Source organism: Pseudomonas sp. NCIMB 10586 (assembly GCF_023127895.1).
Classification (GTDB): Bacteria; Pseudomonadota; Gammaproteobacteria; order Pseudomonadales; family Pseudomonadaceae; genus Aquipseudomonas; species Aquipseudomonas synxantha_A.
This window is the reverse complement of record NZ_SPKQ01000031.1, coordinates 1-57,671: the sequence shown is the minus strand read 5'-3', so window position 1 is coordinate 57,671 and position 57,671 is coordinate 1. Positions and strand designations below refer to the sequence as shown.

Genomic DNA, 57,671 nt, shown 5'->3' with positions numbered 1-57,671 from the left:
GCGCACTTATGGCGTCTGTAAGGCTCGTACGCCTTACATTTTTTACTCTCGATTCCCACAAGGGGTTTATTGGTATGTGGTGTCCATAGTCTTTTAAAACCTTGACCAATTCGGCAAATTGCTCCTGGTTCTCCACAATCACAATTTCCTCGAAGGGGCTCATTTTGGTCGGCAGGATGAACGTGGCGGGGTAGTTGGCTGCAGTGTCGGAAATATGGTTTGCCGAGTCTGTACCATGGTGGATCACTGGTTCGCCTTCACCCACCATGGCCTGATTGAGGAGGGGGATCATCTGGGCAGCACGCGTCGTGATATTGCCTTTGTCCGGGTTTGCCTTGCTGTAGAAGTGCTTCTCATCTTGGTAGTCGATCTTCAGTTCGTCAGGTATACGCATGTATTTGTCGAGACGCTGTTTGAAGACATCATGGCTTACGTCGGGCAAGGGTAGATTGTCCAGCGGGCCTATATCGCTCAAGTGAGGCCCTATCAATAGCAGGTCGTAGTCAGCGGTTAATGGGTTGCCATGCGGCTCTTTGGCTAACACCATGAGTGGCTGCTGACCTTGAAAGATCAGATATTCTGGGGTGGGGCTGTCCTCGCATTGAATGCCTTCGTATTCATACGTATCACCGCTGAGACCAATGGCGTTGATCTTGATCGTTTGGTTGTGATTGAGGGTGTGCCAGCTGTAGATAAAATTATTTTCAAGCAGGTAGTTGATGCGTTGTTTGGAGACTTTCAGTTGCACGGGGATCGCATGTTTTTCTCTGACGCATTGGTTTGTCTGCTGGTTAAATATTTTGATTATTTCCGGGGCTGTCGATTTGTATTTTTCAAGTTTGCTGAAGGTTTGATCGAGGGGGATCGTTCCGGCTTGTACCCCCCAGTTTGAGCTCTTGCCTTTAACATGAAGGCCCTTGGTTGGCCAACCTGATTCAATCAGGCCGGTGGCGGCGGTTTCAACCGGCCGAAGTGCAATCACGCAATTTTGCTCTTTGGCTACTTCTTGTATGCGGACCAAATGGGTTGTCACGACCCCGGTGCGATCCTTGATCTTGGCGATTACTGTGTCGAGGTCTTTCAGATCAAGTGTTGATCCTTCATTACAAGGGGCAGAAAGCCGAGCGTCTCTATAGGCGCTACTAAAATTGCTACAAGAAAGATGATTGAAGCCGATCATTTCTATGGTCCATGCAGTTGCTGGAAGGGCGTTATTTAACCACTGAGCGGTGGTTGCTTCAATATTCTCCTTTTGCAGTTATTGCTAAGCATTGTAAGTGCTTCGTAGTCCATTTCGCTAAACGTGCGCGTGAGATTCGTGACTTGAATTATATCGGATCAGCTGGTGGGGTTGAGTGTGGGGTGTATGGTGGGCCTTGCGAAAGAATTGCGTCCTTTCAAAGGGGGGGGTAATACAATTCACTGGTTGATATTTGGGTGTTTTGTTCGGCTGAGCGATTCTTGATGGTGGTTGTATTTTTATCAGATATTCTCTTTTATTGGTGAGCTTTATGTTGCTCGTGGTTGGGTGTAGCGCTCTCGGAGGGAGGCGAGGGTGATGCAAGGGGTGGTTGTTACGCATTGTATATTGGGAATGTGTCGCTTTTTTTGTGATTTTTTTTGGAGGGGGTTATGAGTTCGCAGTACCAAGCAGTGATTAAAGAGTTGTACCTTTCTTTTTCGCTTCCAGAGCCGGCAATTATAGAAATGGTGACCAGTCTGCAGCTCGACAGTTATGTTTGTCATTTGACTGAGCATCCGGCGGATTATCTGTTGATGTTTGTTAGTGTGGCACCCTTGGAGTCTGCGCCAATTGATGAGCAGAACCTGTTCAGTCAGGACCCATGCAAGCCTGTGTTGGGGTTGGATCCTGTGAGTCAGAGTAAGGTGCTGTGGAATCGTCAGTATCTGATGCAAATGGATCGTGCCATGGTGCATCATCAGCTGGAGCAGTTAGTGGGTGCGGCGGAGCGGCTTAGTCAGCTTGGTTGATGGGGGTAAGTGTGTAGCAGGGCCACCTTTCAGGTGGTCCCGCTTTCTTTATTGTTGTGTTTGGTTGGCTTAAATATGTTGCAGTACGAGGCGGTTTGAATAGCGTTGTTCTACATAGGAATGGACCATTGCTTGAAACTCTTCGGCAATGTGTTCGCCGCGCAGGGTTCTCACTTTAACTCCGTCGACATATACCGGGGCGGCTGGCAATTCGCCTGAGCCGGGCAGCGAAATGCCAATGTTGGCGTGTTTGCTCTCGCCTGGGCCGTTCACAATGCAGCCCATGACGGCGACGTTCATTTCCTCGACGCCTGGATACTGAGTTTTCCATGTTGGCATCTGGGTGCGTAAAAACGTCTGGATTCGTGATGCCAGATCCTGAAATAGTGTGCTGGAGGTGCGCCCGCACCCAGGGCACGCAATGACCATTGGAGTAAAGCTACGCAAACCCATGGTCTGCAGGACTTCTTGAGCTACGACTACTTCTTTTTCTCGTGGGGCGCCTGGCTCTGGTGTTAGTGAGATGCGGAGGGTGTCGCCGATGCCCTCTTGCAGCAGTACTGACAGGGCGGCGGTCGACGCAACGATGCCTCTGCTGCCCATGCCTGCTTCGGTTAGGCCAAGGTGTAGAGCGTAATCGCAGCGCTTGGCGAGTTCACGATAAACACCGATCAGGTCCTGAACGGCAGACACTTTGCACGACAAAATAATTTGATTGCCGGGTAGGCCGATGCTTTCCGCCTTCTGGGCTGACTCAATGGCTGAAGTGATCAGTGCTTCGGCCATCACGCTTTGCGGTGTCCATGGCTCACTGCGTGCTGCGTTCTCATCCATGATTCGTGCCAGTAGCGCCTGATCGAGGCTGCCCCAGTTCACGCCTATGCGTATGGGTTTGTTGTGTTTACAGGCGACTTCAATCATTTGGCTGAACTGCAGGTCGTGCTTTGCGCCTTTGCCAACATTGCCGGGATTGATTCGGTACTTCGATAGAGCCTCTGCGCAGGCGGGGTAGTCGCGCAGCAATGTGTGGCCGTTGTAATGAAAGTCGCCTACAAGCGGCACGAGCACGCCCATGCGATCAAGCTGTTCGCGGATCACTGGCACTGCTGCGGCTGCTTCGGGTGTATTGACCGTGATGCGAACCAGTTCAGATCCGGCTTCTGCGAGTTGCTGAACTTGGGTGGCGGTGGCGGTGGCGTCAGTAGTATCGGTATTGGTCATTGACTGGACGACAATCGGTGCGTCGCCGCCGAGAGTGACGTTGTTTTCATGCCATTGCACGCTGGCTTGGCGCGTTTTTTTTCGTGGTGCGGAGCCGCAGAGTACGGGGTGGGTAGCAGTTTTCATGGCAATATTTCACCGTTGTTGTGTGGTTTGGGTTATAGGGAAGGTGTTTGGATGTGTGCCCTCCATGGGCGTGCAATTTTAAGGGGTGGGGGGAGGGGGAGGGCTTTCAATAAAAGCTCAAATTGATGCTGGGGGGCAGGTCTGAGTATGGGTGGGTGTCCTTCGATTGATTGTTTTTGTCTTTGTCGGTGGGTGAGCTGTTTCTGATAGTGGGTAAGTGAGAGGGGGGGGTATCGTGGTGGCTTTATTTAGGTAGGAGTCCTGTATGAAAGTGTTTGGCATCAACCTCCATCTGTTCTCGAGTTCGAGTCGGGGTTCTGCCGTTGCTCCGCAACCAACATTGCTTGGTGACTTGGGCCGTGGTGTATTAGGGGGAGTGAGGGGGGTTCTCCGAGTAGCACAGGATAAACATTCTCATAAACTTGAAAAACTAGAGAAGTGTGTGAAAAAGTTCATTAAGGATGCCGACAGGCAAAGGGTAGATCCTTTAAAATTTGCAAATCTGAGCATGCGTTTGAGTGACGTAAGAGGGGTTTCAAGTGATTGTCTTACTGATGTGTATTGGGAGTCTGTGATGGGTTATCAAAACCAGATTTACAAAGAATTATTTCCACGTCTTCACAATGAATTATTTCCACCTCGGGTGGCGACTTCTGCACCCGCCTCTCTGATGCAAGAGCCTCGACCTTTTGGTTCGTGTAAGTCAGAGTTGTACTAAGGCATCTTTGATGGCCTCAGCCTTCTAACGGCACTGCTGCCGCCGATGAGGTTTTGTTGCGCTCGTTGTCAGGGGAAAGGATACTTGTGATGAGTCGTCGTTATGAGTGCCTGAATGAGGGGCATGCGATTGGAAGTGCCGTGTCGGTGCACTGAGTGCTGGCACGCTGATTAGCTGTTGGGTGCTATGTGGGGAAGGCCTGCCGCTAAAGGACTGTCAAGCGGCGAAAAATTGGTAACTCCGGAATTTCAAATGTTCCGGAGTTACCAACGGTTGTATGCGGAAACTTCGTGTCGGTGATGCGATGTCAATAAATAAATGCTCTTTTATAGAAAGTGAGCTGTAAGAAGATCGTAAATTTCAAGCTGCTGAACGGTCAATACCATTTAATGAAAAGGTAAAGACTTCCGTTATACGAGACTGTAAACAGGAGAGCGTCATGAGCATACGGACAAAGATGCGCGCTCAGGTGTTGAACGATTATGCTGAAGGTACGTTCACCCTGACCCAAGTGGATCGCCCGTTGGCTGGGGCTGGCCAGGTGCTTGTCAAGATAGCTGCGAGCGGGGTCAACCCGATTGATTTCATGATTCGCAAGGCGCAGGCGCCCTATGCTATGCCTGAACTTCCCGCGATCCTCGGCACTGATCTCGCCGGCGTGGTGGAAGCCGTGGGCGACGGCGTCACTGGTTTTAAGGTTGGGGACGAGGTGTATGGGCTGACAGGTGGCGTGCGAGGCCTGCAAGGTTCAATGGCTGAGTACGCCGCCGTAGATGCCGATCTATTGGCTCTCAAGCCGAACAACCTCAGCATGCGTGAAGCTGCGGCGATACCGTTGGTGTTTCTGACAGCGTGGGAGGGACTGATAGACCGTGCTGGCCTGCGCGCCGGGCAGTCTGTGCTGGTTCAAGGCGGCGCCGGTGGTGTGGGGCACATGGCGGTGCAAATCGCGGTTGCCCATGGCGCCAAGGTGTTCGCCACAGCGTCATCCCAGAAGCGCGAAATCGTTGAGTCCTTTGGTGCAACGGCCATCGACTACCGCGCCAGGACGGTTGAGCAGTATGTAAAACAGCATACGGGTGGGGTTGGTTTCGACTTGGTTTACGATACCGTTGGCGGTCAGACCCTTGATGATTCGCTGATAGCCGCTCGCACCTATGGTCATGTGCTGAGTTGCTTTGCGTTCGGCACTCACAACCTGGCACCAAGCTCGCTGCGCTGCGTGACGGTGTCCGGGGTATTCGTATTACTTCCGATGTTAAGTGGGGAGGGGCGTTCGCATCACGGTGAAATTTTGCGACATGCCACACGCCTTGCCGAGGAAGGCAAGCTTATTCCTTTGCTGGACGAGCAGCGCTTCACCCTCGACTGTGCAGGCGCCGCGCATACATTGCAGGAGTCGGGCAAGATGGTGGGGAAGGTGGTTATTGATGTCGTTTGATGGCCAGGTCGCGGCCCCTTTAAACAATCGAGTAGGGGGCGGCTTTGCATCTGCCGTCCTCTCATTGGGTGGTGGGAGCAATGGAGCCAAAAAACAGCGTAAGCCCTGCCATTTCCGCTGCTAGCGGTTGATGCCGTTGGATAAGTATTATGTGTAAATTGACAGAGATATTTCACTATGCTTTTTCGTGTTGGATATAGCGGTTAAATGAAAAATTCTTGACCTGCAAGGGTGAAAGATTGAGGATCTCGAGGCTGTTTGAATAATTTTCGTTGATTAAGTAGCTGATGCTGTCCCCAATATATAAGTCAGCCTCGCCAGTGGTAACTGCGCCAACCGCCTTCAAGGCCCAGCAATGGTGTCGAGCGTCGGTTCGTTAAATCAATCCGGGAGTGTCAGTGTTCAGCCTTTTAATGCAGCCTTTTAAACAATATGAGCCTGTACGGAACACAGCCGTTGGCTTGGCCGACAGTAGCGAAGTGCGACTCGATCTGGTAGGACAGTTGAATATTGTGGGCAATAGCCTGGACAGTTTGTGCAGAGTCGGTGTGGATTTAAGCCTGGGTGAGGAGACCATGTCATTACGTCCCTCGGTAGGTCCCCTTAAAAAGTCCAAGCTTAAGGTGGTGCGTTATGTGTTTGATACCTGGGACTTTGAAGAGGGCGATGCGGGCAGTTTGTCGGACGTGTATGGCTTGGGGTGCATGAACAGTGAACGCTGTAAAGGTGCACTTGCGCTTCAAGTGAAAGGTGAGTTTGCACGCTTGGAGTTACACCTTGAGATTTTTAAATAGTGGAAACGTTGTATGTTATGTATAGAAAACGGTTGGCGGTCGGATCGGAGGAGTATTAGGGTCGTGGTTGGGCGGTTCTTGATAGCCTGATGGCGGTGTGCTGCTGCGCTGCAGGTGCTGGTGGGTTTCCTTTAAACTGCTCAGGCCTTTGGTAGGTCGCTAATCGCAATTTGGATGATGCGGAACTTCGAGTGTCATCAGTGCACTTTATTTCTGCAAAAAGTGAACAGTTATGTATGAGAGTGTTTGGAAGTGAGTTGTGTTGGAAGGGTATCCCTGCCGAGATTTTCCGGATTGCGGGGCGGGGAGTGCAAGATAATGAGAGTCATGACATACAAAGAATTCGGCAGTCTTTGCATTTTGCACCTGACCCTATGTTGTTGGAGCTTAAGCATTGATGAACTTAAAGAGGCTGCTAGATTTGTTGATTACGCATTTATTCATTACTTTGGCAATTGTTGCTTGTAGCCTGTTGCTTGTAGCCTGTTGCTTGTTGTTTGTTGTCTGCATGTTTTTATTGCAATTATTGAGAATGAAGCTAATTTGCGTCGTGCCAAAAACACGGCCTCGCCTCACGTAGGGTTGGAGGCTGATGTAGTTGATGAAGTGGTTTTTGGTAGATTATTGAGTAGTTTAATGGTTTTTAGCTCTATTGAAGATTTTAGTAATGAAGTTCTTAGGTGGTACGAAATAAAAGGTGCGAGATCCTGTATTGTAAGTGCGTCAGATTACATTTTGCCGCTTCTGGGAGAGTGTGAGCATGACTTTAACGCAGTTGTGATAATGGATGCTGAATAAGCCGACTATTCAGTATGTCTTCTTCATGGAAGACTTCCAATACCACCCCTACTTTGGAGAGTATTAAATCTCATTTTCCTGAATCAGAGTCCTTTACAGTCCGGTCTCTCGGCGGGGATAAACCTCTTAAAATATGATGCGAATGTCGAAAAAGCTATGCGTTTTGCGCCCTGGATTCTGTGTGCAAGAGTCTGTGCCTCAGCATCCGCACCGGAGTGTTCTATCCGGAAGAAGCCAAATACGCCAACGGCGTGTTAGTCGAGTTGCCGTATCCAACTGACGATGCACGGTTGCTGACGAAGGCTGTCGTCGATGCGCTCGATCGCGTGTTCCGTCCTGAGTTCAATTACATCAAGGCTGAATCCAGCTGATGAATCTTCGCCAGCGCGGCCAGACGGATTGTCGTTGCTCACCCGCGGTCGGCCACGTGAGTCCATCGCTGCAGGGGGCTGAGCGCCAGACCGTCCTCCTGACAAGCCCTGGCTTTTCTGGTTCCTGCTGCGATAGCTTCGGTCAGCCACGCTACAAGCAACTGCTGTTCCGGCAAAGACGTCAGCTGTCCTCGTCGTCGGCCCCCAGTAGTCGTTGAGCTTTTTTCGCAGCACCAACAACGCGGCCGTTTCGGCAAGCGCCTTATCTTTGCGGTGTAGTTCACGTTCAAGGTCCTGGATGCGCTTCTTGTCCTTGCGCGCTTGCTCGGGGTCGACCTTTTCCTGGACCTGAAAGGTCTGCTAACCAGCGATACAGGCTTGGCGCCAAGCGTTGATTTGTTCGAGGTAAAGGCCTTTTCGCCTGCAATATTCGTCCAGCTCAAGCGCCGACAGGCCGGCGGTTTTTCAATGAAGGTGATTGCGTGTTGGCTGTTGCCCAGAATATTCCTTACCTGGTCTTTAATGCGTGCACCTTGCATGAGCGCGCCATAGCGCGTGTTCAGAAAGGGTTGCATGGCATAGGCGGTCTTCGGCGTATTGAGCTGGACATTATCAAACGGGCCGTTACCGTCGGTGCGCTTGAGAAGGTAGGCGTTGGTCCAGGCGGTGCTCAGGGGGCCGTTGCCGACAAGCTGGCCAAAAACTTCGGGTTCAAGTGCGAGTGCTTGTTGACCTTATGGGGAGGTAAAGAGGTAACTCTCAGTGCTTGCCCCAGGGTCTATTTGCTCTAGAGCGGTAACGGCACCCTTAACCGTTTGGCTGTGCAAGTAGGTGGTACGTAGTTGCTGCGAAAGCGATTGCAGTACCGCATCGTCTGGCGAAAGGCTGGCGCTATGCAGCAGTTGGTTAACGGCGCCCTAATACTGCGTCTTTGACCAGTCAACGGTTGACTGAGGGTGGTTAATGTACTCCAGTGTCAAGGCCAAATCGACTTCGCCGCGGCGCAGGAGAGCCTGGTTTTTCTGTTCAGCCCATCGAGGCAGCAATCGTGTATGAACACATTCAGCGATTGCCGGAGATTCTGAATACGAAAGCTCGTTGAGCAAAATATTCGCTAGCGAGTCCATGGGCCTGAGAGTTGCCTGTCAGGCAATTGGGTGAGCCGGTTTACCTGTTTCCATCGACGTATTTCTGATCCCTTCATAGGTGTGATCAATGCTGTTGATGGAGATTAGCAACCCTTCGTTGTCGTTGTTGAGGTGGTTGATATGGCGGTCGAGTTATTCTGGAGTGGCGACCACTGTATCGATAAAGTCCGGGCTAAATTAAACTTTTGCATCGGTCAGAATCGCCCCCGAAAAATTTACGCGCTCACAGTGTATTCCGGTCAGATCAGCCCGGCAAAAATCACTGCCGTGAAAGTCCACGGCTATTAAGGTTTCACTGGTTAATTTTGCGTCGGTGTAGTTTGTGCTGCGCGATTCTACTGACTTTAAGGTGATGTCACTCAGGTTGGCGTTCGTAAAGTTGCCTTTGCTGAGGGAAGTGTTTTTCAGTCTCGAGTGTGCGAATGTGCTGCCGGTGAAATTTTCAGGTGCGTTTTTTTCTCCTGTTTTTTCGATTACTTATTGAAGGTGCAGCGGGACGCATTACGAAATATCATCACCTTCAACCAAGAGGACTTATTCACGCAGCGCTTTACTATATCGGTAGATCCAGACTCTGAATTCGGAAGAATTCTCTCAGCGCAAAAATAACCAGACGACAAACATCAAACTCAATAATTGCAACGTATTAGCAGGGTGCAGGAAAAATAAACTAAACTTACCACTCCTTCTCCCTGGACAGTCTGGAAGTCATGCCTCGAACCGGACGCCCATCTGCATCGACTGACGGTATGTATCAGTGTCCAGCGAGAGATCATCAGCGGGGCGTGTTTTTCGGTTCGTGATGGTTCACGGAACGCAAGAGCTGGATGGCAGCGCCTCGCGCTTGATGATTGTTCGTCCGATTGTCTATGCGTAGAATCCAATAGCCTTGCTTGGAATTAACCTTTTTGCTCTTGAAGCACTACCAAAACAAGTCCAGAATTGAGTCTTTTCCTGCTTCGGCAATAAAAGAAACCCCTTAGATTTCAAAGGGTCGGACGCCAGATGCGAGTCTCGTTTCCCGCTCCAAGCATTAATGAAAAAGCCACTCTAACGAGTGGCTTTTTTTTGCCTGCGATTTGGGGAATAGACGCTTTGGCGCGTTCTTTGGGCGTTGCGTGATCGAGCTATTCAGTCTGATGACTTTGAACCGCGCCTTTGCAGCAAATCGATTTGATCCGCTGGCACCAAGGTGCGCAAGGTCTTGTAAAGCACGCGGGTTTCCAGCAGGTTCCAGACGCGCAACATGGTTTCCAGCGCATCCAGTGGTTTGCTGATGAAATCCTTGGCTCCCAGGGCCAGGGCGCGCAAGCGTGTGTCGCGGGTGGCGTCGGCGGTGAGCACCAGAATCGGCAAGTATTCGCTGCTTGGGATACGCCGGTTGAGTTGTTCCAGCACGGCGAAGCCGTCGAACTCGGGCATGTGCAGGTCGAGAATCACCAGGTCCGGCTCGAAGCTGTTGAACAGCTCCAGAGTCCGCAACGGTTGGGTGCTGCTCAGCACATTGGTCAGCCCTTCACGTACCAGCAATTGCTCCACTAGATCGAGGTTGGGGCGTTTGTCGTCGATGATCAGAATGCGCAGGTCGGGGTTCACACGGGCTCCGGAAAGTACTGGTCGAGGTGGGCAAGGAACGAAGGAATGTGAATCGGTTTGGTCAGCACGGCGGTCGCGCCCGCGTCACTCAAGGCCTGGCGGGTGAGGTCGGTGGCATCGGCGGTGATCATTAGCACCGGGGTGGTTCGGGTGATTGCGCACCGGCGCAAGCGCTGCAGAACGTTCAGCCCGTCGATGTCCGGCAGCGAGACATCCAGCAGGATAAGCTGTGGCGCATGTTGGGCAGCCAGGTCCAGCCCCAATTGACCTTGCATGCTCGAGAGCAGTTTTATCCCGGGTCGCCGTTGCAGCACGGTTTCGATGAGCGCCAGGCTGGAGAGGTTGTCTTCGATGCACAACACCTTGCCCTGAACTTCGGGGTCTGCAAGTGCAGGGGTCAGCGGTCGATTATCGAGCGCGGCAGCGGCTGCCCCGACGGGGTCCTGCAAGTGTACAAACGCCAGCTCCAGGGTAAATCGGGAACCGACGCCGGGTTGACTTTGCACGGTCAGGCTTCCGTTCATCATTTCCAGCAGGCTCTTGCTCAGTGCCAGACCAAGGCCGCTGCCTTCCACATTCGGGTCGGTCTCCAGGCGTTCAAACGGCTTGAACAGGCGAACCAGGCGATCAGCCGCAATGCCTTTGCCGGTATCGCTGATCGACACAGCGATTCGTTGCTGATCAATCTTGACCTCGATGCTGACCTGACCCTCAGGCCGGTTATATTTGATGGCGTTTGACAGCAGGTTCAGCAACACCTGAGTCAGGCGTTGTCGATCGGCGACGATCCCACTGTCAGCGGCCAGGATTGGCAGCGGTGCCAGCTGGATGCCGGCATCGGCGGCCATTGGCGAGACCAGCGTCAAGGCTTCTTGCAAGGCGATTTCCAAGGGCACGGATTCGATGTTCAGCGGCAGGCGTCCGGCTTCGATCTTGGCAATGTCCAGCACTTCATTGATCAGGATCAGCAGGTGCTGGCCGGCACGCAGTATGTGACCGATCTGCGCCTTTTGCCCAGGGGGCGCGTCCATGTCCAGCAGTTGCGCAAAGCCCAGGATCGAGTTGAGCGGGGTGCGCAGTTCGTGGCTCATGCGCGACAGGAATTCACTTTTAGCCAGGCTGGCGCGCTCAGCCTCTTCGCGGGCAGTGCGCAACGCAATCTCGGCCGCGCGGCGATCGGTAATGTCCCGGGTGATTTTAGAGAACCCACGCAACGTGCCGCTGCTGTCGTATTGCGCAGTGATTACCACGCTGGCCCAGAAGCGGCTGCCATTCTTGCGGCAACGCCAGGCTTCCTCCATGTAATGCCCGTCGCGAGTGGCCTCACGCAAGGCCATTGCGGGATGCTGGGGGCACTCTTGCGGCAGGTAAAACATTGAGAAGTGTTGGCCAATGATTTCCTGCTCGGTATAGCCCTTGATTCGCTCGGCGCCGGCGTTCCAACTGGTGACATAACCCTGGGTGTCGAGGGCGAAGATCCCGTAGTCCTTCACGCCGTCTATGATCAGCCGCAAGCGTTCTTCGTTGTCGCGCAACGCGCGTTCACGTTCAGCCAGCAGTAGGCCGGCTTCCACCAGACGAGTGCCCAACTGGCCAATCTCATCGTTCTCCGGCGGTTGTGGCTGCAAAGGTTGCCCCAGGGCCAGGCGTTGGGCATTGCCCTGGACCTGCTGCACCCTGGCTACGATCCCTTTGGACAAAAACAGTACCGCCACGATGGCACCAAATAGTCCGCAGAGGGCGGCCAGTAAGGTTGAGAGCAACAGCCGCTGACGGGTCGCGTATGCCGCCGCAGTCCGCTCGGCCAGCAACGTGTCCTCAAGGGTGAGCATGGTGCCGATATGCTCGCGCAATTCATCGAGGATGTATTTGTTATTGACCAGGATGGTGGTGAGCGACTCCGGTTTAGCCTCTCGATCGCGAAGCATTTGCTCCAGCCCATCGATTTTGCTGTTGATCAGCGGTGCGATGGCGGTAAGTTGTGCACGCACCCGTTCATCACGCACATGGCTGTCGAGGCGGCGCAGGGCCGATTCGATCAGGGGCTTGGCTTTCAGATAGCCCGGCAGGAAATCTTCTCGATGTGTAAGCAGATAACCGCGCACGCTGGCGGCCGCTTCGGCGAGCAAGGTGTGCACAGTCTGGATATCGCCTTGCACCAGCAATACCCGGCGCACGTCTTCTTCGGCACGGGCAGTCTGGCGCTCGGTGATGTAGATCAACACCAGTGACAGCAACAGGATCACCAATGGCAGGGAAATCACCACCAAGGCCTTGCCCCGTAGCGGCAGGTCGGCCCAGCGTCCGGCATAAAACACCTTCATGGTGGGGTCACCAGGCCCAGAGCAATGCCACGCACCGCAGCCTGGGTTCGGTCAGCCGCCCCGAGTTTGCCGATGACCCGTTCGACGTGGGCTTTTGCCGTACCGGTGGTAATCCCCAGTTTCTCACCGATCAGGCGATTGCTCATGCCGTTGGCCACGAGCCCAAGTACCTGGCGTTCTCGTGCAGTGAGGTTTTCGGTGGGTGTACCGCCACTCGTATTACGTTCGGTCATGCGGCGTAGCAGGCGGGCGCTGACGGAACGATTGAGGGCTTCTTCACCGGCAGCGACGCGCTGCAGGGCGTCGATCACTTCGTCGCGGCTGGCGTCTTTGAGCAGGTAACCGACGGCGCCGGCACTCATGGCCGCCTCCAGATGGTCGGGGCTGTCGTCCATGGTGAAAATCACCACTTTCAGGGTCGGCAGGCGTTGCTGAAGCAGACGTGCAGCGCCCAGGCCGTTGAGCAACGGCATGCGGATGTCGAGGATCACTATATCCGGCAGCAACCGTTCGCACAGCTCGACGGCCTCCTGACCATCGCGGGCCTGACCGACCACTTCGAATTGCGGATGACCGGCCAGCAAGGCGACAAAACCGGTGCGCGTGACTTCATGATCATCAGCGAGCACGAGGCGTAGGAGGTGGGTCATTGGGGTGTTCCATCCAGGTTCACGGGCACGCCGACGTGCAGTTGGGTGCCGCCGTTGATTGCGCTGGTGCAGGTGAGGCGTCCACCCAACAGGCTGGCGCGTTCCTGCATGGTGGCCAGGCCCAGATGTCGAGTTTTGTCGGTATCGAGTTGGAGTTCGGGGGCAGCAAAGCCTTTGCCGTTATCTTTTACCCGCAGCCAGGCCTGACCGTCGTGCAGTTCCAACGCCAGTTGCACCTGTTTGGCGTGCGCATGTTTGAGGATATTGTTGATCGCTTCCTGGGCGATCCTGAACAAACCGATCTCCACCTGACTGGGAAAGCGCACCTCGCAACGCGTTAACCAATGCACGCTGATTCCGGCTTCGCGCAGCCGATCAGCTTCTTTATCGACCGCCTTGAGCAATCCGAAATCGTCGAGCACCGTCGGGCGCAGGCCGCTGATCAGTTGCCGGCCTTCAACCACGCAATGCTGGGCCAGTGCCAGAATTGCCTGCAAGTCTGCCCCGAGGGTGTCCGGCAGTGTCGGGCAGCGGCCGGCAAAACCTTGCAGCCGCTGGTGCAAGCCCGCGAGGGTTTGCGCCAGGCCGTCGTGCAGGTCATAAGCTACGTGCTTACGTTCGTCTTCTTGCGCACAAAACAATCGGTTGACCAGATCCGACAGAGTGCGATCCCGGGCTTTGAGCGTCGTCAGTAATCGGTCATTTTCAAGGTGCGCAGCCAGCAGGGTAGCGAGCAGTTGCATGGATTCGCTGTCTTCGTTGTCCGGCGCCCGCAGGCTCACGCTGTTGGCCAGCACCAGGGCGCCAAAGGCATTCCCGTCGCCACCGCGTAACGGCACCCGCAGCACATTGGGCAAGGATTCCCCCGGACGATCCTGCCAGTTCGGCGTGCGCATTGTACGGTCGGCGGCGATCTCCAGACTGTTCAGTCGATCACGGCAGCCATGCCGGGCGGTGGTGCTAACGTGTCCGTCGGCGTCCCACTCCAGCAGCATCCCGTGGTCCATCGCGAGGAAGGCGCAAGCCCGTGCCAATACTTGCTCGCGCATGGCGTCCGGGGCCAGCCGGGTCAACTCCTGCCCGGTATGTACCAACAGCCGCAGGCGCGCCGCGCGACTCTCCGATTGCCGATATTGGGTGCGGATGGCCAAGGCACTACCGGGGTCGTGTGGCAGGGTTTGCATGCTTGGGCTCCGGCGTTGGGGCAAGCGCCACGGGCGCAGGGAGGGTCATTAAACCTTGTTAACGGTACGGTGTGCCATCTGCCAAATGGCATAGCTAAATGATTCCGGTTGGCCGATGTCGGGTGGCTGGCGGGTTGGCAAAGTGTGCGCAACGACCACCACTGGAATATCGCAATGAAATTCAAAACCCCGACCATTGCCTTGCTTTTTGCCTTGAGCGCACCGTTTGTTCAAGCAGCGCAGACGTCTCCGTATGTCTACAACACTGTGGCCCAAGTGCCTGACGGCGTGAAGGACCGTGAGATTGCCGGTTTGTTTGACCGTTGGAACAGCATGTTGCAGACCGGTAACGCTCAATCGGTGGTCGACCTGTACGCGCCGGACGCGGTGCTGCAGCCAACCATGTCCAATCAGCTGCGCACCACGTCGGCTCAGATCAAGGACTACTTCGATCACTTCATAGCGCTCAAGCCTGTAGGCCAAATCAACTACCGCGACATCAGCCTGCTGGGCAGCAACGTGGCCGTGGACAGCGGCGTCTACACCTTCACCCTGACCGAGGCGACCGGCAAGACGCGTCAGGTGCAGGCGCGCTATACCTTTGTCTATGAACAGGTGGACGGCCATTGGAAGATTCTCAATCACCATTCTTCGGCGATGCCTGAAGCCTAGGAGCAATGAGACTCCGCGCGACGCGACCTTCAATGATCGACCTCACTGCTGCTCAGTTCGAGGTCCTTTTTATAGTTCAGTGTTCTGCGCATCGTTCCCCGCCAAATGCTCGCTGACCGCCCTGATCGCCTCCTGGACCCGCCGGGTAAAGCTGGAGTGATCACGGTGCATCATCACTAAACGATCAATGGCCCTGGTCATGGCCACGTATAGCACGCGTGTTTCATCTTCGTCATCTGCGCCGTTGATGGGTATGTCGTGCAGATAGGGGAGGATAACCAAGTCGAACGCCAGGCCTTCGCTGGAATGCATGCTGAAGATTTTGACTGTATCTGCATCATCGTAGAGTTTGCTGCGGTCTTGGGTGAGGCGCGTGGAGACAAACGGAATGCCAGCGTCCTTCAGGATTTTTTCAATGTGCTCGGCTTGAGCCCAATGTCGTTAAATAACGGCCATATCGTCCAGGATGCGCCCCTTGCGTTGTCATGGATCACGCGATGGCCTTCGCCGATGGACCGCGCCAACTGCTCCTGTTGTAAGTCCATCACCTTGATCAAGCTCGGCACCGGCTCTTCGTGAGCGTTGAACAGACCAAACTGACCCGGTGAGAGGTTTACTCGTACCTCCGGAAACAAGTGGTAGCGCACGCGGTCGATTTGCTCATCTGTGAGGTGGCAGGCGAACACCTGAGCAAACATCCTGATCAGGCGCGCCTCAAAGCCCTCGCTTTCTACCGCCTCAGTCATTTCATCTCGGCAGATGACTCGCTGTTCAGCCAGCACATTGGCAAGCCCGGCGCTCTCGAACTGCTTACGGGTGATCTCTGTCAGGACCACGCCCCAGCTGTAGGGCATCAGTAAGTTACGCTCGCGGATAGAACCTGTCGGCTGTTGCAATGCAGGATCATTTTGCAGCAACTTCACGGCCTCAAGGGTGTTGATCCGAGCCTGCGCTAACGGGTTGGCCACGGTTTTCAATTGACCTTCGACATGGATCCTGGCGTGCTCAGCGGTCATGCTTTCGATGGTTTCAACTTTCCAGTCCTTTACCTCCAGCACCAAAAACCCTCGTTGCGGATGCATCAGCACGAAGTCTGGCCGCAAGCCTTTAGGGCCCACAGGTGCATTGAACCAGCACAGCCAATCGTCCGACAGTTTCTTTTCCAGGCGTTCAGCCAGACGGCGCTCGCCCGCAGTATCAAACCGACAGATGTTGCGGGAGGGAAAATGTAGAGCCATGTCGTATGCCTCGATCATTTGCGTACTCGATATGATTCAGAGCGACGCAAAATAATAAGTTCGCAGCGTGACTGCGCTTATCAATCGCGGGACGGTCTGTCATGACCGATTTTTTGGCAATGGTGATTCAGGTGCGGATGGCGAGTCTGGCTTTTTGTCTTTGTCCTCGGCATCTATAGCCCTTTCATGCAGTTCGGATCGAGCGATCGAGATGTGCTTGGGTGCCTGGATGCCTAAAGAGACATGACTGCCTATAACGTCAATCACCTTGATCTGAATTTCGTCGTCGATACGTAAGCGTTCGCCGGTCCTCCTAGTGATAAGTAGCAATGGCAGCACCTTTCAAATTGGGGTGAATGTTCGGGCCATTAATTCCATGCATTGTCCGAAATTCATGTAGGAAATTTCCTGCGCTGCGATTGATTGGGTATCTCAGTGAAACCGCCCGGACGGAGCGCTGCCGAAGTGCGGAATGGCATTGGCGCCGTTTGTTCTGCCAATAGAACTCGACAAGTTTCAGCAAGGTTCTCGCCAGTGGTTTTTCACTTCAACACAGTGACGCTGGAACCCTTTATCGGGCTCAACTACGTCCACGTTGAAACCAAAGCATTTTCAGAGAAGGAAAACCTCTTCGCCCTCAGTGGCAAAAAAAGCCGCATGGACGTGACCTCGGCCCGACTCGGTGCACGCGTGAGCGCTGTTCATCCTCTGGCCAATGGCATGGCCGTGCGTCTGAATGGTAGCGCCGGGCTGCAACACGCATTCACGGAGAAAGCCACGCACACTCGTCTGAAGCTGCAGTCCCAAGGAGACTTCGTGAATATTTCCGGCTTGCCCGTGCAGCAGGACACGGCTCAGTTGGCGTTCAGCGCTACGTTGGATTTGACGCCGGCCTTTTCCGTGGGGCTGAGGTACACAGGCGAAATAGGTAAGCGCTTTCACGACGAGAGCACCTCTGCCATAGCTTCATGGACGTTCTAGGAACAATCAGGCCACAGGGCACTGCGGTTAGCTGATGGCCGCAGGAGTTATGAAATGATTGGCTGCGGCCCGGACTCAAGTAGGCCGCCACCACACCCGGCCGCCAATAAACGATAGTTCAAGTTATTTCCGCTCGCAGGCTTAGGGCCGATTCGATCCCCTACATGCTAACTGCGGCAGTATCATCAGCTTTATCAACGGCCAGATTTGCACGGAGGATGGCCAGGAACCTCAACTAAATGGCCGGTCACTTTGTGAGGAACGCCGGGATAAATATTAAAACCGGGCTCCGATTTTCCATCGACGTGCAAGCTATTTATTGAATGGCGCACCGTCCCGCTTGCAATCAGTTCAGCTCCGTCTGAGACACAGACTACCTTCAGGGTGTCAGTTTCAGTGGTTGGTAACTGGCGAACGAGCGCACTGAAGCTAAGGTTAATGATTACACCTTTGAATTTTTCTGGCCCGTTCTCTTCCCGAGGTCGTATGACTGGTTTGATGTCCAACCGATATACTGTTTCTGCTTCAACTGCTCTGACAGGTTTGAGTACGATTTTTTTACTCTGCCCTGGGGCCAACGTAACCTGGAAGGGGAATGCGTAGAGTGCAGGTTGCGCTATGTCAGCAACCGCCTCAAGTGTTTCTTCCTCTATGCGCACGCCAGGGTTCTTTAGCAGACGTAAGGAAATGGACACGTATTCAGCGCGGTCCCCACTATTAATAATATGGACACTCAAAGGAACATTGCGTATCTGAACTTCCTTGGGGAAAATATCGATTGTGGCATCAGCGCGTTGGGAGGCAAATGAACCGGCCACGCAAAGAACCAGCGCCGGAATAAAACGCGAGTGTGGTAAGCGATTCACGGAACTTTGACCACGGGTTCGAAGGTCAGGGAGAGCACTCCTGTATATACTCCGATAGTGCCTGTGAGCGCGCCTTCGGGCGGGTAGGCTGAAACAGAAAAATTATAGTAGCCGAGAGAGTCTTCTCCCTGTCCAGTCGAAGCAGGGTTATGAAACACTGTGCTTTGCTCAATCATCAACCGCTTGTTGACTCCACCTTCGTTACCCAATGTTACGGTAGGATTTCGAAAAGCGAGCATTGGGTTTTTTGTATGCTGAATGCGCACGGGGTCATCTAGACGAACCTGGAATTCGCCACTGCTGGACAACACGCGTATGCGTGCCTCGACTTGATATGGAGCATCCCTGTCCCCCATTTGTTGTAGCTCCAGGCCTTGGTCGAACCAGGAGCCTTTATCATCTGTAACAATTAATAAGTCAGGATGAGTGACGCTAGCACTAATCCAAGTCCTTGTATTGCCCTTTAGTACCACCTCAGCAAATGTATGGCTGGACGCTAGGGTAGTTAACAATGTGATGCTGGCGATAAATTTTTTTTTCATGGTCGTTATGGTTTGGTGGTTACGTTAAAGTTAAGGATGTCAAAGTAGCTACCCTCTAGCTGAGACTTTGAAATATTTGTTCTGATAGTCGGTGAGAAGCAGGTACGCCCGCTGGAGTCGAGAGTAATAGTATTTCTCGTATTGTTAGGGATCTTTAGTGGTTTGTTTTTTCCGTCGTTGAGAATCAAGCTGTAAGGGAAGCTACTTAAATTCGTAAGATGTCTTAATCGGTAGTTATTGTCGATAAGTCCGTGGGTGTTGGAAGCATTTATAACAAATTTTTGCCCTATGGTCTCAGCGCTATTATAAGTAAAGCAAAGTTGGTCTTTAGTGTTGCCAAGTGTTTTTTCGGCAATGCCAGGTTGTAATTCGCCAAAGTTCCATGATGGTACACTGACGTTCAGGGTGATATCCTGAGGGGGTGGGGTTTCTGGGTTAATTATCCTGCAGGAACCGGCGGGGCCATCGGTTTGGGGAATGTAAACTGCGCCTTTTGCATCAAAATAAGTTTCTTGATTCACTTGGGGTGTGCTTGCATAGTTTGCTGTCCTAATTGCGATACCTGGCCAATCAGAGACGCTGTATTTGGGAAGGCGTACTCTGATTTCAGCATCAAATGCATCGTGATTAGTCCAGGTGTAGTGGCCCGAAATATATATTTGGGTATTGAATGATGGATAGTGAAAGGCAGCACTGATGTCGTTAATATAGACAGTGGCATCGTATGTGTTTGAGGGGGTTCCATCTTTGCCATAAGTATATACAGCTATTGCCCGGCTATAAAAGCTATGACGCGAGGACGAATTTTCACCAGGTTTGACTTGGTTGAATGGAACGGTGACGTAAAAATTCAATTGACCATCGCCAGTGTCTTGAAACCGACAATTGCGGTATTCACCTGAGACATTTCCGGTCGGCTGATCCATCGCGCTTACGATTGGGCAAGAAACAAAGATAGCAGCTATGTATAAAGTCATTGGCAACTTTGATTTCATTGCTTTGTAGGGGGTGGTATTCAATGGTTAGCATTTCCTGGTGCGTAATATAATGTATTTTCTACACGGAAGTGTTGGCATGTGTCTGCGGAGTTTTAATCTGTAGCCTCTATGTTTTGTCTGGTGGTAACTAATTCCTTCGGTCGTTTTTTTTGGTAAATGACTGCTCCGTATCCAACTTTAAAAAATATTGGAGTGGCATTTTTAGTGGGCTCGCCTTCTACAACCAGATGCTCGCTTGGTCGAAAGGTAATGCGCCAGATATGGTCTTGCTCAACCTGCTGGATAATTTTTATATTTAATTTATATCTTTGTCCCGGAGCAATGGTTATGCGGTTCGGAGTCACCAATAAACTCGGTTTTTTAACCTGTGAAATAGGCACTAAGCGCTCGGGTAATTCACCAGGGTTAGTCAGCAAAGCTTGATCCACCTGTAAATATAATGGTGTGTCCCCAACGTTTTCTGCAAACAACTCTCCGGCGGGATGTCCGGGCAGCAGAGACAGTTCGTTGCTTGATAGTTTAAGTATTCCGGTGGCCGTGCTTGAGGCCGAATATATGGCTGCAAAAAATCCAAGCATCTGCAGGTGTGAACGTTTTTTCATGGGCATACCAGCGATTGTGGCTGATCTTCAACGCTCAGATTTATTCGAGAACTTTTGAAGTGTCGTGGTACACCAGGAAATACCGCTATGGTTTGCTCCGATACGCTCTCTCCTACAACAACGCGGGTGAATAATTGCCGTACATTTCCGTTATTAACCAGCGTAAGGCCACCCTTTTCGCAACGGTATGTCCAGGCCACGTGTTGATTTTTGGGGGAGGGCATATGTCGAATAAGCACCCCGTAACCGATAGAGACTGACATCGGTGCGGTAATCTTGTCCTGTGGCGCGTCTTCAACTCGCAATGAGCGTACTGGCACTATGTAAAGTCGATAGAGCGACTCTTGATCGGGTTCGACAAGAGATTTCAGTGTGACCACGCGAGTTTGATTTGGGCCTAAGGATAATTTGTCCGGGCTGGAAATCAGTTCAGGATGAGCCAGCTCTGCTAACGCCACTTTTTTTTCAGGAGCCAATCCGGGGTTTATGACTTTTTGGAGATTGATGGATAGATACAGCGTGCTGTCACCCATGTTGCGTAGTTTGACTTTCTGCTCGTGGCTGTTGAAGACCTTGGTGCTGGCAGGCATAACCATTAACTCTCCTTCAGCCAAGGCAAGGTTTGAGGTGAAATAAAAAAATACAAAAAATGGTGTCAGTAATGTTCGAATTTTCAAGGGAAGACCTGTGAGTAAAAGTTTGCATTTAAAGGCAGTGGTAGTAGCTGCCGGTGGTTGTAGTGAGGTCGCAGGTATAGCGACGCCCCATCTGCGTCACACTGATTTTGGTCAATAACGACTTGCTGAAAATGGAAAATAAACCATTCTGGTAGACGGTATCGCCGGTCTCTAATATTGTGCCGCTAATTGGCTTCCCTCCAGCATCAATCAGAAAACCACTATAGATCATGCTGATTTTTACATTCGCCTCTGAACTGTAGACTTGGCCTGGATGTGAGCGAGTAATATTCGCCGGCACTTCGATGTTCATGTCCATATCGAGGCTTTCGCTGATGACTCGGGCAAACGGAAGGTCGCTGTAGCTGCTAAGAGGGATCGCATACAGGCTATTTCCAGCCACGGGGTAACCCTCAACTTGAAAGCCATAGTCGGTATTGTTTACTTCCGGGGTTTTAAGCAGCATGGAAGCCCCGCTGTTGCTATAACGGCCAAAAGCGAGCCCTTGAGAATTGGCAGCAAACATACCCCTGTAGTTAGCATCAATGTTGCTATTGTCGTTGTCGTGTCCAATATTGACAGAGGCTTCGCCACGGGTACCAGAACGGCTGCCATACATATTGATACTGTTGCGATCGTTGATGTGGTTGGCTGTCACGCCTGCAGTTGTAATGCCATAGGTGTCTTGAAAGTCCTTGCGATAGTCTCCACTTAATTGAGTTTTTCCTCCAGAATATGTCGAGCTGACGGAAGATTGGGAGTTGTCCAGGGTCCAAGTCGTATTAATGTATATGCCGAAGTCATTGCCACTTTGCTGGTAACCGCCTTTTTGTAGCCCCACTGAAAAGGTCGACCATAAGCCATTGGGGCGGTAGTTCCACCGCGCTTCAAGCTGTTGTGACTCGCCGCTCAGGTATTTCTGGTAATTGTAAGCCAGCGTGATGCCTCCCAGGATATTGCTGTAACTAATACTCGAACTTGGGGACCCTTGATAGAATTGAGAAATGTTGTTGTTCTGGTATCGGCTTACCATAAGATTACCTAGTTTCTCATGACTGACCAAAACACTGGCGTAACCGCCTGTTGCGCGCTCACCGCTGAGCAGGCCCACCGTTGGCGTGAACTGAGTTTCCCCGACTTGGCTTGGCCGAGTGATATTAATTTCGCCGGCATTGCGGTGTCGGTTTCCGCTTATCACAGAGGCATTCAAAAAAAACTGACGCAAGTTTCGGCTCACGCCACCTTCGAGTAAGCTACCACCTTCAGTCATGTCTTCTCCGACCGTCAGATGCCAGGCATTTCCACCACTACCGACAAAATCCAGGTTGTTTATCTCTTGAGTAACCTCACTGATCTGATTCCCGTTCCGGTCCACCAGTTTTAGCTGTACTGAATAGTACCCGCCCGGCAAGTCAGCCAGGTTTATCTGATTTCGTCCTAAAGTCGCGGGTCGTTTGAGGATCAGACGCCCGTTTCGGTAGAATTCATAGTTGCCCTCTGTCGTCGAGTAAAGCAACAGCGTATTAATATTTCGATTCGCTTGTAGATGGTTTTGGCTACCCAGGGTTATGAATTTATCAAAACTTGGAGATAATAAAGTATTGACTGACCCCGACGTGTAGTCGAGGCTGTTCTGTTTGCCAGCACGCAAATAAGTATTTGATAAGTTTTTCTGAAAATAAAAGGATGAAATGTCCTGGTTGCTACGACTGTAGTTTCGGGTGCTTTGGCGGCCAGCATACCAACTCATATAACCGAAACTCTGACCGGGCATGCCCAAAAAGGTATTGCCATTTATATTCATGGCGCGGTAGCCTTCGGTAGAGGCTCGCAAGTCGACGGATTGGTTGTTTACTAATCCCCACGCAGTATTTGGAACAATAACGTCCTCTTGGGTATCTCGGATGGCTACGGTACGCTTGATTTTGTCTACGGTGATGTAATGGTCCATGAGTTTTAGGTCGCAGCCACTTTTGCATTGACTGTAGTTAAGTTTGCTCAATACTTGTCGTATAGTAGAGATGTCTTGTAGAGAAATGCCGTTCTCATGATATTTTTCCGCGTCAAATATTAATGTCTTTTCTGAAGGTTCAAAGGCCATCACTCCGGGAAGCGTTCGACCATTGTAAGTCGCAACATAGCTTGCGCTAGTGTCCATTTCCACTTCGCTGAAGCCTTCAGGTATGCCATAGGAGAATTTAACTTCGGCACTCGATGAGCCGGATTTTAAAAATAGCGCACTTAGCAATAATGTTGTGACCAAATGCTGGCGCCTACAAGCAGAGAGGCCTTTCATTTCTTAATAGAGCACCAAGGAAAGGAAAGCCTCGAGTATCTCAAGGCTTTCTAGCGGTAAGTTATAATTAGGGGATTATGGGCCTGTAGCTGCAACGGGTTCGAATACCATGACCAGATCACCACTGTAACTACCGTTGGTGCTCAACTGGCCATTTTGGACGGGGGCGTCGACTTTTATGTTAAGGTCGTGAATTTCATCAAAGCCGCCGTTGCCGGCAGTGATTTGAGTGATTTTTTGCGAGTTCCCGAAGGAAACGGGGACTTCACCTTGGCCACTACCGATGGTGACTTCTGGATTAGTCATCTCATAGTTTCCGTTGCTCATTTTTAATGGTTGAGCCAAAGAAACATTGAATTCGGAGTTCTTGCTCCATACACGTACTGGTAGAGTTTTGCTGAATTTCTTCTGCTGGTAATCATCTGCGTCCAGTTCTTCTGTGCTATACCATGTCGAACCATCAGGCTTGGACACGAAAATCGCATCATTGATCTGCGCAGTCAGCGTGATCTTCTTGGATACTGAATCCTTAGGGGCGGCAGCATGGGCGGCGCTGATGAGTGAGGTTGCAATGCCAATGGCGAGGACGAGTTTACTGAATTTCATCTTTGGCTCTTCTATATTTTAAAAAAGTAACTGTTGGTGACTCATCTGCAGTGACGCATGAGTTGAGTTCACGGACAAACTATACTTCTTATTAAAAAGCGGAGGGGAGAGCGCTATTCTTGCGTTTCGACCGGAAATTTCTTGTTTTTTGGCTGGAGGGATCTTGGGTCGAGCGCTCAGTCAGGATCATTATATTAAAGTCAGCCGGGTCTACTCTTGTGCTGACGAGTCCAGCCAAGTCATTGGTGAGATCAATAGGAAGTTTGCGTGTGTTCGCGTAGCTGTGGTGGAGGCGTTGGATCATGATGGGAGGAAAGAGGCGTTTAAAGAAGATTACTTGCCTGCTCCCCTCGTATTTATCACTTCAAGTTGCAGATCAGCGTCTGGAAGCGCTGATACAGCTTTATCTTCCAGCTATCAAATTCTTCAAGCGACATAGGCTTGGCACACAAGTAACCCTGGCCCACCCGAGCGCCCATGTCGACCAGGAGATTGCGTTGTGAGAGTGTCTCGATACCTTCCACCACTGCCTCCATACCTAACGCATTAGCTAATGCCAGCGCATTGCGAACAACCGCCCGATGGCGCTCTGAACTGTCAACCGACCCAATGAAGTCTCTGGGCAGTTTGATTTCATGGAACACCACCTTGCACAGTCTCAGCAGTGATGAATAACCCGTCCCGAAGTCATCGATTGACAGGCGAATGCCCAGGCGGCTCAGGCGGTTGAGTTGCTCAATGTGCGCATCGGAAAGGTCGGCAGGGCCGTCTTCGGTAATCTCAAAAGTCAGTGACGAACGTCTTACGGGATGCTCGAGTAACCGTGTTTCCAATCGCTCGACAAGCTTGCTGCTGTTTAATTGGCTGAGTGACAGGTTAAACGCAAGTTTGAGAGACCGCCCCATGCGGTGAAGCTGGAGCTGGTAAGCCAGCCCTTGCTCCAGGAGTGCAAATAACAAGTCGTCGAGCCAGCGCTCCTGCTTAATGAGCGGGAGGAAGTGTGCAGGGCCAAGTACGCCGTGCAGTGGATGGTGCCAGCGCGCGAGCACTTCCGCGGCATTGACCTCTCCGGTGTGAAGGTCGAATTTGGGTTGTAGATATGCACGAAACTCTCGCAGCCAAAGGCCCAGTTGCACATCTTTCGCGCTGGACAGTTGAGCGGGGGGTGCTAATTCGTCAGGGCAGTCCGATTGCCTGGGTAAAATCTCCTTTGTTCGGGGAAGCAAGCTCGATAGAAACGAGCTTGAAGCGCTGTAGTGCATGAGGGCCAAGCCTGGTGTTAGTACTCGCAAAGCTTATGGGAATCCTCTTTGGCATTGCTAAAGAAGCATCTGTCGTTCGGGCGCGCTTTTTCCTGAGTTTTACCGAGATTTTTCTTGGTGGCTGATGGGTGGTCATTCCGGTCGTAGCGACTGACTGATTGTTTCCAGTAGCTGGATCAGCTCCGTCACAGCCTCGACGGTTTCATCGGATATCACGCCTTCAGCGCACATGTCTTCGACCTCATTGCAGTGGTCGAGCAGCCTTGCGTGATTGAGCATGTAAGCCGTGCCCTTGAGCTTGTGTGAGATGCGTTTGATTTGAGCCAGGTCCCCTGTATCAAGGGCCTGCTTCAAGGCCAAGGATTCATCGGTATTACTCGCGGCTACCTGCTCGACCAAGTCTTGTCGGATGTTGTTCATCGCTGAGGAGGCTTGGTTGAGGTTCTCGGCGTCGATGTCGAGCATGGGAATCCAGCGGTTCAGCACGGCCAGCGTGATCGGCTTGGCCAGTGAGTGATCCATACCCGAGGCCAGAGCGCGCTCATGCGCTTCGGGCTGGGCATCGGCCGTCAGCCCAATGATCAAACATGGGCGGATACCTTGAGCTTGCTCCATTGCACGGATGTTTCTGGTCATCTCGTGGCCGCTCAGCTCCGGCATGTTACTGTCGGTGATCACGACATCAACAGCGTGCTCTTGCCACATAGCCAAGCCTTCCAGGCCGTTACTGGCGGTCAGCGCGTGGTGCCCAAGATAGGAGATCTGCTGGTAGAGCAAATACTGGCTAGGTAGATGATCTTCGATTATCAACACGGTCAGGGGCTCATCACTGTCGGCTTTCACGGGCTTGCAGGCGTTGTCTTCACAGACTGCGCGCTCTGAGCTGACGCGCTCGAGTTCGACACTGAGCGTTATGCGGGTCCCGGCCCCCGGGGTACTTTGAGCGTCCAGGCTTGCGCCCATTAATTCGCTGATTTCCTTGCAAATTGCCAGGCCCAGACCTGCGCCGGCATTAGGGTCGCTGACGGCAGCGTTCGTCACGAAGAATGGTTTGAAAATTTGATCGATTTGCTCGGCGGGAATGCCTGCGCCGGTATCGGTAACGCTGATCTGAAAGTGCAGGCGTGTATCGCTCGTCGGTTTTACCTGGCAGCGAACCTCGATACTTCCACGCTCAGTGAATTTGATTGCGTTGCTTAAAAGATTGGACAAGATTTGTTTGATTTTTAGCCCGTCGACCCAAACCCATTCCGCCGACAGCGGGGCGATATCGAGCCGCAGATCTAACTGCTTCTGCCGCGCCAAGCCTGAGAACACATGGCTTGTCGACTCCAGAAGCGTATTGATCCGGTTGGGCTCTGGAACTAAGCTGATTTTTCCAGATTCAATCCGCGATATGTCGAGAATGTCACCAATGAGGGCCAGCAAACCGGTTGCTGACTCGTACGCGATGTGTACCGACTGTGTGTTTAACTCGGCTTTGTTTTTGCGAGTAAGCACCAGTTCCAGCATGCCGATGATCGCATTGAGCGGCGTGCGAATTTCATGGCTCATCGTAGCCAGGAACACTGATTTGCTTCGGCTGGCTGTCTCAGCCGCTTCCTTGGCTACCTGCAGTTCATCCAGCAATATCTGCCGTTGCTTCAAGTTCTGGCGTTTGTGCAGAATGCGGCGGCGCTGCGTCACGATCCACAACCCGGCGATCACTAGTAGTGCGCCCAGAATTTCAAACGATCGCCAGATGTAAGCGGCTATCCCCTCCCAGTATTTTTCATCGGTTGCCGAGTTGGCACGCCAGCGACCGTGAATCTGCACGAACTCCCGCGGGGGGATTTCAGCCATCACTCTATCGACTATAGAGATCAGCTGTGGATGATGCTTGGAAGTAGCAAACACAACGCTGGCGTTGGGGATATTAACAAGGCCTCCAACTTTCAGACTGCTCTCGAATTTGTACGAAAGGTAGTAGCGTATGACGCTCGCGGGAGCGAGGACGATATCCACGTCGCCATCACGAGCAAGCTTGAAGGCTTCACCCAATGTGTCGGTTTCCTGGATACGTACATGGGGGTATTGTCGGGCGAGGATCGGGGACAAAAGATAGCCTTTCGCCACTGCCACTGTTGCCGTGCTTTGGTCATTCAGGACTGTCTGGTGGTCCTTGCGCGTGGCAAAAAGGTAAGCATTAGCCCCCACCGGGCGGCTGCGCAGGTACCGTAAAGGTGCGTGACTGGCCTCTGTGAGAATGCCGAGGTCTGCCTTGCCATTCGCCAGTAGGGTATCAACCTCACCCAATGAGCTCACACGGATGATCTGGAACTGAATGCCTGACTTGCGGCGAATAATTTCCAGCAAGTCAGAGGCAATTCCGTTCAAGCGACCATCGCTGTCGAAAAAGGCGTAGGGTGCCAAATCCTCGCTTATTGCCAATTTCACAGTCTGGGTGGTGTCCAGCCAAGTGCGCTCGGAATCGGTAAGACGGTCGCGAAAACCGTACCCATCACATCGCTGGTTATCACCCCAGAAATATTGGGCGTCAGCCAGTTGGCAGCGCGTTAACCCGCCTAGTGCGCGTTCGAACAGGCCAGCCAGCACCGGGTTATCGGGGGCAATCGCAAAGCCGATTTTGATCTCTGGCTGCGGTGTGCGCTGGCTGACGCCTACTCTCGTGCTGAACAACTGGCTGGATAGAGAGTAGGTGGAGGCAGGATCGCCAAGGTAGGCGTCATTAGTGCCCCTCAACACTGACGTCATTGCCGCCAACGATGAAGGGTATGAAGTGAATGTGCCTTGACCTCCGTTGCTTTTGTACAGTGCAAGGGCAATATCATTGGCCACAGCGATCTTTAGGCCGGAACCCAGCGCGTTGTTTTCGCTACGGTCGCCACTTTCGGTAAACAGGGTCAGGTGTGTCACTGCATAGGGGGGCGTCAAAAGTGCATCGGTACGCCTGGTATTCAGGATTGTCGCGTACGCAACCAGATCGATTTTCCCCTCGCGCAGCGCACAAAAGACCTCCTCACTCGAGTCGAACGGCCTGACCTTGATAGGCACTCCCAACTCACGCTGCAGTGCCACGAGATAATCCGCTGTAAGTCCTTCAAAAGTCGAGTGGTCGTTGATGATCCGGTAGGGCGGCAAGGATTCAATGCTCACGCCGACGATTAATGCATGCTTGCGCTTGAGCCAGGCCCGTTCTTGCTCGTCGAGCTGGATTTTCACGGCGTTAAGCGCTTGTCGCGCCTTAGGCTGAAGATCACCGGTTTCGGCAAAAACCTGACTGCAAGTCCCGAACATCAGCACAAAGAGGAGGGCACTAATTTGGGGAAATATCGTCTTCACGAACGCAGGCTCAGATGAGGTTATGTTGTTTGGCGATGTTAGCCAGCTCCACTACCGAGGTGACGTTTAGCTTCATGAGAATGTTGATTTTATGGCCGCTGATCGTTTTGGTGCTGAGGTTGAGTTTCTGTGCAATGTCACGGTTGGAAAAACCTTCAGCCAGCAACCGCATCACATGCATTTCGCGATTTGTAAGATTTTCCAAGGCGCCAGTTTCCCCTGCTACAGAGGTCCCTGAAAAAAAAGGCATGACATCCCTTGGAAAGAGCACATAGCCGTCAGCGACCGTTTCGATCGCCTTGAGCAGTTGGACCATGGGCTCGCTCTTGCTGACAAACCCGCTGGCACCGGCCTGAAAGCACCGGCTGGCAAAGGTATCTTTGGTCTGTGATGTGTAGACGAGCACTCGGGTTTCAAGTTTTTCCCGCACGATACGTTTCAACACCGTCAGGCCGTCCACTTTTTCGAGGCCAATGTCGAGAATTACCACGTTTGGCTTCAACGACTCGATCAATTGGACGGCGTCGGCTCCATCGGAGGTCTCGCCTATTATCTGGAATCCGATGGACTCAAGGGCTACGCGAATACCGTGACGAACCATTGGGTGATCATCGACGATCAGTACTTTTTTTCTCATTTTTCAGTTGTTTAGCCTTATGGAATGCAGAAGGGGATTCAGGAGTTCGCCGCGCTGTTTCCATGCGACTCGGTACTGACCTGGTTGAGTATGGTTGAATTTTTTACGTCAACAGTCTGTTTATCGTAGTGAGCCATTATTGCAGACCCGGTATGTGCTCAGCTCCAAGTTTTGCGCTCTACAACGGGGCGAAATTTCTTGCCGGAAATCGAGAAAAATCTTGCTTTCTTTGTGAGTAGTACGGTTTTTGAATTCCAAGAAAAACCAAGAAAATGCCGAGATTTATCCCGTAGGCCCATCGACGACAAAGGGGTAATTTGGCGCTTTTCGAGGAGCAAGCCGTGCATACCGGATCGGGGCGAATTCTTATCATCAGCAAGAATCCCAGCACGCTTTTTGCCTATGCCCGCACGCTCAATGATCTGGGGTATTTCTTACTCTGCTTGTGCAACAACGTCAGTGAGGTGGTCGATGCTCTGGAAGGGGGCAAGCACTTCGAATACTTGGTGTATGACGCATTTGACCTGCCTAACGATGCAGAGAACTTAAAATTGTTTACCCGATACCGCGCGATCTTATCGGTTGTTGCGATTGCCGACGTAAATTCTCAACAGCGTCAAAACCTGGTTCTCTGGGCGAAAGCTCATGACATTCCCCTTCGAGGGGTACTGCAAACACCTCTGCGTCCGTTGGAGCTTTATGCGTTGATAGGATGTGGTCGCAATGGCTCATTGCTCAATTTACTACTGGGCGCCTGAAATTCTTATACTTGATCAAGAGAAAATTATGACACTTGCAATGGCTGGTTTGAATGACGAAACGCCGATGGATGACACTTTGTCGTTTCAAAAAACAGCACGGAGCCGACGGTCTTTCCGTGGTTTTTTAAACACCCCTGTACCTGATCACATCCTTCAAGAAGTTCTGAAAGACGCCCAGTGTGCGCCTTCCAACTGCAATACCCAGCCGTGGAACGTGCATATAGTCAGTGGCCAGAAATTAGTAGAGCTGTCGCAGGTTCTTCATGCGAAAAATGCAGTTGGCGAATTCACTCCTGACTTTTCATTCGATATGGACGCTTTCTACGGCATTTATGCGGATCGTAAGAACGCGCAGGGCAAAGTCTATTACGAGGCGATGAACATCACGCGCGAGGATGAGGCGGGGCGCCGTCAAGCAACAGCCTTGAATTTTTCCTTTTTCAACGCACCCCAGGCGGTCTTTTTATTTATGCCGGTTTTTGGTGACAGTGTCCGGACGGCCGGAGATATTGGTATGTATGGTCAAACCTTTCTCTTATCGCTTGCCGCTCGGGGCTTAGGCGGTATCCCGCAAACCTCCCTCGGTTTTTTCGCAAAGGCGATCAGGGAGGTGCTCGGTATTTCTGACGAAATGAAAATGCTGTTTGGAATGTCGTTTGGTTACCCGGATGAGAGTGCGCCCGGCAATCAGGCACCTACTGATCGTGCGCCAATTACCGACAGCGTTACCTTCCATCGCTGAAGAATCGTATTTTTCAACTCTTTCAGTGGGTATGTGACGCAGATTTAAAAAATGGAAAATGTATGGGGAGGTCATGGTAAGCGTTCCGAGACAACACATTGCAAATCTCAGCATTCCGGTGGTAGGTGCCGACTGCTTAAGCGGTCGAGTTCACCGGGAATGCTGGACTCACTATGCGCCAACGAACTTCTTGAGTTTGTTAGGCTTTTACATACACCCATGCGGTCAACGCGGAGACGAGCCCCACTGCAACACGCTTGTAGTCGGAAATCTCGTAGGCATCCGCTGCACGTAGCTCTTGTGGAGTGATCTGGAAGACCATACCTGAAACAGTCTCCTCAGGGTTTACACTTGGGATGACAATCGGGTGGTGTGTTTTCCCGCTAGTGGCAAGCGCCTCTGGGTCAGTAATTTCAACGTAGGACTCTTTGTAGCCGGCCATGTGATCAGGCTGCCCAACTAGCGCTCGGCCAAAGTTGGCTAACTGGACGGCCTTGTCCTGCAAGGTGCCATAAGAAAACAGCAAAACTTTAAAATCCTGATGCAACGTCATATTCCTTCCTTTAGGTTATCCATCACAAAGGTAAAATATTAGCTTGGTTAGGACGCTAAATACCTCCCCTAGTCGCTGCCACGTCTGTTGCGTGACCAGCCACCTTATATACGTCTACGCAAAATCACTGCGCACTTAGCGCCGGATTGGCAACCGCCGGCTGCATCCGTTGCGCAAAATGAGCCAGAACAAGGCACTAGGCTCACAGTGATCGAGTTGTTTCGGCATGGTTATGCGCGTCCGACTTTGCTGATCTGGTCGACGTTTTTCGTTAGCCTGATTCTGGTGTATTTCATGATCAGTTGGTTACCTTCACTGTTGCTTGAGAGTGGCATGAAGTTGAGTGAGGCAAACTTGGTGACTTCGGTATTCCTGTTCGCCGGTACCTTCGGGGCGGTCTGTCTGGCTTGGCTCGCCGACCGCTTGCAACACAAGGTGCGTCTGTTCTCGGCCGTGTTTGTCGGTGGTGCGGCTCGGCCAGCACCATGAAAACCCGCGTTACCTGTGGGGCTTGGCTTTCGTAGCTGGTTTTTTCATTGTTGGCGGTCAACTGGCGCTCAACGCTTTTACCAACAACTTCTATCCGTCCCACGTACGTGCCACCGGAGCAGGCTGGGCGCTGGGTGTTGGTCGCTTTGGTTCAGTCTTGGGTCCGCTGTTCGGCGCCATGTTGTTGGCGATGCATATTGCAGTTCCGCAGATTTTCTTCTACTGCGCGATTCCTGCCGCCTGGTCGGTCATTCAGGTGCGTCTGCCAGCGCCAGTGCCCTCGGCAGATTCAGAGCGTTCTGACGATGCGAATGTGACGCTTGATTTGTCAGCGTCAACCGCGAAGTCTCATAGACAGATGCGCACGTTATAAATCGAGCACAAGAACGGCAGACTTGCTGCGTGAAACGCAGGGATATATGACGCTGTGGGTCGCACGTTCACGCTCCGACAGCACGTAGTCGCGATGATCGATTTCACCAGAGATGACTGCTGTAGAACACACGCCGCACTCTCCGCGCTTGCAATCGAACATAGGGTCGCAGCCTTGCTCAATGAGTACCTCGAGAATGCTCTTATCCGCCGGGATGTGGAGCGTGCGATCACTGGCGGCCAATACTACGTCAAAGGCGCTATCGCCCTCGGTAGCAGCAGGGGGAGAAAAAAGTTCGAAGTTCAGTCGCCCGTGAGCCCAGCCGCGCCGCTCGGCTTCTACGATCATGCCGTCGATTAGGGCGCCAGGGCCGCAGATATGAATGTCGTCGTCATTGGTGAATTCGTCGAACAAGGCCCTCAGGTCAACCGGGGCTCCAGCCTCGCTATCGGCGTGCACGTGCAAATGCTCGCCCAGCAGGGTTTGCAATTCATTGATGAGAGCCATGGAGGCCCGCTCGCGTCCGGCATAAAGCATTTTGACATCATGTCCGTGAAACTTGCAGGCTGCCGCCATGCTTGTCAGCGGTGTTACGCCTATTCCGCCTGCGATCAGGTATACGCGTTTACCGGTGCTACGCATGGGAAAGTCGTTTCGTGGTGCGGTGATGTCGATGATGTCACCGACATTCAAGCCCTCGTGCAGGTAGCGCGAGCCACCACGGCCCTTCGCGTCGAGACGAATGGCAATCAGGTAGGACTCGGGTGGGGTAGTCAGGCGGTCCCTGTGTTCGAGCTCGATCAACGAATACTGTCGCCACTCCTTTTGCGAGTCTTGCAGTTGTACTGAAACGCCAATATGCGCCCCCGGCGTAAAGTCCGGCAGTTGCTGAGTAGGTGCACAGGCGCGCAGCCGAAGCATGCGTACACCCGTCGCAAGGATCGTCGCCTCGGATACCTGCACGTACAAAGTCTGCTCATTCTTCATTGGCTGCATAGTCATCAAGTCCTGTTTCTAAATGCCGAACGTGTGCTCATCCGTGAAGGGGCAACGAAAGGCGTGCTCACTCGCGTAATTCCCACCCTCTGTATGACTGCCAGTACCACCTTATGGCGACGGAGAGCGTCATGGGCATGCGAAAGAAGTCTAGGTAGCACTGAAGGTGGGGTATATCCGGAAATCGCAATTTTTGCGGTGTGCTTATCCGTTTATGGCGCGGATCAATGCTCTGGGGCGCGGCATGTAAATTAAGAGGCAGCGTGGATCAGGGGCGGCGCTGGCCGTGGTGTCGTCTGTAAAAATTTGAATATTTTATAAAAAATCATGTCTATGAATGATGTGGCGACCCTTTCGAATTTATTTTTGTATATTAAGTCATTGATATATATAGGTTTTGTATTTTTTTCAATTTTTTGTGTGACGTTGAAGTTGATTAAATTTATTTCATTTTATAAAGTTTTTCCGTCGGGACTAATAAGGATGTAGCTATGGCTGACCAGAAATATGATGCGCATCGCGAGACGGTTGCAGGGCGTGCTGATGTGGAGGACACCCCTGAGTTAGTGGCGTATTACAGTGAGTTGGAGCGACTCAAGGCGGGGGCGCTTTGGACGATAGCTAACAAGATAGAGCCGTGGGAGCCCAAGTCTGTTTCGGTTCCGGTTTTATGGCGCTATAGCGATCTCAAGTCTCATGTGCTGCGTTCAGTCGAGCTTGTAACGCCTGAGAAGGCAGGCCGCCGGGTGGTCTTTCTCAATAACCCCGGCAGGCAGGATGTATCGGCGGCCGTAGGGATGTTGTACTCCGGGTTGCAGGTCATGCGTCCTGGGGAGGCGGCCTCGGCTCATGCACACTCCGCGTCCGCACTGCGCTTTATCATGGAAGGAGAAGGGGCCTACACCATTGTTGACGGTCACAAGATGACACTCGGTACCAATGACGTCGTGCTCACTCCAAATGGCTCCTGGCATGAACATGGTGTTGAGGCCACCGGGACTACGTGCATTTGGCAAGATGGTCTGGATATTCCATTGACCAACGCACTGGAGGCCGGTTTTTACAAGGTGCACCCGGATTTGGCACAAGCGGTTACCGCGCCTGTGGATGACTCCATTGGTCTATGGGGTGGGGCTGGCTTGCGCCCGCAAAACGTAATGTGGGACAAACCGTATTCACCATTGTTTAAATACAGTTGGGCAGATACCTACAACTCGCTTTTGCGTTACGCGAAAGCGGCGCCGGCCAATGCCTTCGATGGCCATCTCATGCATTACACAAACCCGGTTACCGGGGGGCATGTGATGTCGACCATAGGTGCGAGTATGCAGCGCCTCGCACCGGGCTTTCGAGGCAAGGCACACAGGCATACAGGCAGCTTTATCTATCAAGTTGCCAAGGGGCATGGCTACTCCATCATTAATGGAGAGCGTTTCGACTGGAAAGAGCGAGATATATTTTGCGTGCCTTCCTGGGCGTTTCATGAACACAGCAATAGTTCAAACGACGAAGATGCCTGCCTATTTTGTTTCAATGACCTTCCCGTTATGGAGTCGTTCGACTTTTACCGAGAACAGGCATTTATGGATAACGACGGCTATCAGCGCTGAGTCTTCCGGGGGCGCACCTGTCATTTAAATTCAAGGGGTTTTGTATGCGTTTAGTCACGTTTCGTCCAACTGTTAATGCTGCGTCCCGCTTAGGGGCATTGGTGGGTAGCAACGTTGTAGATCTGTGTAAGTTAGGAAACATCCACGGCCACCCTATCCCGGATAATATGCTCGATTTTATTGAGATGGGGCCTTCTGCAATAAAAACTACTACGGCTTTGTTAAGCGTTTTCGAAGGAAACTTTCCAATGGGCGTTTCGATACCACTCGAAAACGTAAAGTTACTGGCCCCAATTCCCAGACCCAAGAAGAATATTTTTGGTATCGGCCTCAACTATGTCGAGCATGTCGCCGAGTCCAGCAAGGCATTGGATACATCGCGGGAGCTGCCCACGGAGCCGGTGATTTTTTCAAAACCCCCGACCGCCGTCATTGGTCCGGGTGATGCCGTTGAACACAACAAGGCGATCACGCAGCAGCTTGATTGGGAGGTGGAACTTGCAGTCATCATCGGGAGTACGGCAAAAAAAATCACCCATGATCAAGCGCTGACCTATGTGTTCGGTTATAGCCTGATGATCGACATGAGTGCCCGTGATTGCCGGCGGGCAGGGCAATGGATCTACTCCAAAGGGCAGGATACCTATGCTCCTTTCGGGCCGTGCATCGTCACGGCTGATGAAATCCCTGACCCCCACACACTCGATCTCAGTCTGCGGGTCAACGGCGTAGTCAAGCAGCGTTCGAATACCCGCCACATGCTGTTCAAAATCCCACAGTTGATCACCGATATCAGCGCTGCAATCACCCTGGAGCCTGGCGACATCATTGCCACGGGGACACCAGAAGGCGTTGGGGCGGGCAGGACGCCGCAAGAGTGGGTATGGCCCGGAGATACCATCGAGGCTGAAATCGAAAAAATTGGATATCTGCGCAATCCCGTGGTCGCCGTATAAAACAAGTCGAGGTGCATGATGCTCAAATTAAATGCTTTTAAAGCAGCAGCGGTTCAAGCATCTCCGGTGTTCCTGGACACTCTCGCCACGGTAGAGAAAGCATGTGACTTAATCGCCGAAGCCGCTCGCGAAGAGGCAAAATTAGTAGCGTTTCCCGAGGTGTTCATTCCCGGCTATCCCTACTGGAATTGGTTGATGAATCCAGTGGAAGGAAGTCCTTGGTTTGAAAAACTTTGCAAATCAGCTATTGAAATCCCTGGACCGGAAATTCAACGAATCCAACGTGCCGCGCGCGCGAACTCCATAAATGTTGTCATCGGTGTGAACGAGCGTAGTCCAGTTGGAATTGGCACTCTATACAACACGGTCGTCACGATCTCTGACGAAGGGGAGATTCTGGGGCGGCATCGGAAACTGGTTCCAACGTGGGCGGAGAAACTCACGTGGTCAAATGGTGATGCTTCGTCTCTTAAGGTCCACCAAACGAGTATCGGGCCACTGGGGGCGCTGGCGTGTGGTGAGAACACCAATACGTTGGCGAGGTTCAGTCTCCTTGCTCAAGGCGAGCTAGTGCATGTAGCAAGCTATATCGCCCTGCCTGTAGCCCCCTCGGATTACGATATGGCCGAAGCTATCAAGTTGCGCGCAGCTGCTCACTCCTTTGAAGGCAAGGTATTCACCATCGTTTCGTGCTCTACGGTGTCGGAAGAAATAATCGAAGCGATGGCCGAGACGCACCCGCAAGCGCGTCAATTACTCGCCCGGAAAAATAGTGCTTTTAGCGGCATTCTAGGTCCGGACGGCCGAGTCATCGGCGACCCGCTTATCGACAAGGAGGGTATTGTGTATGCCGATATTGATTTGTCACGCTGCATTCAGCCTCGGCAAATGCATGATATTACCGGGCACTATAATCGCTTCGATATCTTTGACCTGAAAGTGAATCGCCGCGCATTGAATGCCGCTACGTTTTTCGACAATTTGACAGCGCATGCAGTCAAGCGCGAAGAAGATGTTCTACCTGACAATCGTAAAGAGGGGACAGAGTAATGGACAAACGTATCTACCGTATTGGTCAAATAGTCCCCTCCTCGAATACCACTATGGAGACTGAAATCCCTGCGATTCTCCAGGCTCGTGAGCGAGTGGAGTTAGAGCGATTTACCTTTCACTCCAGCCGCATGCGGATGATGCGTGTCACTAAAGAAGAACTGGCGGCGATGGACTCGGACAGCGAAAGATGTGCGTTGGAGTTGTCCGACGCGCGCGTGGATGTGCTGGGATATGCTTGCCTGGTTGCAATCATGAGTATGGGGGTTGGTTACCACCGTGTTTCCGAGGCGCGTCTTCATCAACGAACTGTTGAAAATGGTGGCCCGGCCCCCGTCGTCACAAGTGCAGGCGCATTGGTGCAAGGGCTAAAAGCGTTGAACGCTAAAAAAGTGTCCATTCTGACACCCTATATGAAGCCGCTGACTAGCTTGGTGATCGACTATCTTGAACATGAAGGGATTGAGGTTGTCGACAGTATTTCCCTGGAGATCTCCGATAACCTTGAAGTAGGCCTGCTAAATCCCTATGCGCCGGCTGAAATCACCAAAAAACTTAAAGTCGATGGCGTCGATGCCATCGTCGGCTCTGCTTGCGTGCAAATGCCGTCACTCCCTTCCATCCAGTTGATTGAGGACCGTACAGGGTTACCTGTCATTTCCTCCTCGATTGCAACGACCTACATGATATTGAAACAGCTCGGCCTAAAAACATCTGCGCCTGGCTGTGGCTCTCTTTTATCTGGCAGATACTGATAACGTGATGGGCCGATGGATGTGAACACGGCACCGTTCAGTATGAGCGGAGCCGGTAACCGAATGGAACTAGCATGAACTCATTAGATGAAGAACCTCAGCTGTCTCTCGTCCCGGAAGGTAAAAGCGCTGGCGTCAATGAGGGGACGCTGGGGGAGCAGGCCTACAACAGACTGAGAAAAGACATTATCTGCGGAGTGTTCGAGCCGGGTCAGGCTCTGAGGCTGGAAGCTTTAAGAGAACGATACGGCATAAGTTTTTCGCCTATCCGAGAAGCACTCACTAGGTTACAAGCCGAAAAATTAGTGTTCCTGGCGCCCTCGAAGGGATTCAGGGTGCTCGCGATTTCTATCCCCGAGATGTGGGATGCAATCAATACCCGAATCCTCATTGACTGTGAGGCGTTACGTAAATCGATTGAGCGTAAAGATGCAGCGTGGGAGGGGCGCTTGACTCAGGCATACGCTGCGCTGTGCCTGGCACGGCAGAGGCCGAGTCCTGATGAACTGGACATGGTTCAGCATGCTGAACTTCTTGAGCAGCGACACAAGGATTTTCACTACAGCATGATCTCCTCGTGTGGTTCTGACTGGCTGCTCACATACTCCACGCAGCTATATGCTCAAACTGAGCGGTATAGAAGGCCCAGTTTAGCCTCTATGAAGGATGAACATGTCAGGGGGGTAGACAAAGAGCATTTGGCTTTGCTCGAGGCATCCCTGGCGAGAGAAACAGACCTTGCCTGCGCACTCTTGGCCAAACACTACAGGGATACCGGTTTTGCCATTCAGCGTGTGCTTGAGCGAAAACAGCAGGGACTCGCCTGACCTGATCAACGTATTCAAATTGCAAACGAACGTCTACCCGAAAGCAGCGCAACTCAGAGCGCTGTGCATATAAAAACTATCATTGCATGCTTGTATGAGGACTTTGTTGATGGGGCACTATATTAATATTCAGGCTCGTCATGGCGAAGGGGCTTTCAAGGCGTATTTGTCCGTGCCGGCCTGCGGTAACGGCCCTGGCCTCGTGTTGGGGCAGGAAATATTTGGTGTTAACGCCAACATGCGTGAGACCGCGGATATGTACGCCGAAGAGGGGTATGTGGTGCTCGTCCCGGATTTGTTCTGGCGCTTGGAGCCTGGCGTAGAACTGGGCTATACCCCTAAAGACTTCGATAAGGCGTTGGGGCTGAATGGTTCGTTGGATCTGGACAAGGCTGTAGATGACATTGCAGCTTCAATCGACGCCCTTCGTGAACTCAACGAAGTCGACCAGCCAAGTATTGGCTACGTGGGGTATTGTCTGGGAGGGAAGCTGGCTTTTCTGGCAGCAACCCGTACCGATCTTGCGGTATCGATCGGTTATTACGGTATGGGCATCGAAGGTTTTCTTGACGAAGCGGACGCCTTGCAGGGAGGGTTGGTACTCCACCACGCAGAGCTGGACAGTTATTGTGACGTCGAGGCCAGAACCCGAATTGCTGCAGGTTTGGCTGGACGCAAAGGGGTGGAGCTTTATACATACCCAGAGGCTGACCATGCCTTCGCGCGTTTGGGCAGCGAGCACTATCACAAATCGTCTGCCCATATGGCTCACGGGCGGACAATTGGAGCGTTGAAAAAATACATCGGCCCTGAATACAACCTTTCGCATCTTTGGGATCAGCACGTTCATCACGAGTTCGTCACGCGTGACGTACCGGCGACCATGGCCACCATGGTAAAGGAGCCCTACGTCAATCACATCCCGACTCTGACCGGTGGGGTTGGCAGTAAACAGCTCTCACGTTTCTATGAGCATCATTTTGTTCACGCAAATCCACCGGACATTCGTTCGATCCCTATCTCACGCACCGTCGGTGCGTTTCAGGTCGTCGATGAGTTCATCATGTGCTTTACCCACACCACCGAGATCGACTGGATGCTGCCAGGGGTAGCCCCTACTGGAAAGTATGTGGAAATCCCCATGCTTGGGGTCATCAATTTCAGAGGCGACAAGCTCTGCCACGAACACCTTTACTGGGATCAAGCGTCGGTGCTGGTGCAAATCGGCTTGCTGGATCCGGTTGGCCTGCCCGTCGCAGGTATCGAGACAGCCAAGAAGCTGATCGATGAATCGCTGCCATCGAACACGCTGATGCGGCGCTGGGCCTCGAGTGAAAACCTTTGATGATGCGCGCGGTGCTTGAGCGCGCAAGTTAAACCTTCTCTTGCTGCCGTGAGAGCCATGATGAACGCATTTTTTCAAACACTCGACTTGTCACGGATATACAAAAATCTTGTCTTTCAGTCCCACTGTGCGGTGGAGTTTCAAAAGCATCTTAGCTTTGCACTCAATGACCATATGATGAGCTGGAGCGCAGGTGAGGTGGACTCGGCCCTGTACAGCGTCGATACCCGGCACCTCAGGCTGATGATTCTGCGCTACGGGCCTGCAGTTGAAGTCCGGCCTGAAGTGTTTGATGGGTTCATCTTGGTGCAGGTACCTCTGCGAGGGCGCTCGGTCATCAAAAGTGATGGCCAGACCTCGTCCATCGGTCCCGGCCAGGTTGCGGTTCTCGCTCCACGACGCGAGATCTGCTTTCGCTGGAGCGAGCATTGCGAGCAGCTCATTCTTCGGGTGCCCAACGCCTTTGCCAAGGATGCGGCGGCGCGCCTTGGTACCCCGCTCAGCAGCGTGAATGAATGGGAGGGTTTCGCCCCTATTTCTGTGCTTGACAGCGATGTGGCGGCGCAGTGGTGCAATCTCCTTCAATCGCTGATCAATCAGATAGGGCCGGGGCAGGGCGATGGCTTCGGTCACTGTCATCCCGCCTGGTTGGAGTATTTGGAGATCGGCCTCGCGTTGCTGCTTCTGACCCAGGCGCGAAGGCAACCCGATAGCGTAGTCTGCAATACGGCGCTCGCCCAGGCCCACACGCTTTCGCCACTCGAGGCGGCTCGGCAGTACAGCCTGTCTCATCTATGGGCGCCGATATCGCTGGAGGATCTGGCTCGGGCGGCAGGAATCAGCTCGCGGTCACTGCATACCTACTGCAAGAAAGCGTTTGGGGTAGGCCCAATGACGTGGTTGCGCGATATCCGTTTGGACGAGGCCCGCCGGAAAATCCAGGCCCGGTCACAGTACAGCATTACGGACATCGCACTGGCGGTCGGCTTCGGCCATCTGGGCCGGTTTTCCGCGTACTACAAGGATCGGTTTGGTGAGCTTCCAAGCGACACGGTGATATTGCACAAGAGTCCCATGCCGTCGTGATTTGGCTGCACCTGGCCGATGGGATAAACCCGTTGGTGAGGGGGCTTGCTATCAGTGCGCGAAAATTCTCGCGTGTGGCAAGTGCCTCTGGTCTGGTTCCAGGCAACCGAAACCATCATCAACAGCTAGATCCACTCCAGTAGTCCAGGACGCGGCTTTGGAGCATACGACGGCGAACGCAACGCCCTGTTGTCTCCAATGCTGATCAATGAGCCAGAAAACGTGAGGTACAGTTCGAATTACGTTCAGCGGCAATAAAGAAATTCAACGTCACGCTCGACAGCTTTCTGCCAGTGCCAGAAACGGATAATTTCGCAATGCACGATTGCGATTTCCGGCTATCCGTCCTGTTTGCCGCTACCTAGACTCTGACCAATCTTGCCCTCCGTACTTGAAAGTACGGTTATGTATTGCTCTTTAGCCATAACAATGGTTTGGAACGAAAGTCTTAAAAACAGGGGGCCGATAATCGGTAATTCAGATGTGCAGCGACCTACAACCGTGCAAAGCGAGGAAATTATATGAGGCCTACAAAAAAAGTTCTAAATGGTCACGCTGAAGTAAAAGTCGCTATCGTGCAGACGGCTCCGGTCTTCCTCGATCGTGACCGCACCATCGAAAAAGCCTGTCTGAAAATCGCTGAGGCGGCCGCTCAAGGCGCTCAGATCGTTGTGTTCAGCGAGGCTTGGATTGCCGGATATCCTTATTGGGGGGAAGGCTGGGAGTCACGCATTGGTGATTGGGTAGATGTACGCGGCAAGTTTTTCGACAATGCTTTGGTCATCAGCCAGGAAGAGTGCGCCCAGCTATGTGCTGCTGCTGCGCGAGCGAATGCGGTAGTCGTGATCGGTTGTAACGAAATGGACCCCCATCCAGCGATCCACACCATTTACAACACCCTGCTGTACATTGATAACCACGGTCGGATTCTTGGGCGGCACCGCAAGATCATGCCGACCTTCGCAGAACGCACCGTCTGGGGTCGTGGCGATGGAAGCGATCTGCAAAGCTTTGAGACGGACTACGGTCGTATCAGTGGTCTGATCTGTGGAGAAAACCTGATAACACTGGCCCGTGCCCACCTGATTTCACAAGGCGAAGATTTTCATGTGTCGGTATTTCCGGGGGCGTTTACGTTGCACACAGGGCCAAGACTCGAAGAGTTGGATGCCGATGGGCAAAGTTTCTGGGGCTACTCCAGTTGTCGCAACCATGCTTCTGAATCTGGCGCTTTTGTATTGGGTTCCTGCGGTTACATCACGCAAAGCGATTTCCCCGAGGACTTCGCGCTGCGTGACACCTTGAATATCGACTATGCGCAAGGCGGTAGCGCGATCTATTCACCGATTGGGGTTCCGATTACCCCGCCGACCTATGGCGACACCATTGTCTATGCCACCTGTGAGGCGCACAACATCAAGGTCGCCAAGGCGATCATCGATACTGTCGGACATTATTCCCGATCAGATATCTTCACCTTGAACGTGCACCCTCGCGTGAGTTGCGGTGCAAAAATTGTGTCGAAGCAAGCTGTCGAGTCCATTTCTCAAGATGGGTTGAACCGCATTGCCGATCGGCATGAGGTGACTGTCGCGGCTATCGAAGAGGCTGTCCTGGCAGCTTCTTGATCTCTGCATCGCTGTCGTTTTGACTGCATGAGGGGCTGTTGCCGTTGGGTGGCGGCCCCTTTCGCATAACCTGTGTGAGGGTTACTTGCGGTGATTGATCCCGGGACTGGTGCTGGCTCAGGCCGACGAAAAACTTAACCTTATGTCTGGAGGAAGTTGGCCATTACCTCTCTCGTCGAGCGAAATACGGATAGTGCCTTGCGATTCTCGGCTATTTGATCGTTAGAGGAGGCGGCAAAATCGTAGCCCGCAGTGTGCTTTAAGCGGCCTTTCGATCAGCCAGTCACAAGAGGTTCCCTCCATGATCAGCACGGATGAATTGAGGCAGCTTGTACGTCCAGATGGCGTTCACAAGCGTGTCTATACCGACCCCGAGATCTTTTCCCTGGAAATGCAGAGAGTCTACGGACAGGCCTGGATTTATGTGGGTCATGAAAGCCAGGTGCCGAAGACTGGTGACTATCACACCACCCAGCTTGGCGATCAGAAAGTCATCATGGTACGGGTCAATGACCAGAAGATCAGCGTGCTTTATAACCGCTGCCCACATCGCGGGGCCAACCTGGTGGCCGATGGTGAGGGTTGCGTCGGTAAGTTCTTCCGTTGTTCCTATCATGCCTGGACTTTCAAGCTGGATGGCTCATTGCTGAGCACTCCCATGCGTGCAGGCTTCGAGGGCACGACCTTCGACCCGACCAGCCCCGAGGTTTCCATGGTGCCGGTGGCTCAGGTCGATAGCTACCGAGGGTTTGTCTTTGCCAAACAGAGCCTGGGCGGCCCAGGCTTGGTTGAGTTTCTGGGAGGCGCGGCGAGTTCGATCGACAACCTTTGCGACCGTTCGCCTATTGGCAAGGTCGAGGTGGCAGGCGGCGTATTCCGGGTAATGCAGCTGTCGAACTGGAAGATGTTCTACGAAAACCTGCATGACACGATGCATGGGCCGGTTACCCATGAGTCCTCGGTGATCGCCGCGCGCGAGCAGGCCGAGGAAATCGGCGAGATGCCATTCGAGTTGTTGATTCAGGATGGTAACGGCGAGCCGTACAGCTTTTGGGAAAAACTGGAGCTGCGTGCCTATCACTATGGCCATGGCTACATGGAAGGTATTTTCGATCCCGCCGCAGCTACGCGCGATGACGTTTCACGTCGGCATTTCGCGTGCTTGAGCGAGGCCTATGGTGAAGAACGGGCGCATGAAATCCTCGGAATGAGCCGGCATAACACGATCATTTACGGGAGTGGCTCTCCTCACAATGTGTTCCAGCAGTTTCGCGTCATTCGCCCGGTATCGGTGGACAGGACTTTGGTCGAGATCCAGGTTTTCCGCTGTGTGGGCGCACCGCCGGAAGTGTTCGACCGGGCACTCACGTACGCCAACGTGGTGAACTCGCCGTCTTCGAACGTCATGCCGGACGATGTCGAGGTGTATCGCCGCTGCCAGGTCGGTAATACGACGGCAGGTGGCGATTGGATCAGCCAGCACCGTTATGCGGGTACGGATGTGGTCTTGCCCGATGGCGCCGTCTCGATCAATGGCACCAGCGAGCTGCCGATGCGCAATCAGTTCGCTGCCTGGCTGCAGTACATGGAAAGTGAGCTGTTGACACCACATAAAGAACAACAGCAGCTGGAGGTGCATTGTGTTGAATGATGGCTTTCTCGATATCTCGATCGAACCCATACAACCGATGTTGCCGGACGCACAACTGACCTTCCAGGTGGAGCAATTTCTGTTTCGCGAAGCGTCGTTGCTTGATGAACGAGCGTTCGATGGCTGGCTGGCGCTCTGGGTCGAAAACGGTCGCTACTGGGTGCCGCGAGCCCCCGACCAGGCGAGTCCTCACGAGCACATTTCAATTTTTTGGGAAAACGCCATGCTGCGTGAGACGCGCGTGCGGCGTCTGCTCAACGAGCGCAACTGGTCACAACAGCCGCCGACAAGAACCAGTCGCGTGGTGAGCAATGTCTGCGTGCTGGGACGTGATGTTGAAGGGCGGCTGATCGTGAGTTCCCGGCTGCATGTCAGCGAATACCGGCTCGACCTGAGGTATCTATCCGGTCGTGTGGTGCACAAGCTGGTTGAGTCGCCCGAAGGTTTCAAGATCGCACTCAAACGGGTTGACCTGGTCAATTGCGACAGTGTCTTCACCAACATCGAGGTGTTCCCTTGAGCGTTGGTGGCGCCAGCGCAAAAGGTCCTCTGGCGGGCAAGGTGGCGATTGTCACCGGCGCTGCGCAGGGGGTGGGACTGGATATCTCCAGAGTGCTGCTTGGTCAGGGCGCGAAGGTCGTGTTGGCCGACATTCGCCTGAGCGACGACGTGCTTAGGCTGCTGGGTAAAACCTGCCTGTTCGTTGCGACCGACGTGCAGAGTGATGAGCAGATCGATACCTGTATCGCACGCACACTTGAGCGTTTTGGTGCGGTGGATGTACTGGTTAACTGTGCAGGTATCTATCTCGATCAGGGGCTTGATTCATCGAGGCAGGACTGGCACCGCACGTTAGGGGTGAACCTGGTTTCCGCCGCGATTTTTGCCCAGCGGGCAGCTGTCGTCATGGGACCGGGCTCCGTCATTGTCAATCTGGGCAGTACCGGGGGGAAGTTCGGTGCTTCGGGCCGGGCGGTATATCCAGCCTCCAAGGCGGGCTTATTGCAGATTACGAAGAACATCGCCGTCACACTTGCCCCACGGGGCATACGTTGTCTCAGTGTTTCCCCGGCCTGGACATGGTCGCCGACGCTGGCCGAACACAGCGCGGGATCGATTGATCGGGCCGATGAGGTTGGTGCCGCGCTTCACCCGCTCGGCCGGGTCGGCAGGGGAGAGGAAGTTGGCGCGGTGGTCGCATTTGCCTGTTCTGACACGGCTTCCTGGGTTACCGGAGCGGACATACCCGTCGATGGTGGCTTCAGTTGTCTGGGGCCCGACCAGGGGCGCTCGCCACGCGCCTGGTTTGCCACGTCTCGCCAGGAGTAGTTCTGAAAGGCCGGAACCTCTCGACTGAGGCAGGGCCCGCCTCGCCTGATCACGCCTGGTGAGTCCAGGGAACTATCACGATGTGCCTTCAGGGTACTTGTGAGCTTTTGCCTTTTTGAAAACCGTAAAGGGGACGCCGCTATGAACGTTATTTTGAAAGAATCGCTGATTGCAGGCCTGATCGGCGCAACCATGTCAGCCGTCATGTCTTTTTTGGTCAATCAGAACTTACCTCTTCCTCTTTCCTCTCTGGATAATTCAATAGCACATGGCATTACCGGACTTATCAGTGGTTTGATCAGCGCCTTTATGGGGGTGTTCATGGTACTTCGCAAAGTCAACAGATCGACGGCCAAATAACGTGCTTGTGTGCAGGTGCAGATAGCCATAACCACCACTCGTGATTAGCAATCTCAGACACCACAATGAAGTGGTACAGAGGGAACACCATGAACCACAACGAGCAAGACCTTTTCACCCACGCACCTCTGCTGACATTGACAAACCCATTGGGGTTGTACGATCCGAGTGGCAATGGGTACTCCCACATGGCGCAAATTGCTTCGGGCGCGCGGTTAGTATTTATCTCAGGGCAGGGCGGTGAAAACGCCAAAGGGGAGCTGGCCGCCGATTACGTAATGCAAGTACGGCAAGCGTTGGATAACCTGCAAATCGCCTTGGCTTCGGCAGGCGCACAGGTCAACCAGGTAGCCAAACTGACCGTGCTGATCGTTGATCACAACCATGATCGCTTGGCGATTTTCGGCAAAGCGCTGAGCGAAGTGTGGGGCGCATCGACAAAACCTGCTTGTACGTTGATCCCGGTACCGCGTCTAGCACTCGACGGTATGTTGTTTGAGATCGAAGCCATCGCAGTCATTCCTGACTGACTCAATGATACCGATAAGGAATGAAGCTCATGACTGTTCGTACTGCCGTGCTTGCCTTGCATTACCAGAACGAAGTGCTGCACCCCAAGGGGCGCATTCGCGTGGGGTTGGCTGAGAACGATCCGATGCGCGACCAAGTAATCGAGGCGGCCAGACGACTGCTTGCGGGCGCCCGTGAGAAAGAGCTACCGATATTGCATGTGCGCATTGCTTTTCGCCCCGATTATGCTGACTGTCCGAGGAATACGCCGATATTCCGTAAGACCGTGGAATTGGGCGCGGTGCGAAATGGAGAGTGGGGTGCGCAGTTCTTGGCGTCGCTTGCGCCGCAGCCGAGCGAGCGTGAGTTCGTGATGACGCACACACGTATCAGCGCGTTCAAGGGCACCTCCGTCGAGCAGACGCTACGTATGTTAGGGGTGGAGCACCTGATCGTTGCGGGCGTGGCTACGCATTCGGTGGTCGAGAATACCGTGCGCGAAGCTGCAGACCTGGGCTATGCCATCACGGTAGCCGCCGATGCCTGTGCGGCTGCAGCGTCGCACGTGCATCAAGCCGCGCTGTCCGCCATGGCGCTGATTGCTGATATCTCGACGGTGGCTGGCGCGCTACAGGCCGAGTGAAACTCTGCACGCTACGAAGGGCAGGGACGCTCGCTCCATGCCCTTTTCATGGGTTTGGGCCGGAGCGTTGGCGCGGCATCTGTGTCAGACGCAAGGCGTTGAGTACCACCGTCAACGAGCTGATGGACATGCCGACTGCGGCCCAGATGGGTGTGATCCAACCCAGGGCGGCGAACGGCAGCATGAGGCCGTTATACAGCGCCCCCCACAGCAGGTTCTCAATGATTATCCGACGTGTGCGCCGTGCCAGGCGGAAGGCTTGCACCAACGCATCCAGGCGGTTGGACAGCAGCACCGCATCGGCGCTGGTCTTGGCCAGGTCGGTGGCCGAGCCCATGGCCACGCTGATATCCGCAGCGGCCAGTACCGGTACATCGTTGACCCCGTCGCCGAGCATCAGAACTTTGCGGCCTTGGCGATGCAATTGTTGCAGCATTTGCAGCTTGTCATTCGGGCTCAGGCCGCCGCGGGCCTCGTCAATGCCCAGTTCGGTGGCGACGCTGGCAACCATTGGCGAGCTGTCGCCCGACAGCAGCAGCGTGGTCCAGCCACGCGCCTTGCAGGCGGCAAGCAGCGCGGGGGCGTCGCTGCGCAGGTGGTCGTCAAGGACCAGCCAGGCCAGCGGCCCTTGGCTATCGCCCAGCAGCAGCCATTGGCCGGCTTCATTCGGCATCGGCGGAACTGCACAAGCGCTCAGGTCACACACGAAGGCTGGCTGGCCGATGCGCAGGTGTTGCTCGCCCACTCGGCCCTCCAGACCCAACCCAGGTATGTTCAGCACGTGTTCGGCAGCCAGCGACGCACGGCCGAAGGCTCGGGCTATCGGGTGTTCGGAGCGGTTCTCCAGCGCGGCGGCCAGGCTCAGGCATTGCTGACTGTCGAGATCGCCCAGCGGGTGAATCGCACGCAAAGTCAAGCGGCCCTCGGTGAGCGTGCCGGTCTTGTCGAAAATCACCGTATCGATCTGATTCAAGCCTTCGAGTACATGGCCGCGAGTCAGCAGCAGGCCAAGTTTGTGCAGGGTGCCGGTGGCGGCAGTCAATGCGGTCGGTGTGGCCAGGGACAGGGCGCAGGGGCAGGTGGCGACGAGCATTGCCAGGACGATCCAGAAGGCCCGTGAGGCGTCCAGTTGCCACCAGAGCAAACCAATGGCGGCTGCAGCGATCAGCGAGAACAGCAGGAACCATTGGGCGGCGCGGTCGGCGATTTCGGCCAGGCGTGGTTTTTCGGTCTGGGCTCGCTCCAGCAGATGGACGATCGCGGACAGGCGAGTGTCCTGGCCCAGGGCCAGGACCTCCAAGGTCAGCGTGCCATCGACGTTGAGGGTGCCGGCGGTAACCGCGTCGCCCGGGCTGCGCGGTTGCGGCAGGTATTCGCCGGTGAGCAGGGATTCGTCGATGCTCGACTGGCCTTCGAGGATCTTGCCGTCCGCTGGCAGAATGGCGCCGGGATGCACCAGTACCTTGTCGCCCAGGCGCAGTTCGCTGAGCAGGATGCGTTGGCTCTGGCCGTCGGCGTCCAGGCGCAGGCACGAGGCCGGCAGCAGATTCACCAGGCGCGCGGTGGCGGCCGCCGTACGCTCGCGGGCTCGGCGTTCCAGGTAGCGTCCGGCGAGCAAGAACAAGGCGAACATACCCACGGCATCGAAGTACAACTCGCCGACTCCGGTAATCGCGGTCCAGATCCCGGCGATATAAGCGATCCCTATCGCCAGGGACACCGAGACGTCCATGGTCAGGTGGCGGGTGCGCAGGTCACGCAGGGCGCCTTTGAAGAATGGCGCGCAGCTGTAGAAAACGATGGGTGTGGTGAGAAACAACGCTACCCAGCGCAAAATCGTGTGCAACTCGGGGCTCAAATCCAAATTGAATTCCGGCCAGGTCGCCATGGTCGCCATCATCGCCTGGAACCATAGCAGCCCGGCAACACCCAACTGACGCAGGGCCAGGCGGTTTTCGCTGGCCAGTTGTTCGGACGCATGATCGGCCTGATAGGGGTACGCGGCGTAGCCGATCTGTCTGATCTCGTTAAGCACCTGGCTCAGGGGTAGCTGCTGGTCATCCCAGCGCACGTTCAAGCGATGGTTGGACAAGTTCAGTCGCGCTTCAGCCACCGCCGGCAGAGCGCGCAGGTGTTTTTCGATCAGCCAGCCGCAGGCCGCGCAGTTGATGCCCTCGATCATCAGGAGAGTTGTGGCCAGCTCACCCTCATGCTGGACGAAGTGTTGCTGTACATCTGCCCGGTCGTATAGCACTTGCTCATCCGGCAACTGCTTTGCCAACGTTTCGGGGTTGGTCGAGGCTTCACTGCGGTGGCCGTAGTAACCCTCCAGATTATTGGCAGCAATGGCTTGGGCCACGGCCTGACAACTCGCGCAGCAGAACTCGCGGGTCGTACCCAGGATGACTGCGGTATAGGGGCTGCCGACAGGCACGGGAAGGGTGCAGTGGTAGCAGGGAAGTGGCGTGCTCATCACGGTCTCCTGTCCTCGCACGGATCGCATCACTGCCAAACCAGCGGCATCTGGCTGCTTCGCGTTGAGGGGCGATGCTTCACTAGAAAAGGAGTTCACCCATGCCAGCTGCAAGTCCCCCGGTAAGGCTGCTTCGAAACGCTGGCTGGGCAAACGCTGTAACGCTGAGAGAGAAATGGGTCAGGTTGAGTCTCGGACTCTTGCCGGCCGTGGATTCGACTCTCGGCGATACCGGGATGCGGTTATTGCGTCGGTGTAACTGACAGGCTTTCTATGATCTCCTGCAGGCAGGTTAGAGGCGTAAAAAAGCCGCTTCGCGAAGTGGAGCACATCGATGCGAGCGGCCATGAGATAACTCAAAGGAGGAACCCCAAAAATACATGGGGGGATGAGCCAGCTTATGTAGGAAATTTCCCAGGGCTTTGCTCAAGTTGGAGTTGGTCAATGCGCCGCCATAGAAACCGGGCCGCAAAAAAGCCACCGAGTAGAATAAAGGCCAATTGCTTATCGCAACGCCTTTTTCAGCGCTCGGCCGTGATAGCCCGGGCTGGCAAGTTGGGTGTTGTAGCTCAATTGTGTTGGCGGCCAATCACACGTTCTATGGCGTCTTTGGTCTCGAGCAACGCGGCCTGAAAACGTTCGGCATGAACCTTTGCCCGCGAGGCCGGGGCCACGACCGTGATGGAGAAATTGCCCAGGTAGGTGCGGATGATGGTCGCGTAGGAGCAAATACCTTCGATGTACTCTTCCGTTTCCTGGGCGATGCCGCTGACACGGATCTGTTCCAATTCTGCCAGCAGGGCCTTTTTGTTCAGCGTGGTGCTTGTCAGCGCCGGCAGCTGTTTTGGCAGGATTGCTTCGAGGTCCTGAGATGACAGGTCGGCCAGGAGTATCTTGCCGCTGGACGTTGCAAACGATGGGGGGTTGATGCCGATTGGAAAAACAATGCGCAATTCCCGTTCAGCCACCACTCGATCGATCACATACACCTTGTCGCCGATCAAGGACGACAACGTCACCGACTCGTTCAACAACTGGCCAAGCTCGATCAGAAAGGGCTGAACCGATGAAATGATGTCGGTCTGGGTCTGGTTGATCAGCAAGCCCAATGCGGTCCCCAGCCGAAAGCCGCCCTGTGGGCCGATGGATTCAACCAGGCGTTCTTCTTCCAGGGCGGTAATGATCCGTTGCACCGTCGAGCGAGGCAGGTCGACGGCTTGTGCAATCGCCGCATGGCTCAAGCCCTTTGGGTTGTTTCCCAGTGCACGCATGACGGCGGCCGCCCGCGCAATGACCTGAATGCCACCGTTTTTTTGTTCCTGCTTGAGTGTCTCGTCGCTCATGTCTTATTCGCTCGCCTTTTTGCCGGGCGCCCATCTTACCCGATAGCGCCCTCTGGTCCTGGAGAACGCTACATTGGCGCACATGCTTGCGCAGTGTTTGAGCGCTTGCCAGGAGTTTTTGAGCAGCACGGATTGATTTTAGTGAATCGTATAGTGATACACTGTACCTTATCGTGGTTCACGTAACTTAATTTTCATGATCCTGGGGAGTGCTTCTGGTGAAGCTCAGATGGCCGTCACGTGCTGTACATATCCTTCCGCTCACCACTGCGTTATTGGTGGGCTGTAATCAATCCGAACAGGTTTCGACCGCCAGTGCTCCAGTGGAGGTTGGGGTTTATACGGTCAAGGCCGAGTCCTTGGTCATGACCACTGATCTGCCTGGGCGAACCTCGGCTTATCGCGTCGCGCAGGTACGCCCGCAAGTCAGTGGCATCCTGCAAAAGCGCCTGTTTGAAGAGGGCGCTCAGGTCAAGGAAGGGCAGCAGCTCTACCAGATTGATCCGGCGACCTATCAGGCCACTTTGGCCAGGGCGCAGGCCAACCTGGATACCGCGCAAAACCTGGCCAAACGCTACGCGAGCCTTTTGGAAACCAACGCGATCAGCCGTCAGCAGCATGACGACGCGCAAGCGGCGTGGAAGCAGGCCCTGGCGGATGTTCAGGTAGCCAGTATCAACGTGCAGTACACCAAGGTGCTGTCGCCGATCAGCGGGCGGATCGGGCGCTCTAACATTACTGAAGGTGCACTGGTGACGAACGGGCAGGGCACGGAACTGGCGACGGTCAACCAGTTGGACCCCATCTATGTCGATGTGACCCAACCTATTACCCGCATGTTGGCGCTGGAGCGTGCGCTGGAGTCCGGTAGCTTGCAGAGCACGGGCGCGGGGCAGGCACACGTCACCCTGACCCTTGATGATGGCAGTGCATACCCATTGCCGGGTACGTTGAAGTTCTCTGAAGTCAGCGTTGATCCCGGCACAGGCTCTGTGACTCTGCGTGCGGTGTTTCCTAACCCCAACGGTAAGTTGCTGCCCGGGATGTTCGTCCATGCACAACTTAAGGAAGGCGTGCGCGAGGCGGCCAAACTGGTGCCGCAGCAAGGCATCATTCGCGACAGCCGGGGCGTCGCCACGGCTTGGGTGATCAAGCCGGATGAGACTGTCGAGCTGCGTGAACTGCAAACCTTGCGCACCGTGGGTAATGCCTGGCTGGTCGGCAAGGGGATCGAAGCTGGAGAGCAAGTGGTCACCGAAGGGGTGCAACGCTTGCGCGCGGGAGCAAAGGTCAAGGCCAGCCCGGCCACTAACGTTGAGTTGATCAGCGACTTCAGCGCCACGACCGGCGAAGGGAGCTGATACCCATGTCCCGTTTCTTTATCGACAGGCCGATCTTTGCCTGGGTTATCGCCTTGATGCTCATGTTGGGGGGCGCGTTGGCGGTAATTTCGCTGCCGGTCAACCAATACCCGAATATTGCGCCACCCGCCGTGCAGATCACCGTGACTTACCCGGGTGCGTCGGCACAGACCGTGCAGGACACGGTGGTGCAGGTGATCGAGCAGCAGCTCAATGGCCTGGATGGCTTGCGCTACATCTCCTCATCCAGCAACACCGATGGCAGCATGCAGATCATCGTCACTTTCGATCAGGGTACCGACCCGGACATCGCGCAGGTGCAGGTGCAGAACAAACTGCAACTGGCCACTCCCATGTTGCCCGAAGAAGTCCAGCGCCAAGGCATTCGGGTGGTGAAGTATCAGGTCAACTTCATGTTGATTCTGGGGCTGGTCTCGACCGATGGCCGAATGTCGGACTTCGACATGGGCAACCTGATTGTCGCCAATCTCCAGGACCCTATTTCACGGACCAAGGGGGTCGGTGACTTTTTAGTCTTGGGTTCACAGAACGCCATGCGTATCTGGCTCGACCCAGGCAAGTTGAACAGCTATCAGTTGGTGCCCCAGGACGTCATGAGCGCGATTTCGGCGCAGAACGTCCAGGTGTCATCCGGGATGCTCGGTGGTTTGCCGGCGCGTAAAGGTATTGAGCTGTCGGCTACGATCATTGGCAAGACGCGCATGACCACCGTGGACGAGTTCCGCGAGATCCTGCTCAAGGTCAATCCCGACGGCTCGCAGGTGCGTATCAAAGATGTGGCCGAAGTGGGGCTTCAAGCGGAAAACTTTTCCATTTCCAGCCAGTTCAACGGTAAGCCTGCGTCGGGGCTTGCGTTGCGCCTTGCCACCGGTGCCAACCTGTTGGATGCGGTCGCGGCGGTCAAGAAAACCGCGGATGAGCTCAAGCCTTACCTGCCGGAAGGGGTCGAGATTGTATTCCCCTACGACACCTCGCCCGTGGTGGCAGCCTCGATCAAGTCGGTGATCTACACCCTGTTTGAAGCGATCGTGCTGGTGTTTCTGGTGATGTTCCTGTTCTTGCAGAACGTTCGGGCCACGCTGATTCCTTCGTTGGCGGTACCGGTGGTGCTGCTGGCCACGTTCGGCGTGTTGTTCGCCTTTGGTTTCACCATCAACGTGATGACCATGTTTGCCATGGTGCTGGCCATTGGTCTGCTGGTGGACGACGCCATCGTGGTGGTGGAGAACGTCGAGCGGATCATGGCCGAGGAGGGGTTGTCGCCTAAAGAGGCGACACGCAAATCCATGGACCAGATTTCCGGAGCCCTGGTGGGTATCGGCCTGGTGATTTCGGCGGTGTTCATGCCGATGGCGTTCTTCAGCGGCTCTGCGGGTGTGATCTATCGGCAATTCTCGATCACCATCATCGCCGCGATGAGCTTTTCGGTGCTGGTTGCCCTGATATTTACCCCTGCGCTGTGTGCCACCTTGCTCAAGCCGCACAAAGCCGGCGCGCACGAGAAAAAAGGCTTCTTTGGCTGGTTCAACCGCACGTTCGAAAAGAACACGCTGCGCTATGAGCGCAGCGTCAAAGGCATCCTCACGCGGCGCTGGCGCTTCATGGGTATTTACCTGTTATTGACCGTGGGAGCCGGGTTGCTGTTTACCAAGATCCCAATGGCATTTTTGCCTGACGAAGACCAGGGCATCATGGCGGTTCAGGTGCAACTGCCACAGAACGCCAGCGCAGAACGGACCGAAGACGTCCTGGGGCAGGTGCGTAAATTCCTGTTGGAAGATGAAGGCGTCGGCATTTCATCGGCCTTCACCGTGAACGGTTTCAACTTTGCCGGTCGCGGCCAGAGCAGCGGGATCGTGTTCGTGGCCTTGCGGCCGTTTGCCGAGCGTACATCGCCTGACCTATCGGTGTTTGCTATCGCCAAGCGCTTGAACGCGAAGTTTGGCTCGATCAAAGACGCCAACGTGATTGCCCTGGTGCCACCCGCGATCCTGGAGATGGGTAACTCGACCGGGTTCAACGTGTTCCTGCAGGACAACGGCAATGTCGGGCATGCCGGCCTGATGGCTGCCCGTAATCAGTTCCTGGGGTTGGCGGCACAAGATCCGACGTTGATGTTGACCCGGCCTAACGGCCTGGATGATGAAGCGCAGTACCAGGTCATCATCAATGATGAGCAGGCGCGGGCGCTGCAGGTGTCCATCGCCGACATCAACCAGACGATGTCGGTCGCCTGGGGCTCGGCCTATGTCAATGACTTCATCGACGGCGGCCGCGTCAAGCGGGTGTATGTGCAGGGTGATCAGGATTCACGCATCGCGCCTGAAGACTTCGACAAGTGGTACGTACGCAACGCACAGGGCGAAATGGTGCCGTTTTCGGCGTTCGCCACGGGCAAGTGGGTGTATGGTTCGCCGAAGCTGGAGCGCTACGGGGGTATCTCTGCCATCGAACTCCTGGGTACACCGGCCCCTGGCTACAGCACCGGTGATGCCATGGCAGCGGTTGAACGCATCGCGGCGCAGTTGCCGCCTGGCATCGGTATGTCCTACACCGGTTTGTCCTATGAGGAGCGACACGCGGGTGCGCAGGGGCCAATGCTGTATGTCCTGTCATTGCTGATTGTGTTCCTGTGCCTGGCCGCGCTGTATGAGAGCTGGACGATTCCGGTGTCGGTGCTGTTGGTGGTGCCACTGGGTATTCTTGGCGCTGTGTGCGCCACCTTGCTGCGCGGGCTGTCCAACGACGTGTTCTTTCAGGTCGGGATGCTCACCACCATGGGCTTGGCAGCGAAGAACGCGATCTTGATCGTGGAGTTTGCCAAAGACCTTTATGAGCACCAGGGACGCACGCTGGTCGAAGCCGCCGTGGAGGCTGCCCGCCTGCGTTTGCGGCCGATCATCATGACCTCGATTGCATTCATTATGGGCGTGTTGCCCTTGGCCCGGGCTGTCGGCGCGAGCAGCGGCAGCCAGCACTCCATCGGCACCGGCGTGGTGGGCGGTACGCTGGCGGCGACCTTCCTGGCGATCTTTTTCGTGCCGCTGTTCTACACGTTCGTCACCGGCCTTTTGAACAAAAAGAAAACACCGGATAACGCCCCGTCGGGAGAGCAAGCATGAGACTTAAAGCATTGACGCTCTGCGTTTGTATCGGACTTGGCGTGTCGGGGTGCAGCCTGATTCCGGAAAAGTCCTGGCTTGAAGTTCCTGCTGAAAATGCGTGGCCGCAAGGGGCTGCCTATGCCCAGCCCGGCATGATCGAGGCCAATGCACCTCGTGTGCTGTGGAATGACTTTTTCCGCGACGATGGGCTGCGACGGATGATCGCCGTGGCTCTGGAGAACAACCGGGATCTGCGTGTCGCGGCCCTGAATGTCCAGGCGTATCGTGCGCAATACCGGATCCAGCGCTCGGCGCTGTTTCCCTCTGTGGATATGAATGGCAGCGGCAACCGGCAGCGGTTGCCGGCTGATCTGTCGAGTACGGGGAGCGCCGGTATTCAGAGTCAATATGGGCTGAATGTCGGCATCACCTCTTATGAACTGGATGTATTTGGACGCGTCAGCAGCCTCAACGCGGCGGCCCTGGAAAATTACCTGGCCACCGCACAGGCACAGAACAGCATCCGTATCGGCTTGATCGCCGATGTGGCGAGCGCGTATCTGACGTGGCGTACCGACCAGGCGTTGCTTGAGCTGACCACCAGAACCTTTGATAGCTACAGCGTCAGCCTGAAGCTGATCAGCCAGGCGCATCGGGCAGGTACGTCTTCCGAGCTCGATGTGCGTCAAGCGCGCACTCAAGTCGACACGGCCAAGGCGCAAATGCTGCAATACACACGGCAAGTTGCCCAGGACGTCAACGCCTTGCGGCTGCTGCTGGGCGCCAACCTGCCGGATGATCTGCCCAATGGCACGCCACTGGAGGGCGCCGTCCTGGCAGATATACCCGTGGGCCTGCCGTCCGATCTGCTGCGCCACCGTCCGGATATCCTGCAGGCCGAGCACCAGTTATTGGCCGCGAATGCCAACATCGGCGCAGCTCGGGCGGCATTCTTTCCCTCGATCCGCTTAACTGCGACGGCTGGGTCGGCCAGCAGTGAGTTGGGTGACCTGCTCAATGGCGGCCAGGGCAGTTGGAGCTTTGCCCCGCAGATCAGCGTACCGATTTTCAATGGAGGACGGTTGCGTGCGAGCCTTGATTACGCCGAAATCCAGAAAGACATCAGCGTTGCCCAGTACGAAAAGAGCATCCAGACCGCGTTTCGCGAGGTAGCCGATGGCTTGGCAGCTCAGGGCACCTTTGGCAAGCAGTTGCAAGCCCAGCGTGATCTGGTGATGGACAGTCGCGCCTATTTCGATTTGGCGCAGCAGCGCTATGAAACGGGTGTTGACAGCCATTTGACCCTCCTCGATGCCCAGCGACTGTTGTTCACGGCCGAGCAAAGGCTGTTGAGTGATCAACTGCTTAAGCTGGACAGTCAAGTCCAGCTATACAAGGCGCTAGGCGGAGGTTGGGAGCCCTCTCAACTGATCAGTTCCGCTCGATAGTCACGTCAAAAAAACGGGCCAGCGTTGGCTGGCTCGTCAACGATCGCTATGAGTTTTCTCTCCTTTTTTCTGAAACGCCTGCTCGAGTCAGTCGTGATGCTGCTGGGAAATGTCCTACATATTGGCAGGAAATTTCTCACGAGTATGTGCACCGGTAAATGTCCGATCACCGCATGTGTGACCGGACGTTATTGGTTTGGCTGACCAGCCCTCGACGTTGTTTGAAGGGCGCTCAGTCCGATTTCTCATAGTTGGAGCGAAAGCACGTATGGCGCAGGTTAGTTTGATAGATATCAAATCTGGAAAACTGGTAGAGCAGGCAACGGGTAATTCCACCACCGTTGGCAGCCCCAGTATCGTAAAGATTTCGTTGAATCCTGAAACGCTGAAGTCTGCTTCGCGGGCTGGCGACGATTTGGTCATCGTGTTGAAGTCCGGTGAGCAGGTCGTGCTCAAGGGCTTTTTTGTTGTGGCGGCTGACGGTCTGCACAATGAGTTGGTGTTGGAAAACGAAGGGAAATTCTGGCACGCGACTTATGAGCCAAGCCAGGCATCACTTTCTTTAAAAGAGATTTCCAATGTAGATGAGCTGCTTGTGGAGGACGGTGACAACACCTTCATGTGGCTCCTTGGCGCACTTGGGCTCGGCGGCGTGGTGGCGTTGGCGACTCACAGTGGCGGCAGTGGGGGCGGTGGTGGTGGCGCAAACGCAGACGCTGCTGTCAGCGCTACCAAACCGTCTGCGCCTGTGATCAGTTTCGATACCCAGGCCAACAAGCTCGCTATCCAGGGCCGCCCTGGCGCTACATTTGAGGTCAAGGGGGAGGGTGGTCAGGTACTTGCCTCCGGCACGCTGGGTAATGATGGCCGTGTGCAGGTCGAGCTACCTTCAAGCGCCAGTCATCAAACTATCACCACGACTCAGACGGAGAATGGCCTTCAGTCTGATCCTTCCGTAGCACTCACCCTGCCGCTGATGAAGCCTACGCTGGGCACGCTAAATCCCGACACTGGGGAATTGCCGGTCACCGGCAAGCCAGGTGCGACCGTGCAGGTGCAAGACCAGAACGGCAACCCGATTGGCAACCCAGTCACTTTGGACGACAACGGTCAGGGCACCGTGACGCTGCCGGGCAACACCAGCGGCCAGCAGGTCGGTGTGGTGGTCAAGGACG

At 54.1% G+C, this 57,671-nt stretch carries 49 protein-coding genes and 3 pseudogenes (1 of these 52 running past the window's edge); 28 read left to right on the top strand and 24 right to left on the bottom strand.

Translation table 11 applies throughout. The features are described 5' to 3' along the window. Nucleotides 1–1,180 carry the 5' portion of an anthrax toxin-like adenylyl cyclase domain-containing protein gene (locus tag E4P01_RS12810; RefSeq protein ID WP_078822739.1) on the bottom strand. 11 nt of this gene lie to the left of the window's left edge, so only the first 1,180 of its 1,191 coding nucleotides appear in the window; its start codon is at nucleotides 1,178–1,180; its stop codon lies off the left edge, out of view. Nucleotides 1,181–1,632: 452 nt separating this feature from the next. On the opposite strand from E4P01_RS12810, the gene E4P01_RS12805 reads away from it, so the two are divergent. Continuing rightward, nucleotides 1,633–1,992 (top strand): CesT family type III secretion system chaperone, encoded by a 360-nt coding sequence (locus tag E4P01_RS12805; protein ID WP_216091098.1) that lies wholly within the window; start codon nucleotides 1,633–1,635, stop codon nucleotides 1,990–1,992. Nucleotides 1,993–2,061: 69 nt separating this feature from the next. Here the strand turns inward: E4P01_RS12805 and ispG are convergent, their stop codons facing one another. Next, entirely contained in the window at nucleotides 2,062–3,339 is a 1,278-nt protein-coding gene (gene ispG / locus E4P01_RS12800) for a flavodoxin-dependent (E)-4-hydroxy-3-methylbut-2-enyl-diphosphate synthase (RefSeq protein ID WP_078822737.1), read from the bottom strand. Between the two features lie 265 nt (nucleotides 3,340–3,604). On the opposite strand from ispG, the gene E4P01_RS12795 reads away from it, so the two are divergent. The 4 genes and pseudogenes from E4P01_RS12795 to E4P01_RS12780 all read left to right on the top strand — a co-directional run. Continuing rightward, complete coding sequence (locus E4P01_RS12795) at nucleotides 3,605–4,057, top strand: hypothetical protein (protein WP_216091099.1); 453 nt, start codon at nucleotides 3,605–3,607, stop codon at nucleotides 4,055–4,057. A gap of 439 nt (nucleotides 4,058–4,496) precedes the next feature. Continuing rightward, the gene (locus E4P01_RS12790; RefSeq protein WP_216091100.1) at nucleotides 4,497–5,498 is read left to right on the top strand and encodes a zinc-dependent alcohol dehydrogenase family protein; all 1,002 of its coding nucleotides are present in this window, start codon (nucleotides 4,497–4,499) and stop codon (nucleotides 5,496–5,498) included. Between the two features lie 398 nt (nucleotides 5,499–5,896). After that, entirely contained in the window at nucleotides 5,897–6,292 is a 396-nt protein-coding gene (locus tag E4P01_RS12785) for a hypothetical protein (RefSeq protein WP_078820949.1), read from the top strand. A 974-nt stretch (nucleotides 6,293–7,266) separates the two neighbouring features. Continuing rightward, nucleotides 7,267–7,490 (top strand): annotated as a pseudogene (locus E4P01_RS12780) (DNA polymerase V subunit UmuC); the annotation flags it as partial. 30 nt (nucleotides 7,491–7,520) lie between these two features. Here the strand turns inward: E4P01_RS12780 and E4P01_RS12775 are convergent. From E4P01_RS12775 to E4P01_RS12755, 5 genes and pseudogenes are all read right to left on the bottom strand, one after another. Continuing rightward, nucleotides 7,521–7,926, bottom strand: a pseudogene (locus E4P01_RS12775) (IS3 family transposase); the annotation flags it as partial. Between the two features lie 1,814 nt (nucleotides 7,927–9,740). After that, nucleotides 9,741–10,205, bottom strand: coding sequence for a response regulator (locus E4P01_RS12770; RefSeq protein WP_065944140.1), 465 nt, complete (start codon nucleotides 10,203–10,205; stop codon nucleotides 9,741–9,743). Beyond that, on the bottom strand, nucleotides 10,202–12,529 hold the full coding sequence (locus tag E4P01_RS12765; RefSeq protein WP_216091102.1) for an ATP-binding protein: 2,328 nt from the start codon (nucleotides 12,527–12,529) through the stop codon (nucleotides 10,202–10,204). Before E4P01_RS12765 ends, E4P01_RS12770 begins: the two co-directional genes overlap by 4 nt. Further along, complete coding sequence (locus tag E4P01_RS12760) at nucleotides 12,526–13,179, bottom strand: response regulator transcription factor (protein ID WP_078820944.1); 654 nt, start codon at nucleotides 13,177–13,179, stop codon at nucleotides 12,526–12,528. Before E4P01_RS12760 ends, E4P01_RS12765 begins: the two co-directional genes overlap by 4 nt. After that, the gene (locus tag E4P01_RS12755) at nucleotides 13,176–14,363 is read right to left on the bottom strand and encodes a sensor histidine kinase (protein WP_078820943.1); all 1,188 of its coding nucleotides are present in this window, start codon (nucleotides 14,361–14,363) and stop codon (nucleotides 13,176–13,178) included. Before E4P01_RS12755 ends, E4P01_RS12760 begins: the two co-directional genes overlap by 4 nt. 174 nt (nucleotides 14,364–14,537) lie before the next feature. On the opposite strand from E4P01_RS12755, the gene E4P01_RS12750 reads away from it, so the two are divergent. Next, nucleotides 14,538–15,035 carry an SgcJ/EcaC family oxidoreductase gene (locus tag E4P01_RS12750; protein WP_216091103.1) on the top strand — a complete coding sequence of 166 codons (498 nt, stop codon included), beginning with the start codon at nucleotides 14,538–14,540 and terminating at the stop codon, nucleotides 15,033–15,035. A 69-nt stretch (nucleotides 15,036–15,104) separates the two neighbouring features. Here E4P01_RS12750 and E4P01_RS12745 read toward each other — a convergent pair whose 3' ends face one another. From E4P01_RS12745 to E4P01_RS12735, 3 genes are all read right to left on the bottom strand, one after another. Further along, a complete protein-coding gene (locus E4P01_RS12745; RefSeq protein WP_248130056.1) occupies nucleotides 15,105–15,425 on the bottom strand; it encodes a 3'-5' exonuclease in 321 nt (106 codons plus the stop codon). Nucleotides 15,426–15,436: 11 nt separating this feature from the next. Next, on the bottom strand, nucleotides 15,437–16,291 hold the full coding sequence (locus tag E4P01_RS12740; RefSeq protein WP_248130035.1) for a nuclease-related domain-containing protein: 855 nt from the start codon (nucleotides 16,289–16,291) through the stop codon (nucleotides 15,437–15,439). 81 nt (nucleotides 16,292–16,372) lie between these two features. Then, complete coding sequence (locus E4P01_RS12735) at nucleotides 16,373–16,612, bottom strand: carbon storage regulator (protein WP_290443064.1); 240 nt, start codon at nucleotides 16,610–16,612, stop codon at nucleotides 16,373–16,375. A gap of 195 nt (nucleotides 16,613–16,807) precedes the next feature. Between E4P01_RS12735 and E4P01_RS12730 the strand changes: the two genes are divergently transcribed. Next, nucleotides 16,808–17,254 (top strand): autotransporter outer membrane beta-barrel domain-containing protein, encoded by a 447-nt coding sequence (locus tag E4P01_RS12730; RefSeq protein WP_216091105.1) that lies wholly within the window; start codon nucleotides 16,808–16,810, stop codon nucleotides 17,252–17,254. Between the two features lie 194 nt (nucleotides 17,255–17,448). Here the strand turns inward: E4P01_RS12730 and E4P01_RS12725 are convergent, their stop codons facing one another. From E4P01_RS12725 to E4P01_RS12680, 10 genes are all read right to left on the bottom strand, one after another. After that, complete coding sequence (locus E4P01_RS12725) at nucleotides 17,449–18,120, bottom strand: hypothetical protein (protein ID WP_216091106.1); 672 nt, start codon at nucleotides 18,118–18,120, stop codon at nucleotides 17,449–17,451. Then, a complete protein-coding gene (locus E4P01_RS12720; RefSeq protein WP_216091107.1) occupies nucleotides 18,117–18,662 on the bottom strand; it encodes a hypothetical protein in 546 nt (181 codons plus the stop codon). The genes E4P01_RS12725 and E4P01_RS12720 overlap by 4 nt, the downstream gene beginning before the upstream one ends. A gap of 5 nt (nucleotides 18,663–18,667) precedes the next feature. Beyond that, nucleotides 18,668–19,681: a hypothetical protein gene (locus E4P01_RS12715; RefSeq protein ID WP_216091108.1), complete on the bottom strand. Its 1,014-nt coding sequence runs from the start codon at nucleotides 19,679–19,681 to the stop codon at nucleotides 18,668–18,670. A 71-nt stretch (nucleotides 19,682–19,752) separates the two neighbouring features. Next, a complete protein-coding gene (locus E4P01_RS12710) occupies nucleotides 19,753–20,262 on the bottom strand; it encodes a hypothetical protein (protein ID WP_216091109.1) in 510 nt (169 codons plus the stop codon). Further along, nucleotides 20,259–20,939, bottom strand: coding sequence for a hypothetical protein (locus tag E4P01_RS12705; RefSeq protein WP_216091110.1), 681 nt, complete (start codon nucleotides 20,937–20,939; stop codon nucleotides 20,259–20,261). The genes E4P01_RS12710 and E4P01_RS12705 overlap by 4 nt, the downstream gene beginning before the upstream one ends. A gap of 28 nt (nucleotides 20,940–20,967) precedes the next feature. Then, nucleotides 20,968–23,235, bottom strand: a complete 2,268-nt coding sequence (locus tag E4P01_RS12700) for a TcfC E-set like domain-containing protein (RefSeq protein ID WP_216091111.1) — start codon at nucleotides 23,233–23,235, stop codon at nucleotides 20,968–20,970. Nucleotides 23,236–23,310: 75 nt separating this feature from the next. Further along, nucleotides 23,311–23,841, bottom strand: coding sequence for a CS1 type fimbrial major subunit (locus E4P01_RS12695; RefSeq protein ID WP_216091112.1), 531 nt, complete (start codon nucleotides 23,839–23,841; stop codon nucleotides 23,311–23,313). A 359-nt stretch (nucleotides 23,842–24,200) separates the two neighbouring features. Continuing rightward, nucleotides 24,201–25,103, bottom strand: coding sequence for an EAL domain-containing protein (locus E4P01_RS12690; protein WP_216091113.1), 903 nt, complete (start codon nucleotides 25,101–25,103; stop codon nucleotides 24,201–24,203). Between the two features lie 132 nt (nucleotides 25,104–25,235). Beyond that, complete coding sequence (locus E4P01_RS12685; RefSeq protein WP_248130033.1) at nucleotides 25,236–28,445, bottom strand: transporter substrate-binding domain-containing protein; 3,210 nt, start codon at nucleotides 28,443–28,445, stop codon at nucleotides 25,236–25,238. Between the two features lie 10 nt (nucleotides 28,446–28,455). Continuing rightward, nucleotides 28,456–29,082, bottom strand: a complete 627-nt coding sequence (locus E4P01_RS12680; protein ID WP_216091114.1) for a response regulator transcription factor — start codon at nucleotides 29,080–29,082, stop codon at nucleotides 28,456–28,458. A gap of 341 nt (nucleotides 29,083–29,423) precedes the next feature. Between E4P01_RS12680 and E4P01_RS12675 the strand changes: the two genes are divergently transcribed. Next, a complete protein-coding gene (locus E4P01_RS12675) occupies nucleotides 29,424–29,840 on the top strand; it encodes a hypothetical protein (RefSeq protein WP_216091115.1) in 417 nt (138 codons plus the stop codon). 28 nt (nucleotides 29,841–29,868) lie between these two features. Next, a complete protein-coding gene (locus E4P01_RS12670; protein WP_248130032.1) occupies nucleotides 29,869–30,585 on the top strand; it encodes a nitroreductase in 717 nt (238 codons plus the stop codon). A 199-nt stretch (nucleotides 30,586–30,784) separates the two neighbouring features. On the opposite strand, the gene E4P01_RS12665 is transcribed toward E4P01_RS12670, so the two are convergent. Further along, entirely contained in the window at nucleotides 30,785–31,138 is a 354-nt protein-coding gene (locus E4P01_RS12665; protein WP_248130030.1) for a gamma-glutamylcyclotransferase family protein, read from the bottom strand. Between the two features lie 63 nt (nucleotides 31,139–31,201). On the opposite strand from E4P01_RS12665, the pseudogene E4P01_RS12660 reads away from it, so the two are divergent. Next, nucleotides 31,202–32,000: pseudogene (locus E4P01_RS12660) on the top strand (MFS transporter); the annotation flags it as partial. Here E4P01_RS12660 and E4P01_RS12655 read toward each other — a convergent pair. Continuing rightward, nucleotides 31,995–32,996: a PDR/VanB family oxidoreductase gene (locus E4P01_RS12655; RefSeq protein WP_216091117.1), complete on the bottom strand. Its 1,002-nt coding sequence runs from the start codon at nucleotides 32,994–32,996 to the stop codon at nucleotides 31,995–31,997. The pseudogene E4P01_RS12660 and the gene E4P01_RS12655 sit on opposite strands and share 6 nt — an antisense overlap. Nucleotides 32,997–33,487: 491 nt before the next feature. Here E4P01_RS12655 and E4P01_RS12650 point away from each other — a divergent pair, with 491 nt between their 5' ends. From E4P01_RS12650 to E4P01_RS12585, 14 genes are all read left to right on the top strand, one after another. Further along, entirely contained in the window at nucleotides 33,488–34,606 is a 1,119-nt protein-coding gene (locus tag E4P01_RS12650) for a cupin domain-containing protein (RefSeq protein WP_078820940.1), read from the top strand. A 44-nt stretch (nucleotides 34,607–34,650) separates the two neighbouring features. After that, nucleotides 34,651–35,562, top strand: coding sequence for a fumarylacetoacetate hydrolase family protein (locus tag E4P01_RS12645; protein ID WP_216091118.1), 912 nt, complete (start codon nucleotides 34,651–34,653; stop codon nucleotides 35,560–35,562). 15 nt (nucleotides 35,563–35,577) lie between these two features. Continuing rightward, nucleotides 35,578–36,612, top strand: a complete 1,035-nt coding sequence (locus tag E4P01_RS12640) for a carbon-nitrogen hydrolase family protein (RefSeq protein WP_248130028.1) — start codon at nucleotides 35,578–35,580, stop codon at nucleotides 36,610–36,612. Beyond that, nucleotides 36,612–37,367, top strand: coding sequence for an Asp/Glu racemase (locus E4P01_RS12635; protein ID WP_078820938.1), 756 nt, complete (start codon nucleotides 36,612–36,614; stop codon nucleotides 37,365–37,367). Before E4P01_RS12640 ends, E4P01_RS12635 begins: the two co-directional genes overlap by 1 nt. Nucleotides 37,368–37,441: 74 nt before the next feature. After that, complete coding sequence (locus E4P01_RS12630; RefSeq protein ID WP_078820937.1) at nucleotides 37,442–38,194, top strand: GntR family transcriptional regulator; 753 nt, start codon at nucleotides 37,442–37,444, stop codon at nucleotides 38,192–38,194. A 109-nt stretch (nucleotides 38,195–38,303) separates the two neighbouring features. Next, nucleotides 38,304–39,539 carry a dienelactone hydrolase family protein gene (locus E4P01_RS12625; protein ID WP_078820936.1) on the top strand — a complete coding sequence of 412 codons (1,236 nt, stop codon included), beginning with the start codon at nucleotides 38,304–38,306 and terminating at the stop codon, nucleotides 39,537–39,539. Nucleotides 39,540–39,596: 57 nt separating this feature from the next. Next, complete coding sequence (locus tag E4P01_RS12620) at nucleotides 39,597–40,625, top strand: AraC family transcriptional regulator (RefSeq protein WP_078820935.1); 1,029 nt, start codon at nucleotides 39,597–39,599, stop codon at nucleotides 40,623–40,625. 521 nt (nucleotides 40,626–41,146) lie between these two features. Beyond that, the gene (locus E4P01_RS12615; protein WP_216091119.1) at nucleotides 41,147–42,253 is read left to right on the top strand and encodes a carbon-nitrogen hydrolase family protein; all 1,107 of its coding nucleotides are present in this window, start codon (nucleotides 41,147–41,149) and stop codon (nucleotides 42,251–42,253) included. A 301-nt stretch (nucleotides 42,254–42,554) separates the two neighbouring features. After that, the gene (locus tag E4P01_RS12610; protein WP_216091120.1) at nucleotides 42,555–43,904 is read left to right on the top strand and encodes an aromatic ring-hydroxylating dioxygenase subunit alpha; all 1,350 of its coding nucleotides are present in this window, start codon (nucleotides 42,555–42,557) and stop codon (nucleotides 43,902–43,904) included. After that, nucleotides 43,894–44,424: an aromatic-ring-hydroxylating dioxygenase subunit beta gene (locus E4P01_RS12605; RefSeq protein WP_078820932.1), complete on the top strand. Its 531-nt coding sequence runs from the start codon at nucleotides 43,894–43,896 to the stop codon at nucleotides 44,422–44,424. The genes E4P01_RS12610 and E4P01_RS12605 overlap by 11 nt, the downstream gene beginning before the upstream one ends. Beyond that, nucleotides 44,421–45,233, top strand: a complete 813-nt coding sequence (locus E4P01_RS12600) for an SDR family oxidoreductase (RefSeq protein ID WP_078820931.1) — start codon at nucleotides 44,421–44,423, stop codon at nucleotides 45,231–45,233. The genes E4P01_RS12605 and E4P01_RS12600 overlap by 4 nt, the downstream gene beginning before the upstream one ends. Nucleotides 45,234–45,374: 141 nt before the next feature. Then, on the top strand, nucleotides 45,375–45,593 hold the full coding sequence (locus tag E4P01_RS12595) for a hypothetical protein (RefSeq protein WP_078820930.1): 219 nt from the start codon (nucleotides 45,375–45,377) through the stop codon (nucleotides 45,591–45,593). An 89-nt stretch (nucleotides 45,594–45,682) separates the two neighbouring features. After that, nucleotides 45,683–46,123, top strand: coding sequence for a RidA family protein (locus E4P01_RS12590; protein WP_078820929.1), 441 nt, complete (start codon nucleotides 45,683–45,685; stop codon nucleotides 46,121–46,123). A gap of 29 nt (nucleotides 46,124–46,152) precedes the next feature. Continuing rightward, nucleotides 46,153–46,746 (top strand): cysteine hydrolase, encoded by a 594-nt coding sequence (locus E4P01_RS12585; protein WP_216091121.1) that lies wholly within the window; start codon nucleotides 46,153–46,155, stop codon nucleotides 46,744–46,746. 46 nt (nucleotides 46,747–46,792) lie between these two features. Here the strand turns inward: E4P01_RS12585 and E4P01_RS12580 are convergent, their stop codons facing one another. Beyond that, nucleotides 46,793–49,219 (bottom strand): heavy metal translocating P-type ATPase, encoded by a 2,427-nt coding sequence (locus E4P01_RS12580; protein ID WP_078820927.1) that lies wholly within the window; start codon nucleotides 49,217–49,219, stop codon nucleotides 46,793–46,795. Nucleotides 49,220–49,788: 569 nt separating this feature from the next. Continuing rightward, entirely contained in the window at nucleotides 49,789–50,562 is a 774-nt protein-coding gene (locus E4P01_RS12575) for an IclR family transcriptional regulator (RefSeq protein ID WP_216091122.1), read from the bottom strand. Between the two features lie 275 nt (nucleotides 50,563–50,837). Between E4P01_RS12575 and E4P01_RS12570 the strand changes: the two genes are divergently transcribed. The 4 genes from E4P01_RS12570 to E4P01_RS12555 all read left to right on the top strand — a co-directional run. Further along, nucleotides 50,838–51,923 carry an efflux RND transporter periplasmic adaptor subunit gene (locus tag E4P01_RS12570; protein ID WP_282442943.1) on the top strand — a complete coding sequence of 362 codons (1,086 nt, stop codon included), beginning with the start codon at nucleotides 50,838–50,840 and terminating at the stop codon, nucleotides 51,921–51,923. A gap of 5 nt (nucleotides 51,924–51,928) precedes the next feature. Continuing rightward, on the top strand, nucleotides 51,929–55,066 hold the full coding sequence (locus tag E4P01_RS12565) for an efflux RND transporter permease subunit (protein ID WP_216091123.1): 3,138 nt from the start codon (nucleotides 51,929–51,931) through the stop codon (nucleotides 55,064–55,066). Further along, nucleotides 55,063–56,496, top strand: coding sequence for an efflux transporter outer membrane subunit (locus E4P01_RS12560; protein WP_216091124.1), 1,434 nt, complete (start codon nucleotides 55,063–55,065; stop codon nucleotides 56,494–56,496). The genes E4P01_RS12565 and E4P01_RS12560 overlap by 4 nt, the downstream gene beginning before the upstream one ends. Nucleotides 56,497–56,764: 268 nt before the next feature. Continuing rightward, the coding region (locus E4P01_RS12555) for a BapA prefix-like domain-containing protein (RefSeq protein ID WP_248130026.1) at nucleotides 56,765–57,671 on the top strand (907 nt) is incomplete at its 3' end.

What these genes read in the sequence shown, in the direction of transcription:
- E4P01_RS12805 (WP_216091098.1), top strand. Translation starts at nt 1,633, where the DNA reads ATGAGTTCGCAGTACCAAGCAGTGATTAAAGAGTTGTACCTTTCTTTT.
- ispG (WP_078822737.1), bottom strand. Translation starts at nt 3,339, where the DNA reads ATGAAAACTGCTACCCACCCCGTACTCTGCGGCTCCGCACCACGAAAA.
- E4P01_RS12795 (WP_216091099.1), top strand. Translation starts at nt 3,605, where the DNA reads ATGAAAGTGTTTGGCATCAACCTCCATCTGTTCTCGAGTTCGAGTCGG.
- E4P01_RS12790 (WP_216091100.1), top strand. Translation starts at nt 4,497, where the DNA reads ATGAGCATACGGACAAAGATGCGCGCTCAGGTGTTGAACGATTATGCT.
- E4P01_RS12765 (WP_216091102.1), bottom strand. Translation starts at nt 12,529, where the DNA reads ATGAAGGTGTTTTATGCCGGACGCTGGGCCGACCTGCCGCTACGGGGC.
- E4P01_RS12760 (WP_078820944.1), bottom strand. Translation starts at nt 13,179, where the DNA reads ATGACCCACCTCCTACGCCTCGTGCTCGCTGATGATCATGAAGTCACG.
- E4P01_RS12755 (WP_078820943.1), bottom strand. Translation starts at nt 14,363, where the DNA reads ATGCAAACCCTGCCACACGACCCCGGTAGTGCCTTGGCCATCCGCACC.
- E4P01_RS12750 (WP_216091103.1), top strand. Translation starts at nt 14,538, where the DNA reads ATGAAATTCAAAACCCCGACCATTGCCTTGCTTTTTGCCTTGAGCGCA.
- E4P01_RS12740 (WP_248130035.1), bottom strand. Translation starts at nt 16,291, where the DNA reads ATGATCGAGGCATACGACATGGCTCTACATTTTCCCTCCCGCAACATC.
- E4P01_RS12720 (WP_216091107.1), bottom strand. Translation starts at nt 18,662, where the DNA reads ATGAAAAAAAAATTTATCGCCAGCATCACATTGTTAACTACCCTAGCG.
- E4P01_RS12710 (WP_216091109.1), bottom strand. Translation starts at nt 20,262, where the DNA reads ATGAAAAAACGTTCACACCTGCAGATGCTTGGATTTTTTGCAGCCATA.
- E4P01_RS12700 (WP_216091111.1), bottom strand. Translation starts at nt 23,235, where the DNA reads ATGAAAGGCCTCTCTGCTTGTAGGCGCCAGCATTTGGTCACAACATTA.
- E4P01_RS12695 (WP_216091112.1), bottom strand. Translation starts at nt 23,841, where the DNA reads ATGAAATTCAGTAAACTCGTCCTCGCCATTGGCATTGCAACCTCACTC.
- E4P01_RS12690 (WP_216091113.1), bottom strand. Translation starts at nt 25,103, where the DNA reads ATGCACTACAGCGCTTCAAGCTCGTTTCTATCGAGCTTGCTTCCCCGA.
- E4P01_RS12680 (WP_216091114.1), bottom strand. Translation starts at nt 29,082, where the DNA reads ATGAGAAAAAAAGTACTGATCGTCGATGATCACCCAATGGTTCGTCAC.
- E4P01_RS12670 (WP_248130032.1), top strand. Translation starts at nt 29,869, where the DNA reads ATGACACTTGCAATGGCTGGTTTGAATGACGAAACGCCGATGGATGAC.
- E4P01_RS12665 (WP_248130030.1), bottom strand. Translation starts at nt 31,138, where the DNA reads ATGACGTTGCATCAGGATTTTAAAGTTTTGCTGTTTTCTTATGGCACC.
- E4P01_RS12655 (WP_216091117.1), bottom strand. Translation starts at nt 32,996, where the DNA reads ATGCAGCCAATGAAGAATGAGCAGACTTTGTACGTGCAGGTATCCGAG.
- E4P01_RS12650 (WP_078820940.1), top strand. Translation starts at nt 33,488, where the DNA reads ATGGCTGACCAGAAATATGATGCGCATCGCGAGACGGTTGCAGGGCGT.
- E4P01_RS12645 (WP_216091118.1), top strand. Translation starts at nt 34,651, where the DNA reads ATGCGTTTAGTCACGTTTCGTCCAACTGTTAATGCTGCGTCCCGCTTA.
- E4P01_RS12640 (WP_248130028.1), top strand. Translation starts at nt 35,578, where the DNA reads ATGATGCTCAAATTAAATGCTTTTAAAGCAGCAGCGGTTCAAGCATCT.
- E4P01_RS12635 (WP_078820938.1), top strand. Translation starts at nt 36,612, where the DNA reads ATGGACAAACGTATCTACCGTATTGGTCAAATAGTCCCCTCCTCGAAT.
- E4P01_RS12630 (WP_078820937.1), top strand. Translation starts at nt 37,442, where the DNA reads ATGAACTCATTAGATGAAGAACCTCAGCTGTCTCTCGTCCCGGAAGGT.
- E4P01_RS12625 (WP_078820936.1), top strand. Translation starts at nt 38,304, where the DNA reads ATGGGGCACTATATTAATATTCAGGCTCGTCATGGCGAAGGGGCTTTC.
- E4P01_RS12620 (WP_078820935.1), top strand. Translation starts at nt 39,597, where the DNA reads ATGATGAACGCATTTTTTCAAACACTCGACTTGTCACGGATATACAAA.
- E4P01_RS12615 (WP_216091119.1), top strand. Translation starts at nt 41,147, where the DNA reads ATGAGGCCTACAAAAAAAGTTCTAAATGGTCACGCTGAAGTAAAAGTC.
- E4P01_RS12610 (WP_216091120.1), top strand. Translation starts at nt 42,555, where the DNA reads ATGATCAGCACGGATGAATTGAGGCAGCTTGTACGTCCAGATGGCGTT.
- E4P01_RS12595 (WP_078820930.1), top strand. Translation starts at nt 45,375, where the DNA reads ATGAACGTTATTTTGAAAGAATCGCTGATTGCAGGCCTGATCGGCGCA.
- E4P01_RS12590 (WP_078820929.1), top strand. Translation starts at nt 45,683, where the DNA reads ATGAACCACAACGAGCAAGACCTTTTCACCCACGCACCTCTGCTGACA.
- E4P01_RS12585 (WP_216091121.1), top strand. Translation starts at nt 46,153, where the DNA reads ATGACTGTTCGTACTGCCGTGCTTGCCTTGCATTACCAGAACGAAGTG.
- E4P01_RS12580 (WP_078820927.1), bottom strand. Translation starts at nt 49,219, where the DNA reads ATGAGCACGCCACTTCCCTGCTACCACTGCACCCTTCCCGTGCCTGTC.
- E4P01_RS12575 (WP_216091122.1), bottom strand. Translation starts at nt 50,562, where the DNA reads ATGAGCGACGAGACACTCAAGCAGGAACAAAAAAACGGTGGCATTCAG.
- E4P01_RS12565 (WP_216091123.1), top strand. Translation starts at nt 51,929, where the DNA reads ATGTCCCGTTTCTTTATCGACAGGCCGATCTTTGCCTGGGTTATCGCC.
- E4P01_RS12560 (WP_216091124.1), top strand. Translation starts at nt 55,063, where the DNA reads ATGAGACTTAAAGCATTGACGCTCTGCGTTTGTATCGGACTTGGCGTG.